Source organism: Limosilactobacillus antri DSM 16041 (assembly GCF_000160835.1).
Classification (GTDB): domain Bacteria; phylum Bacillota; class Bacilli; order Lactobacillales; family Lactobacillaceae; genus Limosilactobacillus; species Limosilactobacillus antri.
The window spans coordinates 582,954-624,785 of record NZ_GG700733.1 but is presented as its reverse complement, the minus strand read 5'-3'; the positions used below and the strand labels follow the sequence as shown (position 1 = coordinate 624,785).

Genomic DNA, 41,832 nt, shown 5'->3' with positions numbered 1-41,832 from the left:
CCTGCAAGGATGGCTACGCCGCGCAGCAAGCCTATGTGGGGTAGTTCAAGCGCTGATTTATCAGCGTCTGAACTGCCAGCCAGCTACTGTGCTGCTTTTTTTGTTATCACAGATAACAAAAAAGCCGGGAACAAAATCCCAGCTTTTTGTTTGAAACGCCAATCGAATATTAACGCTTACTGAATTGAGCAGCCTTACGAGCCTTCTTCAGACCTGGCTTACGACGTTCCTTCATCCGCGGGTCACGAGTTAACAGACCAGCCTTCTTCAAAGCGTCACGGAAGTCAGGGTCAACGGTGAGCAGGGCACGAGCGATCCCGTGACGAACTGCACCGGCTTGACCGGAGAAGCCACCACCGTTGATGTTAGCGATAACGTCGTATTGACCGTTCGTCTTGGTAACATCAAATGGTTGGTTAACGATAGCACGTAAGTTGGCAAATGGAATGTAGTCTTCGATTGCCTTGCCGTTCATAGTAATCTGACCAGAACCTGGTACTAAGCGAACACGTGCGGTAGCGTCCTTACGACGACCAGTACCTCTGTATTGTACAGTTTGAGCCAATTCCATTCCCTCCTTAGATTAAGTTTGTAATGTCCAATGCTTCAGGCTTTTGTGCAGCGTGCTTGTGGTCTTCACCAGCGTAAACGTGCAACTTTAAGCCCATCTTGTGACCAAGGGAGTTGTGTGGAAGCATACCCTTAATAGCAGTTTCCAATAACTTCTCTGGTTCCTTCGCAAGGAAGTCACCGGCAGTCCGTTGCTTCAAACCACCAGGGTAGTTGGAGTGACGGTAGTACATCTTTTGGGATGCCTTCTTACCAGTTAACTTAACTTGAGCAGCGTTGATAACGATAACGTTGTCACCAGTATCAACGTGGGGAGTAAATGTTGGCTTGTTCTTACCACGCAGGATTGATGCGACGACGGTGGCCAGACGACCCATTGGGACATCCTTAGCATCGACAACGTACCACTTGCGATCAACTTCACCAGGTTTAGCGATGTATGTCGTTCTCACGATTAGTTCCTCCAATTTTGTTTTCTTTTACATATAATAGTGTACCGAGTTATTAGATGGAAAAGAAATACCAAGTGTTAGTATACCTTTTTCCCGATTGTTCGTCAATCGTTTTTAGCCTCATCACCGTAATCGACGCTGACCAGGTAGAGGCCGCTGGCAGGCGCCGTCATCCGGGCTTGGGTCCGGTCTTTCGCCGCCAGCACCCGTTTGACGTCGCTAACTGGCCGCTGGCCGCTGCCAACCTCCAGGAGGAAGGCCACCATGATCCGGATCTGGTTATACAAGAAGCCGTTGCCGGTAAATTCAAAGACGACTTCGTTTTGCGCCGGGTCGCGGTTGACGGTAATCTTTTCCACCGTCCGGACGTTGCTCTTCGCCTGGCTGCCCGAGGCCACGAAGCTCGTGAAGTCGTGTTCGCCGATAAAGTCCTTGGCCGCCAGCCGCATTTTTTCAATATCAACCGGCACCTTATAGTGCGCCGTGTAGTTGCGCTTGAAGGGATCTACAAAGTCCCCCTGGTCAACCCGGTAGCGGTAAGTCTTGCGGTGGGCACTATATCGGGCGTGAAAGTTTTCATCGACCCGTTCGGCCTTCTTCACCAGGATGTCTAACGGCAGCAGACTGTTGAGGGCCTTCCGCATCGCTTCGTCACTCAGCTGGTAGGGAATGTCAAAATGGGCGACCTGGTTGAGGGCGTGAACCCCGGCATCGGTTCTGCCGGAGCCAATCACGCTGACCGGCGGGTCAGGATGCTTCGCGATCTTATTCACCGCGTTCTTTAGCACCTGCTCCACCGTCCGCTTGTGGGGCTGGATCTGAAAGCCCGAGAAGTTGGCCCCATCGTAAGCAAAGGTTATTTTGTAACGATACATTTAGCTTTCCTTTCTAGCAGTTAAAGTGTGTAGCGGAGCACTAACACCGCACCGGCCAGCACCAATAATAGCAGCAGGCTGACCGTATCCCGGCGGTGCCAGTGCAGCTGCCGGTAATGCGTCCGCGGCGCTGCGGGGTCGTACCCCCGCGCTTCCATTGCCGTCGCCAGCTCCTCCGCCCGCTTAAAGGAGTCCACAAATAGTGGGATCAGAATGGGGATCATCCGGGTCAGCCGTTTAATCAGTCCGCCCTCGTCAAGGTTCATCCCCCGTGACCGCTGGGCATTGGCAATTTTAACCGCCTCATCCATGATGGTTGGAATGAAGCGCAAGGCAATCGAAATCATCAGAGTAATCTGGTTGACCGGTACCTTAATGGCCGTTAGCGGCTGCATCAGCCAGGCTAGGGCGTCTGCAATCCGCAAGGTCGGGGTCGTCGCGGTCAAGACCGTCGAAGCCGTGACGATTACCATAAAGCGGAAGAAGATAATCAGCGAATTAACCAGGCCGTCCCGGGTCACGGTAAAGAGCCACCAGCGCCAGTACACCGGACCTCCGGTACTAAACAGAACCTGAAAAGCCACCGTCAGCAAAATAATCCACGCCAGCGGCCGAATGCCCCGCCAATATAGCCGAAAGCCGACCTTACTCATCACCATTGCCGCCAGCAGCGCCGCCGCCAGCAACAGGCAGGTCGCCCAGCTATTGGCAAAGAAGACGAGGACCACGTAACTAATACACAGCAGCAGCTTGGCCCGGGGGTCTAAACGGTGCAGGCGGGAGTTGCCGGGAACGTAAGACCCAAAAACAATTGCGTTAGTCACTGGCCGGGCCCCCTTTCAGCCGCGGGGCCAGCACCGTCGCCAACTGGTCAAGGGTTAGCACTGCTGGCAAGTCAACTCCCCGCCCCCGCAGCTGGTGGGCAATCTGGACTGCGGCAGGCCGGGTCAGCTGGTTGGCCGCCAGCAGCTGGTCATCGGCAAAGAGCCGGGCCGGCGTCGTCGCGGTCACCAACCGGCCGTGGTTCATCACCACCACCTGGTCAGCATAGCGCGCCACCTGTTCCATCTGGTGGGTAATCAGGATGATCGTACGGCCCTCCCGGTGAAATTTAGCAATTAGGTCTAGTAACTGAGCCGTCGACCGGGCATCCAGGCCCGCCGTCGGTTCATCGAGGATCAAAACGTCCGGCTGCATTGCCAGCACGCCAGCAATCGCCACCCGGCGCATCTGACCGCCCGAGAGCATAAAGGGCGATCGCGAGGCCAGTTCTTTCGGCAGACCGACTGCGGCCATCGCTTGCTGAACGGCGGCAGCAACCCGATCTGGGTCCCAGCCCAGGTTTTCCGGGCCAAAGGCGATGTCCTTCGCCACGGTTTCCGCGAACAGCTGCTGCTCCGGAAACTGAAATACAAACCCGACGTGCTGGCGCAGCCGCGCGAGATCCTGGCGGCGGGCAGCCGGACCCACGGTAACCGTCCCCACCGTCAGCTGGCCCGCGGTTGGTCTGATAAGGCCATCAATCAGGGAAACCAGCGTTGATTTGCCGCTGCCGGTATGGCCCACCAGGGCGGTAAAGCTTCCCGCCGCAATTGTTAAATTAACTCCCGTCAAAGCGGACCGCTTGCTGTTAGAATACGCAAACGCAACGTCACTTAGCTTAATTTCCGGCATAACCATTCCACCATTTCATTCGTTGTTAAATATTCTGCCGGGACCGTTACCCCCAGGGCGGCCAGCCGGTCACTCAAGTCTTGGGCCACGGGGATTCCCACCCCCAGGCGGTGCAGCAAGGCGGTTTGACAGAGAATCTGACTAGCCGGACCTTCGTCGGCAATCCCCTGCTGATCCACCACCACGACCTTATCCGCCATCGTCATTTCCACCGGATCGTGGGTAATCGTAACGATCGTCAGTGCCTCTTCTTGGCGCAGCTGGACCAGCAAGTCCAGGACGGTCTGGCGGCCAGCCGGGTCGAGCATCGAGGTGGCCTCGTCTAGGATGATCACCTCGGGTTCTAGCGCGAGAATGCCGGCAATCGCCACCCGCTGCTTTTGCCCCCCGGAGAGGAGGCTGGGTTCGGTTTCCGCTAATTTACTCATCCCCACCCGGGCAAGCGCCTTGTCAATCCGCGCTGCCATCTCTGCGCGCGGCAGCTGCTGGTTTTCAAGACCGAAGGCAATATCATCAGCAACCGTCGCCCCGACAAACTGATTATCAGGGTTCTGAAAGACGATCCCAACTTGCCGGTGGAGCGCCGTTAAGTGGTCTTCGGTCACGGGAAGGCCATTTACCGTAATCCGCCCCTCGTCCGCCACCAGCAAACCATCGATTAGGCGGGCAATGGTACTCTTGCCGCTGCCGTTTTTGCCGATCAGTGTCGTCCACTGACCACGGGGAAGCTGGAGGTTAAGCCCCTTGAGCACCGGTTGGCTGGCCCCAGGGTATGTATAAGTAATGTTTTCTAAATTAATCCCGTCCACGCCGGTAGGTTCCTTTCCAAAGTTAATCCTCTTTATTCTAACAAAGACCGGGTAAACTTACAGGAATTTTGCTGGAAAAGTTAGCAAATTAGGAAATGTTTCCCAAAAGTCAGTTGTAAATTTCCGCCAACCGTTAAATTTTTGCAGTGATTTGGCAGCGATTTCTTATCTATTTACCAGCCGTTATCGGTCGAAAGCCAGCCGTTGGCAGTGATTGTAATTTTCTGTCAAACGGATCCCCCCTTCAGCGTACATTAGGTTATTATTTGACATTTGGTCCAAGAACGGATATACCATAGGCAAGGTAAACATTTCTCGTAATGGCAATCTCTAATTAATGACTTTGTTAATTAAGCTAAAATTATAATTATCATTTTAGCTGGCTTTATAACTATAAAGTCCGGGGTCGGGTGTTTATCAAATCATAAACAGAAAGGAGAAGCTTATGGATAGTAATGGCAAACAAGTCGCCCGAAAGCTAACCTTATTTGGTTTCTTTTCACTCACCGCTTCAATGGTATTGACGGTGTATGAATACCCAACTTTCGCTACCGCCAAGCTGCACTTGGTATTCTTCCTAATCCTTGGTGGAATCTTCTGGTTCCTGCCGGTTGCACTCTGTGCTGCCGAAATGGCCACGGTTAACGGCTGGAACAAGAACGGCGGCGGAATCTTCAGCTGGGTCAAGCACACCCTCGGCGAACGGTGGGGATTTGCGGCCATCTTCTTTCAATGGTTTCAAATCACAGTTGGTTTCATCACGATGATCTACTTCATTTTGGGAGCATTATCGTTCGTCTTTGATTGGCCAGCCCTTAACCAGGTGCCCCTCATTAAGTTCTTCGGGGTCCTGATTATCTTCTGGCTCCTGACCTTCTCACAATTCGCCGGGACCAAGTATACCGCGCGAATTGCCAAGTGGGGCTTTTCGATTGGGATTTTGATCCCGTCGGTTATCCTCTTTATCTTGGCCGTTTGGTACATCGTTAAAGGAGGGCCCTTACAGCTTAGCTTTTCTGCCCGGGCCTTTGTCCCTGACTTTGCTAAGCTCAATACCCTGGTTGTCTTCGTTTCGTTTGTCTTAGCCTACATGGGTGTTGAAGCCTCAGCTTCACACATTAACGAACTGAAGAACCCGAAGCGAAATTATCCGCTGGCAATGTTCATCTTAGTTATCCTGGCAATCTGCTTAGATACCTTTGGTGGCTTTACCGTTGCTGCGGTCGTTCCGGCCAAGGAAATTTCACTGAGTGCCGGGGTTGTCCAGGCCTTCAACTACCTGCTGCTCTACATCAACCCGCACCTGGGCTGGCTCGTCAAGCTGATTGCGCTGATGATTGCCGCCGGGGTAATGGCTGAAATTAGTTCTTGGGTTATCGGCCCGTCTCGTGGGATGTTTGCAACCGCTCAACAGGGAATTCTTCCCCGCTGGTTCCGCAAGACCAATAAGTCTGGCGTTCCGATCCCGCTGATTGTTATCCAAGGAATTATTGTTTCAATTTGGGACGCGGTCCTGACCTTTGGTGGTGGCAGCGATAACGTTTCGTTCTTCGCCGCAATGTCGTTGACCGTAGTTATTTACTTAGTCGGTTACCTGCTGTTCTTCATTGGTTATCTGGTATTGATTTTCAAGAAGAGGCAGCTGAAGCGGACCTATGAAATCCCCGGTGGAACATTTGGCAAGGCAGTCGTTTCAATCTGTGGATTATTAGTTTCCCTCTTTGCTTTCGGTATTTCGTTCGTTCCACCGAGCACTTTGCCAAGATCATCTGATACCGCTTATCTGGGCGTCTTAATCGTCAGCTTTATTATTGCGCTGATACTGCCGTTTATCATCTACGCCTTCCACCACAAGTGGGGCGGACACCATCACAATGATGACCCGCAACACCTTAGTGCCCAGGACATCATTCCAGCAGTACCACCAATTGCTCGTGGTGAGCACCACATTATCCCAGAAGCCGCTTCAGATAAAACTAACGCAGCGGCTGAACCTGCACACAAAAATTAGGAGGTTATTTATCTATGGCTGGATTATATGGTAAAAATAGTAAAGAAACTCGGAACTTTCTTGATCCCATTTTTGGCTCTTATTCTTCCGATCACGCACTTCCTAAGTATCAACTGAACGAAAAGCCGGTTGAACCACGGATTGCCTACCGGATCGTCAAGGACCAGCTCCTGGATGAAGGGAATGCTCGGGAAAACCTGGCAACCTTCTGTCAAACCTACATGGAACCAAACGCAACGAAGTTAATGGCGGAAACAATGGATAAAAACGCCATTGATAAGTCGGAATACCCACGGACAGCTGAACTGGAAAACCGGTGTGTTAACATCATTGCGAACCTCTGGCACGCCCAACCAGCCGAAAACTACATGGGGACTTCCACCGTTGGTTCCTCTGAAGCATGTATGCTCGGGGGCCTGGCAATGAAGTTTGCCTGGCGGGAACGGGCCAAGAAGCTTGGCCTGGACATCCATGCCCACAAGCCAAACCTGGTTATTTCCTCCGGCTACCAAGTCTGCTGGGAAAAGTTTGCGACCTACTTCGACATCGAACTGCGGACCGTTCCAATGGATGAACAACACCAGTCCCTCAACATGGAAAAGGTAATGGACTATGTTGACGAATACACGATCGGAATTGTCGGGATTATGGGGATTACCTATACCGGACGTTACGACAACATCGCCAAGCTGAACGACCTGGTCGAAGCTTACAACAAGACCACCCCTTACAAGGTTTACATCCACGTCGATGCTGCCTCTGGTGGTTTCTACGCACCATTTATGGAACCAGACATCAAGTGGGACTTCCAGCTGAAGAACGTCGTTTCGATCAACTCATCAGGTCACAAGTACGGCCTGGTTTACCCAGGGATTGGCTGGGTACTGTGGCGTGACAAGCAGTTCTTGCCAGACAAGCTGATCTTTAAGGTTAGCTACCTTGGTGGCGAACTGCCAACCATGGCGATCAACTTCTCCCGGAGTGCTTCCCAAATCATCGGTCAATACTACAACTTTGTTCGCTTTGGCTTTGATGGTTACAAGGAAATTCAAAAGCGGACCCACGACGTTGCCGTCTTCTTGTCCAACGAGATTGCCAAGCTGGGCCACTTTGAAATCGTCAATGATGGTTCTGAACTGCCAATTGTCTGCTACAAGCACAAGGCTGACGATGGTGTTGCCTGGACCCTCTATGACTTGGCTGACCGTCTCCGGATGAAGGGTTGGCAAGTACCAGCCTACCCACTGCCAAAGAACCTGGACAACGTTGAAGTTCAGCGGATTGTCTGCCGGGCCGACTTTGGCATGAACATGGCTCACGACTTCATCGAAGACATGAAGCGGGCCATTGACGAGCTGAACAATTCGCACATTGTTAGTCACCAACGGGTTGAGCTGAAGAAGTACGGCTTTACCCACTAACAGCTTAGCTGAGCTGTGAAGATAAGTAGTCTGACGCCCCACAAGCGACTGAAGAAGCCGTTTGTGGGGCGTTTTCTTGTTGTCCAGGGAGTGTGCTGAATAGGGTCAATTTTGCTATTCTAAAGATAAAAATGCAACAGCTCAGTAGCTGGCTGACAGTTCAAACGCTGATAAATCAATATTTGGCTAACTTCAACTAGGCTTACTGAGCGGCGACGGAGGCGGGACGACAAACTATCAAGTTAGTCCTGTCCCACTCTCCATTGTCCTCGCTGCCTAGGTAAACTCATTTAAAATAAAAAATCACTTACCATTGCGGCGCACGGGGTTTCCGCATTCAAGCTAGACTAGGGTTACCCCACCATCGTAACGCTCTATGCCATCAATGATAGTGATTCTTTATTACGTATTTAGTTGGTCGGCAATTAGTCGACGAATTCCAAGATAACCATTGGCGCGCCGTCACCACGACGAGGCATGGTCTTCAAAATCCGCGTGTAACCACCCTTCCGGTCTGCGTACTTTGGTGCAAGTTCTTCAAACAGGTGTTGAAGTGCAGATTGGATCCGAATGTCATCGCCATCTTCCTTAACGTCGGCAACAACATTGCGAATGAAGGCAGCTGCCTTCCGGCGAGAAGCAAGGTCACCGTGCTTAGCAAGTGTAACCATCTTGTCAGCGGTTTTGCGAACTTCCTTTGCACGTGCTTCAGTAGTGGTGATCTGACCATTAACGATCAAATCAGTAGTTAAATCACGTAATAAAGCTTTACGTTGTGAACTTGTACGTCCTAATTTACGGTAACTCATGAACTGGTTCCCTCCTTTGCAATTGGTATCAATTAATCATCCTGGCGGAACGAAACGCCAAGGTCATTTAATTTGAGCTTAATTTCTTCTAATGACTTTTGTCCCAAGTTCCGAACCTTCATCATGTCAGAAACGGTCCGATCGGTCAGTTCCTTAACGGTGTTGATTCCCGCACGCTTGAGACAGTTGTATGAACGAACCGACAGGTCCAATTCTTCAATCGTCATTTCCAGCGTCTTTTCCTTGTGGGTCTCTTCCTTTTCAACCATCACTTGGGCATTTTGTGCCGTTTCAGTCAGGTTAACAAACATTGCCAAGTGTTCAGTTAAAATCTTCGCACCCAAACTAACCGCTTCGGTTGGTGTAATTGAACCATCAGTCCAAACATCCAGAGTCAATTTGTCGTAGTCGCTGCGTTGACCAACCCGCGCATTTTCCACGGTGTAGTTTACACGTTCGATTGGAGTATAAATGGAGTCAATCGGCAGTACACCGATGGCCAAATCTTCCATCCGGGCCTTATTATCATTGGCTGAAAGGTAACCGCGACCTTTATCAGCTGTCATCTTAATGTGTAATTCTGCACCATCAGCGACAGTCGCAATATGCAAATCAGGGTTTAAGACAGACACTTCACTGTCCCCTTGAATATCACCGGCGGTTACTTCAGCAGGTCCCTTCACGTCTAATTCCAAGTCCTTCTGGTCTTCGGAATTAATCTTCAGTGAAACCTTCTTCAGATTTAAGATAATCTGAGTGACGTCTTCGGTAACACCCTTAACAGTGCTGAATTCGTGCAAAACACCATCAATTTGCATGGTGGTAATTGCCGCACCTGGTAGTGAAGCAATGAGGACCCGTCGCAGTGAATTACCAAGCGTCGTCCCGTAGCCGCGCTCAAGTGGTTCTACAACAAACTTGCCGTAGTTATCCGTTTCTTCAACTTTATGAATGTTTGGCTTTTCAAATTCGATCATTCTATCCCTGTACCCCTTTCAAACGTGGTGCGCATTTTTGGCAAAGACAAATTGTGGAAAACAGGTTCCCCACCAAATGTCCATTAAACACGACGACGCTTTGGAGGACGAGAACCATTGTGTGGGACTGGAGTTACATCGCGAATTGCGGTAACTTCCAAACCAGTTGCTTGCAGAGCACGGATTGCAGCTTCACGTCCAGAACCTGGACCCTTAACTTCAACTTCAACAGTCTTCATCCCGTGTTCCATCGCTTGCTTAGCAGCAGCTTCTGAAGCCATTTGGGCAGCAAACGGAGTTGACTTCCGGGAGCCCTTGAAGCCCAAGACACCAGCTGATGACCAAGCAACGGCGTTACCTTGAACGTCAGTAATCATGATCAAAGTGTTGTTAAATGTTGAGTGAATGTGCGCAACACCAGTTTCAACATTCTTCTTTGCACGACGCTTACGCGTACCTTTTTTGGTTGCCATATCTAGTACTAACCTCCTTTTTTATAAAATTAAATTACTTCTTCTTGTTAGCGATGGTTACCGCCTTACCCTTACGAGTACGAGCGTTGTTCTTCGTGTGTTGACCACGAACTGGCAACCCACGACGGTGACGCATTCCACGGTATGAACCAATTTCTTGCAGACGCTTGATGTTCATTGAAACTTCCCGGCGTAAGTCACCTTCCACTTGGATGTTTTCAACTTGACCACGGATCTTTTCTTCCTGGTCCGGAGTTAAGTCACGAACCCGAACATCTTCAGAAACACCGGCAGCTTCCAGGATCTTCTTTGCCGTAGAATCACCGATACCGTAAATATAAGTTAAGCCGACTACGATTCGCTTGTCACGAGGTAAATCGACACCTGCAATACGAGCCATTTAGTGCACCTCCATTCCTATTTAATCAAATTACTTGCCTTGACGTTGCTTGTGCTTTGGGTTAGCAGAGCAAATCACCATAACACGTCCATGACGCTTAACGATCTTGCAGTGCTCGCACATCCGCTTGACTGATGGTCTTACTTTCATTCTTAAAAATCCTCCTAAGAGTTCCTAGATCAACAATTATTACTTAAACCGGAACGTGATCCGACCCTTGGTAAGGTCATATGGAGACATCTCAACCTTTACTCGGTCCCCAGGCAGAATCTTGATGTAGTGCATCCGAATCTTTCCTGAGACATGAGCAAGAATCTCCGCCCCATTTTCCAGTTCAACTTTAAACATCGCGTTAGGCAGGGTTTCAGTAACCTTACCCTCAACTTCAATCACATCGGCTTTTGCCACGAAACGGTTCCTCCTTGCTTAATCAAGAAATTACGTAAAAACGGTGGAAAGCGCACTACTCCCCACTGTCAGCTAGATAAACCTTGCCTAGTTTAGCATAAGTCGCTGCCTAGCGCAAGTTATCAAGCATCATTAGAGACTATTGAGCACTTTCTTGACGTCTGCGTAAACCTTATCGATGTCCTGCTGGCCATCGATCGTGTGCAAAATCCCTTGCTTTTGGTAGTAATCCACCAGTGGGGTGTTCAACTTAATGTTGACATCCAAACGGTTCTTCACCGTTTCTGGCTTGTCGTCATCCCGTTGGTAGAAGTCGTGACCGCCACAGACGTCACACGTCCCTTCTACCTTTGGCGCGTTGTAAATCTTATGATACGTTGCACCGCAGTTGCGACAAATAAACCGGCCGCTTAACCGTTCTACCAACACATCCGGTTCGACGTGAATATTGATGACAGCATCTAATTGCCGGTTACTCTCAGCTAACATCTTATCCAAAGCCGCGGCCTGGTTAAGATTGCGAGGAAAGCCATCAAGCATGAAGCCCTTGGCAGTATCATCCTGGGCCAGCCGTTCCTTGACGATGCCGTTAGTGACTTCGTCCGGAACCAGTTCGCCCTTATCGATGTACTTCTTTGCTTCAATTCCCATTGGCGTTTCGTTTTTAATTGCCGCACGGAAGATGTCCCCCGTCGAAATGTGAGGAATATCGAAATCTTCCACAATCTTTTGTGCTTGGGTACCCTTACCGGCACCAGGCAACCCCATTAAAACAAGGTTCATACTCATTTGCCATTTCCTCCTTCTGGTTCACGAATAAATCCAATATATTCACGCTTCATCGTTAACCCGTTTAACTGACGGATCACATCCAGGGCAATCTGAACGATGATTAACAAGCTGGTCCCACCCAAACCAATCGATTGGCTAAGGTTCCAGACGTTGCTGGCAATCAACGGGATTAAGGAAATCAACCCCAAGAAGAGCGAACCAACCGTACTTAAACGCATTAACAAACCTGAAACAAAAGTTTGCGTTCCCTTTCCCGGCCGAACACCAGAAATGTAGGACCCCTGCTTTTGCAAGTTTTCTGCGAGTTTTTCCGGATTAACCTGAACAAAGGCGTAGAAAAAGGTAAAGACAACAATTAACAACGTATACAAAGCGATCCCCGGACCGGATTGCATATTAAAAATCGTTGTCAGGACTTGGTACCAATTGTCACCACCATGGTTTTGCTGGAAAGCCATTAAAATCGTTTGCGGGGTTGAGATAAAGGAACCAGCGAAGATCACTGGAATAACCCCGGACACGTTAATCTTTAATGGCAGGTAGCTGCTTGATGGTGAAGTGGTTGTCCGACGAGTATACTGAATCGGTAACCGACGTTCCGCTTGTTGGACCCAAGTTACGAACGCCACAATGATTAATAATGCTACAACAACTAACGCAATGAAGCCGATTCCTGACCATAAGGCCGCACCGGATTCTCCTGCAATTTGATCGTCCCAGAGCTGCCGCATCGCGCCGGGCATTTGGGCAACAATCCCGGCAAAGATCAGCATTGAAACACCATTACCAATACCACGTTCGGTAATCATATCCCCCATCCAGGTTGCAAACATCGTCCCCGCCGTCAGAATCAAACCAATTGTCAGGTAAGTCTGCGGATTGGGGTGGTTAACCAATTTAATCGTGCTCAGCGCATTAAAACCGGCGGTAATCCCGATGGACTGGATAAATCCAAGAACAATCGTTAACCACCTGGTTGCTTGATTAAGCTTTCGCCGACCAACTTCCCCTTGCTTACTCCATTCAACAAACCGCGGGACAATGTCCATCTGCAGCAGTTGAACAACAATCTGGGCAGTGATGTACGGGGAAACTCCCATTGCAAATAATGAGTAGTTTTCCAAGCCACCACCGCTAAAGGTATTGAGGATCGATGCTAACCCGGTCGAGGAAATTTCCTGCAAAGCTGCAGCGTTAACTCCAGGAACAGTGATAGCCGCCCCAATTCGGTAAACAATCAACACGAATAAGGTAAAGAGAATCTTCTTCCGAATCTCCTTCACCTTTAACGTGTTTATGACGGCTTTGAACAAATTACATCACCTCAGTTTTACCGCCAGCAGCTTCAATTGCTGAAACCGCTGAAGCAGAAAACTTGTTAGCCTTAACAGTTAACTTCTTTTCCAGCTTACCGTTGCCGAGAACCTTCACACCGCTCTTCAAGTTCTTAACGATTCCGTTTTCAACCAGAACTTCTGGAGTAACTTCAGCGCCGTCATCGAACTTGTTCAGGGCAGTTAAGTTAACGATCGCGTATTCCTTGCGGTTAATGTTGGTGAAACCACGCTTAGGAATTTGCCGGTAGAGTGGCATCTGACCCCCTTCAAAACCAAGACGAGTCTTGCCGTGAGCCTTTTGCCCCTTAGTACCACGTCCTGAAGTGAAACCGTGACCTGATGACAGACCACGACCCTTACGAAGACGCTTTGAACGGGAACCTTCAGCAGGCTTCAATTCATTTAACTTCATTTGGTAGGCACCTCCTTATTATTTAGTTTTTATTACTTAACTTCTTCAATTGAAACTAAGTGTGCAACTTTGAAAATTTGACCACGTGTTGCGGCATTGTCTGGCAGAATGTTGGAACTACCAATCTTGCCTAAGCCCAACGCCTGAACGGTCTTCCGTTGGGTTGGTTCACGGTGGGCAACACTGTGGATTAAGGTAACTTTAACTTTAGCCAAATTCATGCCCTCCTTATTCAGCCAGGTGATCTACTGATACACCACGAAGCTTAGCAACTTCATCAGCGCTCTTCAATTGCTTCAAGCCTTCGAAAGTAGCCCGAACCACGCTGATTGGCGTGTTGGAGCCCAGACGCTTGGAAGTAACATCGGCAACCCCGGCCAGGTCCATAACGTTACGAACCGCACCACCGGCAGCAACCCCGGAACCTTCAACGGCTGGCTTCAGCATGATCTTACCACCGCCGTAAGTACCGATTACTTCGTGCGGAATAGTAGTACCAACGATCGGAACAGTAATCAGGTTCTTTTCAGCAGCAGCTTGCGCCTTACGGATGGCTTCTGGAACTTCTTGAGCCTTACCAGTACCAAAACCAACGTGACCCTTACGGTCGCCGACGATAACAAGGGCAGCAAACCGCATCCGACGACCACCCTTAACAACCTTGGTAATCCGGTTGATAGCAACAACTTGATCGTCTAAGTCCAACTTTGCTGGATCAATGTATTCTGACATTGCAGGTTATTCCTCCTTTTCCTTAGAATTTAAGTCCGTTTTCACGAGCAGCTTCGGCCAAGGCCTGAACACGACCATGGTACAGGTAACCACCACGGTCAAACACAACGTTGTCGATGTTTTGTTCAGCAGCACGCTTAGCAATTAATGCACCAACGCCGCTAGCTTGTTCAGTCTTCGTCTTACCGCTAACTTCGCTGTCGTTGGTGGAGGCACTTGCGAGCGTCACACCCTTTACGTCATCAATTAATTGAGCGTAAATGTTTTTGTTTGAACGGTAAACACTTAAGCGTGGGCGCTCCGCAGTACCAGAAATCTTACCGCGAACGCGCATGTGACGGCGTTGACGGATCTTGTTCTTATCTGGTTTAGTAATCACAACAGTCACCTCTTATTAAATAGTTTAGTTTAATTTGTAAGCAGTAAATTAATCGTTTAAGATTACTTACCAGTCTTACCTTCCTTACGGATGATGTGTTCGTTTTCGTAACGAATCCCCTTACCCTTGTATGGTTCAGGTGAACGAACGGCACGAACTTGGGCAGCAAAATCACCAAGGTGTTCCTTGTTGATTGAGCTTAATTCGATAGTAGTGTTGTCAGGAACCTTAATGTCAATATCTTCCGGCTTGTCCATTTCAACTGGGTTGGAGTAACCAACAGTCAAGATCAGCTTGTTGCCCTTGAATTGAGCACGGTAACCAACACCGACTAACTTCAGGACCTTCTTGTAACCATCAACAACCCCTTCAACCATGTTGTTAACGTTAGCCCGGGTAGTACCGTGAACCATCTTCATCTTGTTAGAATCGTCATCGCGGTCAAACTTAATTACGTTGTCAGCGACCGTCATCTTAATCAATGGTGAGATTTCGCGGGACAAAGTTCCCTTGGGACCCTTAACAGTTACGACGTTGCCTTCTTGGGATACTTCTACACCCTGTGGCAGGTCAATTTCCTTGTAACCAATACGACTCATGCGTGCACCTCCTTACTTTATATAATATATTACCAAACGTAAGCGATAACTTCGCCACCGATTTTCTTGGCGCGAGCTACCTTGTCGGTTACAACACCCTCAGATGTTGAAATAATTGCAATACCTAATCCGTTAAGAACCTTTGGCACAGCATCGGCCTTAACGTAAGTCCGCAGACCCGGCTTTGAAATCCGCTTTAAGCCAGAAATAACGCGCTGACCGTCGTTGCCGTATTTCAAGAACACACGGATGATGCCTTGCTTGTTATCGTCAACATATTCAACATCGCGAACGAAACCTTCATTCTTCAAGATTTCGGCGATGTCCTTCTTCATCTTAGATGCAGGAACCTCAACTGATTCGTGCTGCGCCATGTTGGCGTTACGAATCCGCGTTAAGAAATCTGCAATTGGATCGCTCATAGACATCGATGTTTTCCTCCTTTTGTCGGTGATTTGTTTACCAGCTAGCCTTCTTTAAACCAGGAATTTGTCCCTTGTGGGCAAGTTCACGTAAGCAAATCCGGCATAGGTGGAATTTACGGTAAACTGAGTGCGGACGTCCACAACGTGCACAACGCGTGTATTCACGACTTGAGAACTTCGCTGGACGGTTGCACTTAGCAATCATTGATTTTTTAGCCAATTTGTGGAACCTCCTTATTTAGCAAATGGCATGCCGAGTTGGGCAAGTAATTCGTGTGATTCTTCATCACTTTCAGCAGTAGTAACAATGACTACGTCTAAGCCCCGAACCCGGTTAACCTTATCGTAATCAATTTCAGGGAAAACTAATTGTTCATGGATACCAAGAGTGTAGTTACCACGACCATCAAAGGCCTTGTTGCTTACACCGTGGAAGTCACGAACCCGTGGCAATGCTACGTTGATTAACTTGTCCAAGAAATCATACATCCGTTCACCACGTAAGGTTACCTTGGCACCAATTGGCATTCCTTCACGAAGACGGAAGCCGGCGATGGACTTCTTGGCCTTGGTGATCAATGGCTTTTGACCAGCAATCAAGCCCAATTCCTCAACGGCTTCGTCCAAGTTCTTGGAGTTAGTAGTGGCGTCACCAACACCCATGTTCAGAACGATCTTGTCGACTTTTGGCGCTTGCATCGTTGAAGTGTAGTTGAACTTTTCAATCAATGCAGGACGGATTTCGCTTTCGTACTTAGCTTTTAAACGGTTTTCCATTGGTAATTATTCCTCCTTTCCTCGATTAATCGATGGTCTTGCCAGACTTCTTGGCAACCCGAACCTTCTTGCCATCAACGAACTTGTAGCCAACACGGGTTGGTTCGTTGGTAGAAGGATCAATCAGCATTACGTTTGAAGCATTGATCGCAGCTTCAGTTTCAATAACGCCACCGTTAGGGTTTGCGTTGCTTGGCTTTTGGTGTTTCTTAACCATGTTAATGCCTTCAACGATTACACGGTTTTGGGCAGCGAAGATTTGCTTAACGTTACCTTCTTTACCCTTGTCTTTACCGGCGATAACGCGAACTTTGTCACCTGTTTTAATGAGCATGTTGATTGTGCACCTCCTTATTTTTGGTTAATCTTACAGAACTTCTGGAGCCAGAGAAACGATCTTCATGAAGTCATCGCCACGAAGTTCACGAGCGATTGGCCCAAAAATACGGGTACCCTTAGGGCTCTTATCGTTGTTGATCAAAACAGCGGCGTTTTCATCAAACTTGATGTAGGAACCATCCTTACGGTGCAGACCATGCTTAGTCCGTACAACGACAGCCTTAACAACGTCACCTTTCTTGACAACGCCACCTGGTGTTGCCTGCTTTACAGTAGCAACAATAATGTCACCGATGTTACCAGTCTTCACTCGGGAACCACCCAAGATCTTGATGACCAGGATTTCACGAGCACCGGAGTTATCAGCGACCTTCAACCGACTTTCCTGTTGAATCACGGTTAATGTCCTCCTTCCATTTACAAATAAGAATTAGAATACGAATTTAAGAGTTATCTGCTAATTAAAGGGTAGCAGCCTTTTCGACAACTTTTACAAGACGGAAACGCTTCTTCGCTGACAGTGGCCGAGTTTCCATGATTTGTACAGTGTCGCCGGTCTTTGCTTCGTTGTTTTCATCGTGTGCGTAGAACTTCTTTGAGTACTTAACACGCTTGCCGTAAATTGGGGCACTCTTGTAAGTGTCGATTACGACAGTGATGGTCTTGTCCATCTTGTCAGAAACAACGCGGCCTTGGTAAACCTTGCGTGCATTACGTTCTTCACTCATGCGCTAATCCTCCTTTTCGTATTCTTATTTGTTTAATTCTTGTTGACGAAGAACTGTCTTAACCCGTGCAATATCCTTACGTACTTTCTTAAGGCTTGCAGTGTTTTCCAATTGACCAGTAGCTAGTTGGAAACGCAAGTTAAACAATTGTTCCTTCAATTCCTTTTCACGGTCAAGTAGCTTGTCAGTGGTTAATCCATTCAGTTCTTGTACGTAATCTTTACTTTTCATTAGATTGTCCACCTACTTCCTCACGTTGTACGATCTTAGTGCGAACTGGCAACTTGTGACCGGCAAGACGTAAAGCTTCACGAGCGACTTCTTCAGAAACGCCCCCTACTTCAAACATTACCTTGCCGCGCTTAACTGGAGCAACCCATCCTTCAGGAGCACCTTTACCGTTACCCATCCGGACACCAACACCCTTACTGGTGTAGGAAAGTTGAGGGAAGATCTTAATCCAAACCTTCCCACCACGCTTCATGTAACGAGTCATCGCAATACGAGCGGCTTCGATTTGCCGGTTGCTGATCCAGTGGGAATCAAGTGCTTGCAAACCAAATTCACCAAAGTTGACGGTCTTGCCACCCTTAGCTTCGCCACGCATGTGACCACGTTGAACCTTACGGTGCTTTACTCGCTTTGGTACTAGCATGTTTTACTTCCCTCCTTGTTCATCATCATTTTCATTCTTCTTGGCAGGAAGAACTTCACCCCGGTAGATCCAGGTCTTAACACCCAGAACACCGTAAGTAGTGTTTGCTTCATCCCAAGAGTAGTCAATGTCGGCACGGAGAGTGTGCAATGGAACGGTCCCGTCAGAGTATGATTCAACCCGTGACATATCAGCACCGTTCAGCCGACCTGCGACCTGCGTCTTAATCCCCTTGGCACCGGCACGCATAGCCCGTTGCATGGCACCACGCATTGCACGACGGAAAGCAATCCGTGCTTCCAGCTGCCGGGCGATGCTTTCACCAACCAGGTGTGCATCCAAGTCTGGCTTCTTGATTTCCACAATGTTGATGTGGACACGCTTGCCAGTTAACTTGTTTAATTCCTTACGAAGTGCTTCAACTTCTGAACCACCCTTACCAATGACCATCCCTGGCTTGGCAGTGTGAATTGAAACGTTGACGCGGTTAGCGGCACGTTCAATTTCAACGGTTGATACAGAGGCATCAGCAAGTCGCTTTTCAATGTACTTACGGATCCGAAGGTCTTCGTTCAGGTAGTTAGCAAAGTCTTTATCGGCGTACCACTTTGCAGTCCAATCGCGAATGACTCCGACACGAAAACCATTAGGATTGATCTTTTGACCCACTATTTATTCCTCCTATCGTTCTGTAACAACCACTGTGATGTGACTAGTCCGCTTGTTGATTGGTGAAGCAGAACCTTTGGCACGAGGACGGAACCGCTTTAAGGTTGGTCCTTCGTTGGCGTAGGCTTCGCTAACAACCAATGAAGCACGATCTAAATCAAAGTTGTTTTCAGCGTTTGCAACAGCAGAATTTAAGACTTTTTGAACATCTGAAGCGGCACCACGGCTGGTGAACTTCAGAATAGCGAATGCTTCAGCAACGCTCTTGCCGCGAATTGCGTCTAGAACAAGGCGAACCTTGCGGGCAGGAACCCGGACCATCTTGGCAGTTGCCTTAGCGGAAGTGATGTTTTCAGCCATCTCTTAATTCACCCTCCTTTACTTACCTGTCTTCTTGTCATCAGTTGCGTGACCGTGGAAAGTACGAGTTGGTACGAATTCGCCCAACTTGTGACCTACCATGTCTTCTTGTACGTAAACTGGTACGTGCTTCCGACCATCATAAACAGCAAATGTGTAACCAATGAAGCTTGGGAAAATGGTAGAACGACGTGACCAGGTCTTGATGACCGTCTTCTTTTCAGAACCTTCCTGCTCCTTAACCTTCTTCAGTAATGAAGCATCAGCGAACGGTCCCTTCTTCAAACTACGACCCATTTAGTGTACCTCCTCTCGGGTAATAAACGTAATATATTAACGAGTGTGCGGACCGCGCTTCCGACCACGAACAATGAACTTGTTTGAACGAGCCTTGTGTGAACGGGTCTTCTTACCAACGGTCTTCTTACCCCATGGAGACAGAGGAGATGGTAAACCAACTGGTTGCTTACCTTCACCACCACCATGCGGGTGATCATTAGGGTTCATAACGGAACCACGAACGTGTGGACGTTGACCAGCGTAACGGGTCCGACCAGCCTTACCCTTGATTAAGAGGGCGTGTTCGTCGTTACCAACAGTACCGATCGTTGCCCGGCAGGTCGCCAGCACCATCCGTACTTCACCAGACGAAAGCCGTACCAGGACGTACTTTTCATCCTTACCAAGCAATTGAGCAGAAGCACCCGCTGAACGAGCAAGCTGGCCACCCTTGCCTGGCTTTAATTCAATGTTGTGAATAACAGTACCAACTGGAATGTTCTTCAATGGAAGAGCGTTACCAACCTTGATATCTGCATCTGGACCAGATTGAACAGTCATGCCAACCTTCAAGCCCTTAGGAGCGATGATGTACGCCTTGGTACCATCAGCGTAACCTAGGAGGGCGATGTTTGCAGTCCGGTTTGGATCGTATTCGATCGCCTTAACGGTTGCAGGAACATCATCCTTGATCCGCTTAAAGTCAATGATCCGGTATTGACGCTTAACACCACCACCACGGTGACGAACAGTGATGTGACCATAGCTGTTCCGGCCGGCAGTGTGCTTTAATGGAGCCAACAATGACTTTTCAGGCGTCGTCTTCGTGATTTCAGCGAAGTCGTAACCGTTCATGTTCCGGCGACCGTTAGTAGTAGGTTTGTACTTACGAATTCCCACTATGTTTTCCTCCTTTTTTTAATGATTAGTTTTCACTGTTATCGTTGAACAGCTTAATTTCATCTGAATCAGCAGAAAGAGTAACGATTGCCTTACGACGACGCTTAGTGTAGCCGACGTAACGACCTTGACGCTTCTTCTTGCCCTTAACATTCATGATGTTAACCTTAACAACCTTGACACCGAAGATTTCTTCAACAGCGTTCTTGACCTGAGTCTTGGTTGCCCGTAAATCAACATCAAAAGTGTAACGCTTGTCGTCCATTCCGGCCATTGAGGCTTCGGTAACAACTGGACGTAAAATAATATCGCGTGCTTCCATTATGCGAGCACCTCCTCTACTTGAGAAAGAGCTGACTTAGTAATGATTACCTTTTGGGCGTCAGCAACGTTTAAGATGTTAACCCCGGCAGGAGTAACAACGGTTGCGTTTGCCAGGTTGCGTGCTGATAATGCAGCGTTCTTGTCGTCTTCAGTAACAACGACCAAGGCCTTTTCAGCAACGTTCAGGTTGTTCATTACTCCAGCAAATTCCTTGGTCTTTGGTGCATCGAAGTTCAATGCATCAACCACAACTAATGCGTTGTCGAGAACCTTTTGGGAAAGTGCTGACTTGATTGCAAGTTGACGAACCTTGCGTGGCAGGTTGTACTTGTATGAACGCGGAGAAGGTCCGAAGACGATTCCACCGCCACGGAATTGTGGTGCCCGGATTGAACCTTGACGAGCACGACCAGTACCCTTTTGCCGCCATGGCTTCTTACCACCACCGCTAACCGCAGAACGGTTCTTAACGGCGTGAGTACCTTGGCGCAAAGAAGCACGTTGACGCAGGATAGCATCAAATTCAGCGTTTTGGTTTGGTTCGATACCAAACACAGCGGCGTTTAATTCGATCGTGCCGTTTTGGCTACCATCTTGCTTGTACAAATTAACGCTAGTCATTATTAACTTCCTCCTTTCTGATTATTTGTTGTGTTGCTTGCTCAGGCTCTTCTTAGTGTTAGCCTTCACAGAGTTCTTAATCGTAACGTAAGACTTGTTGGCGCCAGGAACGTTACCCTTGATGAGCAAGACGTTGTTATCCAAGTCAACCTTAACAACTTGTAAGTGTTGCATCGTAACAGTCTTGTTACCCATCCGGCCTGGGAGCTTCATGCCCTTGAAGACACGGTTAATGATGGCACCCAGAGAACCTGGACGACGGTGATAACGAGAACCGTGAGCCATTGGTCCACGTGATTGGTTATCCTTGTGAATGTTACCTTGGTAACCATGACCCTTGGTAACACCCGTAACGTCGACGGTTTCACCTTCAGCGAAGACGTCAGCCTTAACTTCGTCTCCCACCTTGATGTCGTCCCCTAATTCAGCGTCACGGATTTCACCGATGAAGCGCTTAGGGGTCGTATTTGCTTTTGCTGCATGACCTTGTTCAGGCTTGTTGCTCAAGATTTCGCGCTTGTCATCGAAGCCCAGTTGAACAGCGTTGTAACCGTCGTTTTCAACGGTCTTAACCTGCATAACAACGTTCGGCGTTACGTCGATAACAGTAACTGGAACTAATTCACCGTTGTCGGTGAAGACTTGAGTCATTCCAACCTTTTTACCTAAGATTCCTTTGGCCATGAGTACACCTCCAATTTAATTGTTTTAATATTATAAGTAGAAATAATTACAATTTGATTTCGATGTCAACACCACTTGGCAGGTCGAGCTTCATCAAAGCATCAACAGTCTTTGGTGTTGGGTCGATGATGTCGATCAAACGCTTGTGCGTCCGCATTTCAAATTGTTCCCGTGACTTCTTAAACTTGTGTGGTGAACGGATAACCGTGTAGAGTGTCCGTTCAGTTGGTAACGGGATTGGACCTGAAATTTGAGCACCTGTCCGCTTAGCGGTATCCACGATCTTGTCTGCTGATTGGTCGAGGATACGGTGTTCATAAGCCTTTAACCGAATCCGAATCTTTTGATTTGCCATTATGTTCCCTCCTTCGTCAGATTTAAAATTTGACTAGCTCCGCGGAAATTACCGCCACATCCTGTGGCAAAGCGGCCGGGTGTGTCGCAACCTTCCGCATCATCGCTTCGCAACTCAAGCCGGTATGGGGGGCAGGGCAAAACTGCCCGCCAATGCTCAAGCACCTATCCATAATACTAAAGAATCCGCGTCATATCAAGTGTTTAAATCAATTAATTTTCTTTGCAATCTTTTTGTAAAGTTTTTTCGAGGCCATAAAAAAGTGGGAGCAATTTCTCCTCCCACAAATTTTAATTTTAAAAATGTTGCCGCCGGGGCATCAAAATATTTAGAATGATCGCAGTAATGGCGGCAATTGCGACCGGCGACCCGAGCAAGTATTGTAGCATGGTCGGTGCAGCATTCAAAACGTGCTTGGGCAAAAGCACCAGGGCAATCGTCAGAATGATTGGCAAGCCAATGACGTAAATATCACTCTCACCCGTTTGCAGCTTTCGGATAACGTTTAACCCGTTCAGCATGATGGTGACGGTGATAATCGCAAAGACGCCCCCGATGACTGGTGCCGGAATTGCAGCCAAGAATGCTGATAGCTTAGTGAAGAAGCCGAGGACGATGAACCAGCAGCCAGCGGAGATAAAGGCCCGCTTACTAGCAACCCCGGTAATCGAAATGATCCCGGCGTTCGTAGAATACCCGGTCACTGGAGTGGTCCCGGTAAAGGCGGCGATCAGGCAGCTGAGCCCCTCGCCAACAATCCCGCGGTTCCACTGTTTCTTAGTAATCGTGTGGTTGGTGACGGCGCCCATGGCAAACCAGGTCCCCGTCGTTTCAGTCGTTAAAATCGCGTAAATCACGATAAAGGTAAAGATCGCCGTGGCGTCGAAGTGGATTCCCCAGTGGAGAATCGTACGTTGGGGCAGGCTAAACCAGGGTGCGGTCGCAACAGAGTGCCAGTCAAAGCGGCCCATGCTGGCACTCAATGCGGTTCCAACCAGCAGGGCAATCACGATCGACCCCGCCTTAAATAATTTTTGGACCCGGGGAAAGCGAATACTGATGCCCACACAGACTAGCAGGGCTAACGCGGTTACCGCCGCCAATTCCATGTTCTGATAAATGCTGCCGCTGGCCTCAAAGATATTGTCATTCAGCGCGGAGGGGATCAGTGACAACCCCACGCAGGTGATAATGGTTCCCCCGACCACCGCCGGGACCAGGTAATTGATAACCTTTTGGAAGACCCCACTAAGACCCAGCAGAATCAGGAGCACTGCCCCAACCACCAGGGCCCCCAGGAGCGTCGCCATCCCGGCACCTTTAAGGCCGCCGCTGGCCATTACGACTCCGGCCGCAGCACTCAGCGGCACGAAGGACGGTCCCTGTGATACCGGCATCTTCATAAAGAGGGCCGTTTGCAAGATCGTCCCGATTCCAGCAGCTAAGAAGGTCGCCTGCAAGAGGCCGGTCGAATCTGCGGCCCCCATTGCCAGCATCCCGGCCAGGATAATTGGCGGAACGTAGACGTCCATCGCTAAAACGTGCTGCAACCCCAGCAAGGTTGCTTCGGTGGCCGAAATTTTTTCATCTGGACCGACTAACAGCTGTGCTTTTTCTTCCATTTCCTAATTACCTCTCATCAATTCTCGATACTTTATAATTTATCACGAACTTTAATAGTTTTCAATGTCAAAATTGTTCGTTAAACTGTTTAACATAAAAAAGCCAGCTGCTGAAAATCAGCAACCAGCTTTCTGGTACTAATAATAATTAGTTGTTACCGTTCTTCTTGATGATGTCTTCTTGAATGGCCTTCGGCACAGCTGAGTAGTGATCGAAAGTCATCGTGAAGGTACCACGACCCTGCGTTGCAGAACGTAAGGCGGTAGCGTAACCAAACATTTCTGACAGCGGAACGAAGGAGTGAACCAGTTGGGCGTTCCCCCGTTCTTCCATCCCGTCAATGGTACCACGACGAGCAGTAACCTGACCCATCACGTCACCCATGTTGTCTTCAGGAACAACGATGTCAACCTTCATGATCGGTTCAAGGATAACTGGATCCGCCTTCTTCGCAGCATTCTTCAGAGCAAGGGATGCAGCAACCTTGAAGGCCGCTTCACTCGAGTCGACTTCGTGGTAACTACCATCGTAGAGCTTAGCGTGCATGTCAACCAGTGGGTAGCCGGCAAGAACACCGTTTTGCATAGCTTCCTTCAAACCTTGTTCAACAGCTGGGATAAATTCACGCGGAACAACCCCACCGACGATTGCGTCTTCAAATTCGAAGCCCTTACCTTCTTCCAGCGGCGTAAATTCGATCCATACATCACCGTATTGACCCTTACCACCAGACTGACGAACGAACTTACCTTGGGCACTTGCTGGCTTAGTAAATGCTTCACGGTAGGAAACTTGTGGCTTACCAACAGTAACTTCGGCGTGGAATTCACGACGGAGACGTTCAACAATGATGTCCAGGTGCAATTCACCCATCCCGGCAATCAGAGTTTCACCAGTTTCAGGGTTAGTTTCAGCCTTGAAGGTTGGATCTTCTTCAGCCAGCTTTTGCAGACCCTTGTCCATCTTGTCTTGGTCAGCCTTGGACTTTGGTTCAACAGATACCTGGATAACTGGTTCTGGGAAGTCCATGGATTCAAGTTGCAGTGGGTGGTCTGGATCAGTCAGGGAGTCACCAGTAGTGGTGTTCTTCAGACCGATAGCAGCGGCGATATCACCAGAGAATACTTCTGGAATTTCGTGTTGTTGGTTAGAGTGCATTTGCAGCAACCGACCAATCCGTTCACGCTTGTCCTTGGTAGCGTTCAGCACGTAAGAACCGGATTGCAATGAACCAGTGTAAACCCGCAGGAAAGTCAGACGACCAACAAATGGGTCGGTAGCAATCTTGAAGGCCAAAGCAGCGAATGGCTTGTCGTCACCGGCAGTCAGTTCAACTTCGTTCCCATCAGCATCGTGGGCAACGAATGGCTTAACGTCCAGTGGTGATGGCAGGTAGTCGATAACGGCGTCCAGCATCATCTGGATACCCTTATCCTTGTAAGCTGAACCAGCTAATACAGGGAAGAGTTGTTGTTCCAAAGTACCCTTACGGATAGCAGCCTTGATTTCATCAACGGAAATCTCGTCACCTTCAAGGTACTTTTCCATGATGTTGTCATCAATGTCGGCCAGTGTTTCGATCATGGCATCGTGACGCTTCTGTGCTTCATCCTTAAGGTCGTCTGGAATATCAACAGTATCCCAGTCAGTCCCCAGCTTATCTTCGTCGTAAACGTAAGCAACCATCTTTACCAGGTCAACGACCCCGGCGAAGGAATCTTCGGCACCGATTGGCAGTTGGATTGGCAGTGGAGTAACGTTCAGGCGGTCCTTGATCGTTTGAACGGAGTAGTCAAAGTTCGCCCCAACCTTGTCCATCTTGTTGGCAAAGACGATCCGCGGAACGTTGAACTGGTCAGCCTGACGCCAAACAGTTTCAGTCTGCGGTTCAACCCCGGCCTGGGCATCCAGAACAGTTACGGCACCATCAAGCACCCGGAGCGCACGTTCAACTTCGACAGTGAAGTCCACGTGGCCTGGGGTATCGATGATGTTGATCCGGTAGTCCTTCCAAACGGCGGTCGTAGCGGCGGAAGTGATCGTGATACCACGTTCCTTTTCTTCGTCCATCCAGTCCATTTGGGAAGCACCATCGTGGGTTTCACCAATCTTGTGAATCTTACCAGTGTAGTAAAGAATCCGCTCAGTAGCAGTCGTCTTACCGGCATCGATGTGGGCCATGATACCAATGTTACGAGTCTTAGCGAGTGGGTATTCACGTTTATTAGCCATTTTAAGAGTGTATCTCCTTCCAAAATATGGTTATAAAGTTAATCGTCATTTTCAGAAAAAGGGATGACGGTCTTTATGCAAAGCTACGTCACCCCTTTATCGAAACCAGTTAAGCAACTGGCTTCAATTGACAGTGATTACCAGCGGTAGTGTGCGAAGGCACGGTTGGCTTCTGCCATCCGGTGCGTATCTTCACGCTTCTTAACTGAAGCACCTGTGTTGTTAGAAGCATCGATGATTTCACGAGCCAGCCGTTCTACCATCGTGTGTTCCCCACGCAAACGTGCGTATTGAACAATCCAGCGAAGGCCTAACGTGGTCCGCCGGTCTGGACGAACTTCGATCGGCACTTGGTAGTTGGAACCACCAACCCGCCGGGCCTTAACTTCCAGCACAGGCATAACGTTGTCCATTGCTTCTTGGAATACTTCAACTGGGTCGTTACCAGTTTCTTCCTTAATCTGATCAAAAGCTGCGTACAAAATCTTCGTAGCAGTTCCGCGCTTACCGTCGATCATCAAGTGGTCAATCAAGCTCGTAACCAGCTTTGAGTTGTACATTGGATCTGGTAAGATTTCACGCTTTTGTACATGTCCTTTACGTGGCATTACTGAACTCCTCCTTTAATTACTTCTTCTTAGGCTTCTTAGTACCGTACTTAGACCGTGATTGCATCCGGCCTTCAACACCAGCAGTATCGAGCGTACCACGGATAACGTGGTAACGAACCCCTGGCAAGTCCTTAACACGACCACCACGAATTAAGACAACTGAGTGTTCTTGGAGGTTGTGACCGATCCCTGGGATGTAAGCAGTAACTTCGATCAGGTTGGACAGACGTACACGAGCGTACTTCCGCAAAGCTGAGTTAGGCTTCTTCGGCGTCATCGTACCGACACGGGTAGCAACCCCACGCTTTTGTGGAGATGGCGTCTTAACTTCTTCTTTCTTGAAAGTGTTGTAAACATAACCAAGAGCTGGTGACTTTGACTTGCCCTTGTGGCTCTTGCGGCCCTTACGTACCAATTGGTTAATGGTTGGCATAATTTTTCCCCTTCCTTAATTTAAGTCCACACATCCAGGCGGTTCTTTTTACAGAATAAAAAAATTGCTGGACGATATTAGATTGTTGTGCCTTCGTTGACGCATTCGTCTGCCCAACGACAGACACTCGTTGCTAAAAAAGCACCTTAAATAGAGTATCACGCCCCTAAAAGAATGTCAACGAACACTAAGCGTTATTTTGCCTTTTTCCGTTTATATCTATTAGGAGGTTTTATCCATGCTGAAACTCTACTTCTTCCTTCTCGGCACGATCCTAGCCTCGTTTGCCGGGCTGGCGGCCGTGCGCCTGGGGAACGGGCAACGGCCCTGGTCACCGGGACGCTCCTACTGTGATCACTGCCGTCGCCAGCTTGCCCCCTGGCAGCTGATTCCAGTCTGCGGCTACCTAATCCAGGGCGGCCGCTGCCACTATTGTCATGCCCGCTTGTCAATCTTTTATCCCCTCAGCGAACTCCTGACGGGCGGCGCCGCATTAGCGCTCTGCCAGTCCCTGTCGCTTGATTCTGCCGGAATTTTGCTGGTCCTGACCACGCTGGTTTTCCTCGCCAGCACCGACCACTTCTACCAGTTTATCTATCCGGTTGCCCTCGCGGGGCTCTTCCCCCTAGGGCTGCTGTTCACACCGCCAGGGCCCAAGGTATCCTGGCCAGCAGCCCTGCTGTTCAGTCTCCTGTTGTCTTTTACGGTCCTTCATTCGCTCGGTTGGGGCGACCTGGAATTCCTCACCGTCCTCCTCTTGACCCTCGGCTGGTACCCAACCGCCTTGGTCCTGCTTGCCGCCTGCCTGCTTGCCCTCGTGGTTAATTTTGCCAGCGGCCGGCCACGCCACGGTCCCGCGCCCTTCATCCCGGAACTCGCCCTCGCCACTGGCGTGCTTCTTGTATTTATGCCGCCAATATAAAAAGGCCCTGCCATCTGAAACACCAAATGGTAGAGCCACATCAATTATTTCTCCGCCGGGGCCGCATCCTCTTTCGTTACTTTGACGATAAAGAGGTTATGCCCGAAGCGCGATAAGTTTTCGACATTTTGCAAAAGTAGGAGCAGCCAGGAAAAGGCTAAGCCAAACTCCAGCAGCTCAAAGGCCGTCAGCGACAGATAGTTGGTCAGCTTGAAAACAATATACTCGATTCCCATCAGGGCGCCGACCGTGTACGACAGCACCAGGAACTGCCGCGTGATCCCCGGCAGCAGCCACTTGATCGCCGCAATTAAAATCAGGATGATGTACACCAGCCACATTGAAATCCGGTCATGGAGGATGTGGTACTGGGGATTATTGGGGAAAAGGCCAATCGAGGCGATGCAGGCGGACAGGCCGTACAGCAGCCAGCGCAAGATTAGCAGCTGCTTGCCATGAAAACGCCGCTGCAGGTTAACAAACAGGTAGTCCACCAGGGTCAGCATCAACAAGCCCGAGAAGATCAAGGTGATGTTAAACTGGAAATTCGCGGAATTCTGCGCCGTTCCCAAGAAACTAAAGTTATGCCGCCACCAATCCCGGCTGGAATTGGTCAGCATAGCAAAGGCCATCCCACCAATAATCATGATCGTCAGCAGGTTGGTAATCACCGCCGGGGTTAACGTCATCGCCAGGTTGATCATCACGTAGTTGACCACCGCCAGTATCATGAACACCATCACCGATGAGGTATAGATGTCAAAACTGGCATCCATGAACATTCGCTCCAACAGCCAGAACGCTGCTGAAAACGAAAAGACCAGAATCAGTCCGGCGGCCACCACAATCGTTGGCAGGTTTCGCCAATACAGCTCCTTCGTCGGGCCGCTTTTATGCAGCTTAGTCCAAATCGCCGTGATGACGAAGGTCACAATCCCGCTAATCGTTCCCAGCAGGGTCGCGGCGTCACCGATCGAATAGCCCTGCCCGTTCAAGGCAATCTGGTGGACGCCCTGGCTCTTGGTATAGACGAAAAAGATAATCATCATCAAGAACGCCGGAACTGTATACAGCCAGATGCTAATTTGCGGCAGTTGTTCGTTAACGCTGGTTGGCCGGATGCTAAGCTGCTTATGTTCAACACTGAGGGCTAGCTTTTCTCCCGGACGAATTGCCGTTTCCCGTAATGCGTCGGTCGGAATCTCGATTTTATATTTAGTAGCCACGGTTTCCCTTCTTTCTACAAAAAAAGCCGGGAACTAGCCCAGCCTTTTTTACTCAATTTAGTTCTGCTTGTCTTCTTCCTTCATCTTGGCTTCGAGATCCTTGATGGAGTAAGCAGCAACACTAACTTCCTTTGGCTTAATGTTCCGGTAAGTCCCCATCCCAGTACCAGCTGGAATGATCTTACCGATAATAACATTTTCCTTTAACCCAACTAATGGGTCGTTCTTGCCCCGGATGGCGGCATCGGTCAGTACCCGGGTCGTTTCCTGGAAGGAGGCGGCAGACAAGAAACTGTTAGTTTCAAGGGCAGCCTTGGTGATCCCGAGGATAACCGGCCGGGCCGTGGCTGGAATACCACCAGCATACAGGGTCGGCTTGTTAGCGTCACGGAACTGGCTGATGTCCATCAATTCACCTGGCAGAAGGTCAGTATCACCTGGGTCCATGACCCGGACTTTCCGCATCATCTGCCGAATCATGATTTCAACGTGCTTATCCAGCAGGTCAATCCCCTGCATCCGGTAAACACCCTGAACCTGGGCCAGCAGGTAGGTCTCGGTAGACAGAACGTCGCGAACCTGGATCAATTCCTTTGGATCGATTGACCCTTCATTCAAGGCCGTTCCACGGTGGATGAAGTCGCCTTCCGCAACCCGCATCCGGGCCGTGATCGGCAGGGTGTAAGTCCGCGTATCGGTTTCACCCTTGACGGTAACGTCCTTGGTCCGTTCCGCCGGGTTTTCTTCGATCGAAACCACTTCACCGGTTACTTCAGTGATGGTAGCACGTCCCTTCGGGTTCCGTGCTTCAACAATTTCCTGCACACGCGGAAGCCCCTGGGTGATATCTTCGTTACCGGCAACCCCACCAGTGTGGAAGTTCCGCAGGGTCAGCTGGGTCCCTGGTTCCCCGATGGATTGGGCAGCGACGGTCCCAACAGCTTCACCGGCTTCTACCCGGTCACCAGTAGCGGCGTTCCGGCCGTAGCAGCGTTCGCAAACACCGTGTTCAGTGTTGCAAGTGAAGGCGGAGCGGATCGTCACCTTCTTTACCCCGGCATCAACGATCTTTTGAGCCATGGCTTCGTCAATCAAGACGTTCTTGCCGACAATCTTTTCACCAGTTTGCGGGTCAAAGACGGACTTCATCGTGTAACGGCCCATAATCCGGTCGTACAGCGGTTCAATCATTTCGTTCCCGTTGGTGATCGCCGTTACTTCCAGGCCACGGTCGGTGCCGCAGTCCTTTTCACGAACAACCACGTCCTGGGCAACGTCAACCAGCCGCCGGGTCAGGTAACCAGAGTTGGCAGTCTTCAGGGCGGTATCGGTCATCCCCTTACGAGCACCGTGGGAGGACAGGAACATTTCCAGCACGGACAGTCCTTCGTAGAAGTTAGACAGGACCGGCAATTCCATGATCTTACCGTTTGGTGAAGCCATCAAGCCACGCATTCCGGCCAGCTGGGTAAAGTTGGAAATGTTCCCCCGGGCACCGGAGTCGGACATCATGTTAATTGGGTTATGGATGTCCATGTGCTCAATCAGCTTGTCTTGAACCTCATCCTTAGCGTCATTCCAAGCACCGATTACCCGTTCGTACCGTTCGTCATCGGTAATCAAACCGCGGCGGAACTGCTTGCTGATCAGGGCAACCTGCTTCCGGGCCTTCTGGATAATTTCCGGCTTTTCTGGCAAGTCGTGAATATCAGACATCGCGGTCGTCAAACCAGAAATCGTGGATTCGTAGTAACCCAAGTCCTTAATCCGGTCCAGGAACTGGGAGGTCTTAGTAACCTTGTACTGCTTGTAGACTTCCGCAATCAAGTCTGACAAGAAGCCCTTCTTGAACGGCGGAACCAGTGGGGCGTTTTCTAAGTACTCATGGATGTCTTGGCCTGGTTCAAGGAAGAACCGGTCGTCAACCCCTTCATGAATATTAGCGTCCGTCGGTTCGTTGATGTAGGCGAAGTCCTTTGGCATAATCCGGTTGAAGAGGAGCTTACCAACGGAGGTTACCATAACCTTCTTACGCTGCTCATCGGTGAATGGCTTGTCCGGGAATGATGACGTTAAGACCCCAACCCGGGTTTGCAGGGAAACATACCCGTTCCGGTAGGCCATTTCGGCTTCGTCGGTGTCGTTGAAGATCATCCCTTCGCCTTCACGGCCCTTATCTTCGGTCGTCATGTAGTAGTTCCCGATAACCATATCCTGGGATGGCGAAACGATTGGTTCACCGTCACGCGGACTCAAAATATGGTGGGCAGCCAGCATTAACAGCCGGGCTTCAGCTTGGGCCTCATCAGAGAGCGGCACGTGGATGGCCATCTGGTCACCATCGAAGTCGGCGTTGTAGGCGGTACATACCAGCGGGTGCAGCCGCATTGACTTCCCGGAAACCAGGATTGGCTCAAAGGCTTGAATCCCTAACCGGTGCAGGGTCGGGGCCCGGTTTAGCAATACCGGGTGCTCCTTGATGACATCTTCTAAGACATCAAAGACATCGTCGTCCCGACGGTCAATCTTGCGCTTCGCAGCCTTCACGTTGGCTGAAAGCCCCCGCTTAACCAGTTCATGCATGATGAATGGCTTGAACAGTTCTAAGGCCATTGGCACTGGCAGTCCCATTTGGTTCATCTTCAAAGATGGACCAACATCAATAACGGAACGGCCGGAGTAGTCAACCCGCTTCCCCAGCAGGTTTTGCCGGAACCGCCCCTGCTTACCCTTGAGCAGGTGGGAAAGGGACTTCAGCGGCCGGTTACCAGGACCAGCCACCGGACGACCCCGCCGACCGTTATCAATCAGCGCGTCGACGGCTTCCTGCAGCATCCGCTTTTCGTTTTGCACGATGATTCCTGGCGCTTGCAGCTTCAGCAGCCGCTTCAACCGGTTGTTCCGGTTAATTACCCGCCGGTACAAGTCGTTCAGGTCGGAGGTAGCGAACCGGCCACCTTCAAGCTGAACCATTGGCCGCAGGTCAGGCGGCATTACTGGGATAACGTCCATGACCATCCATTCCGGCTTGTTGCCAGACTTGAGGAAGGCTTCCAAAATGTCCAGACGACGGATTGCCCGCGTCCGCTTTTGTCCAGTTGCTTCCTTCAATTCTTCCTTTAATTCTGCGGCTTCCTTTTGCAGGTCAACGTCTGCTAAAAGCTTCTTGATGGCTGCCGCACCCATTTCTGCAGTGAAGCGGTCACCGAATTCAGCCTTCTTGTCCCGGTATTCTGCTTCGGACAGGAGCTGCTTCTTTTCCAGCGGCGTGTCGCCCGGATCCAGCACAACGTAGGAAGCAAAGTAGATGACTTCTTCCAGGGAACGGGGACTCATGTCGAGAACCAAGCCCATCCGACTTGGGATCCCCTTGAAGTACCAGATGTGGGATACCGGAGCGGCCAATTCGATGTGGCCCATCCGTTCACGACGAACTTTGGCACTGGTGACTTCGACACCACAACGGTCACAAACCCGTCCCTTGTAGCGAACCCGCTTGTACTTACCACAAGCACACTCGTAGTCCTTAGTTGGGCCAAAGATCCGCTCATCAAACAGACCCTGCTTTTCCGGCTTCAGCGTCCGGTAGTTGATGGTTTCCGGCTTTTTTACTTCACCGTACGACCAGCTACGGATCTTATCTGGAGAAGCCAGACCGATCTGCATGCTTTCAAATTTATTGACATCAATCAAAGGATTGTTCCTCCTTATTTCTTAAGTACATGAGTGAAGAACTATATCTTAAATCCTACTTAGCATTATCTTCGGTGGAAGATGACGAAGCGGCCTTATCCTTACCGTCCGCACTGTGCTGCTCAGCGTACTTGGCGAGCGCGTCAACACTAACTACTTCGGCGTCATCTTCATCCATGTTCTTCAATTGAACTTCCTTGTGGTTGCCATCGAGGACCTTCATGTCCAAGCCCAGTGCTTGTAATTCCTTAACCAGCACCCGGAATGATTCTGGAACCCCCGGCTTCGGAATTGATTCACCATTGATGATGGCATCGTAAGTCCGGACCCGACCAACGGTATCGTCTGACTTGTAAGTCAGGATTTCTTGAAGGGTGTAGGCGGCACCGTACGCTTCAAGTGCCCAAACTTCCATTTCACCGAACCGCTGACCACCGAACTGGGCCTTCCCACCAAGTGGTTGCTGAGTAACCAGTGAGTAAGGACCAGTGGACCGAGCGTGAATCTTATCATCGACCATGTGGGCCAGCTTCAGGTAGTGCATCGAACCAACGGCAATCCGGTTTTCAAATGGTTCACCAGTTCGACCATCGTAGAGGATCGTCTTCCCATCTTCTGGGAAACCAGCTTCGCGGACAGCATCCCAAACGTCCTTATCGGTTGCCCCATCAAAGACTGGCGTTGCCATATGGATCCCGAGGCGCTTGGCAGCCATCCCCAGGTGCAATTCCAGCAGCTGACCAATGTTCATACGACTTGGCACACCCATCGGGCTCAGCATGATGTCGATCGGCGTCCCGTCTGGCATGTACGGCATATCTTCTTCAGGGATTACGATTGAAACCGTCCCCTTGTTACCGTGACGACCAGACATCTTGTCACCGACCTGGATCTTCCGCTTTTGGGCGATGTAGACCCGGACCATGGTGTTCACACCTGGTGATAATTCATCACCGTTTTCCCGGGTGAAGATCTTAACGTCCTGGACGATCCCGCCGCCACCGTGAGGAACACGGAGCGAGGTGTCACGGACTTCACGGGACTTTTCACCAAAGATGGCGTGCAAGAGCCGTTCCTCGGCGGACAGTTCGGTCATCCCCTTTGGCGTAACCTTACCAACCAGGATGTCGCCATCGTGAACCTCGGCACCGACACGGACAATCCCGTCTTCGTCGAGGTCCTTTAATGCGTCATCGCCGACGTTTGGAATTTCGCGGGTCATTTCTTCTGGTCCCAGCTTCGTCTCACGAGCTTCTGACTCGTAAGATTCGATGTGGATGGACGTGTAAACGTCGTCCTTAACCAGCCGTTCGTTGATGGCGATGGCATCTTCGAAGTTGTAACCCTGCCAAGTCATGAAGGCAATCAGCGGGTTTTGCCCTAATGCCAATTCCCCTTCTTCCATCGATGGACCATCAGCAAGAACGTCATCGGCATCTACGTGTTCGCCGACCTTGACGATTGGCCGCTGGTTGTAGTTCTTACCACCGTTGGAACGACGGAACTTCATCAGCTTGTAGGTGTCTAATGAACCGTCTTCTTCGCGAACCCGAACTTCACGTGCGTCAACGTATTCAACGGTACCAGGCTTCTTAGCAATCAGGGCCACCCCAGAGTCGTGAGCTGCTTTGTAGTCAATACCGGTACTTACCAGTGGTGCGTGTGGGTTGATCAACGGAACAGCTTGCCGCTGCATATTGGCACCCATCAGCGCACGGTTAGAGTCATCGTTTTCAAGGAATGGAATACATGCGGAAGCAACGGAAACAACTTGTTTTGGCGAAACGTCCATGTAGTCGACGTTTTCAACACTGGTTTCAATGTAGTCATCCTTGTCACGAGCCATAACCTCATCATCAACAAAGGAGCCATCGTCATTCAACGGTGAGTTGGCCTGGGCAATGATGAAGTTATCTTCTTCGTCGGCCGTCAGGTAATCGATCTTGTCGGTAACCTTGTGGTCCTTCCAGGATACACGACGGTATGGCGTTTCGATAAAGCCATACTTGTTAACACGAGCGTAGGAGGAAAGACTGTTGATCAGACCGATGTTTGGACCTTCAGGCGTTTCGATCGGGCACATCCGGCCATAGTGGGTATAGTGCACGTCACGAACTTCGTAACCAGCCCGGTCACGGGTCAAACCACCAGGACCAAGGGCAGAGAGCCGCCGCTTGTGGGTCAATTCACCCAGCGGGTTGGTCTGGTCCATGAACTGGGACAGCTGGGAAGAACCAAAGAATTCCTTGATCGACGCAACCACCGGCCGAATGTTAATCAGCTGTTGCGGCGTTACCGTGTCGGGGTCCTGGATGGACATCCGTTCACGAACGACCCGTTCCATCCGGGCAAGCCCAATCCGGAATTGGTTTTGCAGCAGTTCACCCACGGAACGAATCCGCCGGTTCCCCAAGTGGTCGATGTCGTCGGTGTTGCCGATGCCTTCTTGCAAGTTGAAGAAGTAGTTCAGGGAAGCAAGAATATCAGCCGGTTCGATGTGCTTGTATTCCAACGGAATGTGGCCATTGCCAATGATCGGCACAACCCGGTCTGGGTCATTCTTGGAGTAAACCAGGATCTTTTGCAGCTTCACTGGTTCCGTGACTACCGCTTCGTCAGACGGCGTGTAGGTAACCATCTTGAAGTCGTCCCGGTCCAGGTATGGTTCCAGCTGCTTAAGGACTTCCTTAGTCACCGTGTCGCCCTTTTGTGCCAGAACTTCACCGGTGTCGGGGTCGGCCAACGTTTCCGCCAGGGTCTGGCCAAGCAGCCGGTACTTGAGCATCAGCTTCTTGTTGGTCTTGTAACGACCCACCGGCGCCATGTCGTAACGCTTTGGATCAAAGAACCGCGCCGTCAGCAGGTTTCGTGCAGAGTCCGCAGTCTTCGGTTCGCCTGGACGCAGCCGTTCGTAAATATCCTTTAAGGCTTCTTCAACCCGGGAGTCTTCGGCGTTCTTGTGAACATCCTTATCCAGGGTCAGCGACAGGGTTTCACTGTCGCCACCGAACATATCAATGATCTCGTCATCGGAACCAAAGCCCAGTGCCCGAACCAATTCGGTCATTGGCAGCTTCCGGGTCCGGTCAATTCGGACGTAGGAGATGTTCTTAGCGTCAGTTTCGTATTCCAGCCAGGCACCACGGTTAGGAATAAAGGTAGCACCATAGCTTGGCCGACCATTCTTATCGGCTTCTTCATTGTAGTAGACGCCTGGTGAACGGACTAATTGGGAAACAATTACCCGCTCGGCACCGTTAATAATGAAGGTCCCCTGGTCAGTCATCAGTGGGAAGTCACCGAAGAACACGTCTTGGGACTTGATCTCACCAGTTTCGTGGTTGGTCAGCCGCAAGGTTACATGGAGTGGTGCTGAGTAGTTCGCATCATGTTCACGTGCTTCATCAACAGTGTACTTCGGTTCTAAAAGTTGATAGTCCACAAATTCCAAAGAGAGCTTTCCTTGGAAATCGTCAATCGGCATAATATCATCAAACATTTCCCGCAAACCTTTGTCCATAAACCAATTGTAAGAATCGGTCTGGATTTCAATCAGGTTTGGCAACTCGAGAACTTCTTTAATTCGGGAGTAGCTACGACGGGTACGGTGCTTACCGTATTTTACTAAATGTCCGGCCAAACTGTTCACCTCTCTAATTTGTTGGGTGGGTTCATTTAAATGTTACATTTTGATTACAATTGAACCAAAAGCGACATTTTGGGCAAAAAAAATCCAAAAACAGTATTGGGACTGTCTTTGGTTTTATTGCAGAACCTGATGGACAATAGATCACCAGGCTCAAATGAACTCACAATTACATACTATATTAGTATAGTAATGTCAATCATGAATGTCAATAATTAAGTTTTAATTTTCTCGCTTAGCCAGGCCGTTAATGATGCAGTTAAGAATCAGCCGGTCCCGGTCGTCATCAGAAATCGAGTGCCCGCCAATCAGCTGGTAGGTCCCAAAGAGCGGTGACAGGCTGGCCAAAAATAGTTCTGCCGCTTCCTTCGGCAACAGGTCCGGACGCAGGTTAACGGATGGCTGCTTAAAGAAGTCGCTGATTGGTTCCAAGTAATCCATGGTAAAAATAATGTTTAGCTTCTGCTGCGAACTCTTTGAAAGGAGGAGCATCGCCTGACGGTATTGATCATAAATACTCAGCGGGTGGTGCTTCTTGAGGACCTTGACGATCTCCAGCAGCTGTTCTTCTGGCGCCAAGTCGTGTTTGCGCATCACCTTATTGATCTCTTGCCGGATTTTCCCAGATAATTTGTTCATCACGTCCAGGTATAGGACTTCCTTATCACTAAAGTGGTGGTATAAGGCTGGCTGGGTAATTCCAATCTGCTTGGCGATGTCCCGGGTTGAAGTTTCACCAAACCCGTTTTGCAAGAATAGTTTCGTCGCCGTCTTAACAATCGCCTGACGAGTTTTTTCTAATTGTTCTGCTCGTTTCATTAACTAACTTCCTCCTCAAATTGGCTAATCTCTATTATAGGACTATTATTTAGCGCAAAACAACTATTGCGCCCGTAACAATAGCGCTAAATTCGTTTTCATTCGCGAATTTAGCGCTATTGTTTTTGGCCTTAATGGTTAACTTTAGCCAGCTCCTTGGCGGCTGGTGTTTTGACCTTGACCGTAATTTCACCGTGGTGGGCACCGACGGTCACGGTATCGCCCGGATTAATTTCGTGGTCAATCAGGGCGGTGCTCAAGCGGTCTTCAACCTTGTCCTGAATTGCCCGCCGCAATGGCCGTGCCCCGTATTCCGGGTCGTAACCGGCCGCCGCAATGAGATCAATCGCTGCTGGCGTAACCTTCAAGCTGATCCCCTGCTCTGCAACCCGCTCACGAAGCTCGTTGGTCATCAGTTTCACAATCTGGTGCAGTTCCTGCTTATTCAATGAGTGGAAGATGATTGTTTCATCAATCCGGTTCAAAAATTCGGGCCGGAAATGCAGCTTCAGCTGCTGCCGAATTGCTCCCGCCATTGCGTTGTAGTCCTGGCTCACGTCACGGGCCCCAAAGCCGACTTCCTTTTCATCCTGCAGCTGGGTCGCCCCCAGGTTAGAAGTCATAATAATAATCGTATTCCGGAAGTCCACCCGGCGGCCCTTGGAATCGGTGAGGTAGCCGTCGTCGAGAACCTGGAGCAGGAGGTTGAAGACGTCGGGGTGGGCCTTCTCCGCTTCATCCAGCAGAACTACGGAGTACGGGTGCTGCCGGACCTTCTCCGTCAGCTGGCCACCTTCATCGTAACCGACGTAACCAGGTGCTGCCCCGATCAGCCGGCTAGTGCTGAACTTCTCCATGTACTCGGACATGTCAATCCGGATCATGTTGTCTTCCGAACCAAACATTGCTTCGGCCAGGGCCTTAGCCAGCTCGGTTTTCCCGACCCCAGTTGGCCCCAGGAACATGAAGGAACCGATCGGCCGGTTCGGGTTCTTTAGACCGCTCCGGGCCCGCCGAATTGCCTTGGCAACCGCGTCGACCGCTTCGTTTTGACCGATGACCCGCCGGTGGAGAACCTTCTCCAGGTTGATCAGCCGGTCGCTTTCGCTCCGCTTCAGCTGGGTCAGCGGAACACCCGTCCACTCGGCAACAATCTTGGCAACGTCCTCGCCGGTCACCCGGAGGCGGTAGTGCTGCTCGGCAGCCCGTTCGCTAACCCGGTCAGCCTGCCGTTCCTGCTTGGCCCGCAAGGACAACTCTTGTTCCCGCAGGTCAGCAGCCTTGTCAAAGTCCTGTTCCTCAATCGCTGCTTCCTTGGCGGACTGCAGCTCGTCAATCTGCTCATCCAGTGACGGCTTCCGGGTCTTCTTTTCTTCGGCATTGATCCGTACCATCGCCGCGGCCTCGTCCATCAGGTCAATGGCCTTGTCTGGCAAGAAGCGGTCAGAGATGTAGCGGTCAGAGAGTTTTACTGCCTGTTCCAACGCCTCATCAGTGATCTTGGCGTGGTGGTGGGCTTCGTACCGTGGCCGCAGGCCCTTCAAGATTGCCAGGCTCTCCTCAGGTGTCGGCTCAGCCACCTGGACCGTCGCAAACCGCCGTTCCAGGGCCGCGTCCGATTCAATGTACTTTTGGTACTCGTCGAGGGTCGTCGCCCCAATCGTCTGTAATTCCCCGCGGGCCAAGGCGGGCTTCAAAATGTTGGAAGCGTCAATCGCGCCCTCGGCTCCACCAGCCCCAATCAGCGTATGCAGCTCGTCAATAAAGAGAATAACGTGCCCGTCTGCTTGAATTTCTTCAATTACTTTCTTGAGGCGGTTTTCAAACTCGCCCCGGTACTTGGTGCCCGCGACTAGCGAACCCATATCAAGGACCATCAGCCGTTTATTAGCCAGCTCGCCGGGAACCGTCCCGGCCACCATCTTTTGAGCCAGGCCCTCGGCGATGGCGGTCTTACCAACCCCCGGTTCACCAATCAGCACCGGGTTATTCTTGGTCCGCCGGCTGAGAATCTGGATGGTCCGCCGAATTTCGGCGTCCCGGCCGACCACCGGATCCAGCTGCTTGTCACGGGCAAGCTTGGTCAGGTCCCGGGCAAGTTTATCAAGGGTCGGTGTTCCGCTCTTGCGGCTGCTCTCCTGCCGATTAGCCTGCCGCCGGAGCTGACTCTCCGCCACCCCAAGCCGCCGCAGGGTCACTTTGCGGACCTGGCGTGGCAAAACGTCCAAGCTAAACAAAATCCGTGAAGACAGAACGCTTTCGTCAGCAATCAGGGCCAGCAGCAGGTGCTCCGTCCCGACTTTCAGGGAGTGCATCTGCTGGGCTTCCTGGCCGGCCAGCGCTAAGACCTGCTTAGCTTTCGGCGAGTATGGCAGGTAGTCGGCGGGGCCAAGTTGGTCAAGCGTCCCGTAGCCAATCAAGCGCTCAATTTCTTCCCGAATATCGTCACTGGTGATTGAAAACTGCTCAAAGATCTTATTGGCGATCCCATCCTTGTCCATTGCCAGCGCGAGCAGGAGGTGTTCGGTCCCGACCGCTTGGTGTTTAAAGTATTTAGCTTGTTCATGGGCAATCATCAAGACATGCTTAGCACTAGGAGTAAACATGTTATCCATTAGCAATCATCCCTTCTAACTTTCATACCGTAATCGATTCAGCAGCGAAATCAGCACGCGGGCCCTTAGCCGAGCTTCAACGTCGGTATTGCCAACGTCAAGTGTCTGCTTGGCAAGGGCAACCAGCATCAAATCTCCTTCCCGTTGTGTGATGACTTTTTCATCGTAGAGCGTCTGTACGATGGCAAAAGCATCACGTTCCCGAATTGAATCGCCAATTGTTTGGATTAACGAGTTTAACACGTCAATGTTATCAAGTAAATTAACACGCTCAATGCGGATATACCCGCCGCCACCGCGCTTGCTCTTAACCAGGTAGCCATTCTGGATGGTAAACCGGGTCTTGATGACGTAGTTAATCTGGGACGGAACCACGTCAAAATGGTTTGCAATCTCAGAACGGCGAATTTCAATCTGGGCAGAGTCACCCAGAATTTCTTTCAAGTAAGCTTCAATCAGATCCGAAATACTCTTATTCTCCATCATTTACCCCCCCTTGTTCTGACTAATACTGACCATTATTTTAGCATAATTTGCTGGTAAGTGCCCAGCAAAAGAATCCCGGTTTAAATTCAGGCTATGGCAAGGCCAGCTCAATATGATAAAAACGTCATATAAGCTTTAATAACCGTGTTCCGTGCCCAGCCAAAATTCGGATTAGCAATTTCTTCATTACATCATTCAGGTGATAAATGTCGGCAAGCCCCTTGCAGACCGGATCAAGCTTATTAGGAGGGGCCTCCCCCATCAAATATTGGTATATCGCGAGAATAGTGAACTGCCGCTTACCTTCCGCAAAATTATTTGAATTGCTCCAGCAAGTCTGATTAGATTGACTTTATAGTTTACTAACCAAAGAGGGGTTATCACATGACTAATCGATTAAAAGATAAAGTAGCAATTATCACCGGGGGCCGCAAGCGGACAGGGAGCAGCAGAAGCGCGGCTCTTTCTTCAGGAAGGCGCCCAGGTGATTGCCACTGACATTCAATTTGACTTGTTGAAAAAACAAGCACGAAAGTTGGCCGAACAGTTTGGCGACCGGATCCACCCCGTTATCCATGATGTTACTAAGGAAAGCGACTGGCAAAAAGTAGTGAGTGTCGCTATTGAGAAATTCGGCAAGTTGGATATTTTAGTCAACAATGCTGGAATCGGGGTTACAGACACGACCAGCAGTTTGATGGATTCCACCGTTGATGATTGGCACCATTTTATGGACATCAACGCGCTCGCACACTTTATCGGTGTCAAAGCCGTCGTCCCCTACATGAAGAAGAATGGGCAGGGTTCAATTGTCAACACCTCGTCCCTGGCAAGCGTGCAGGGAATTGCCGGTGCTTCCCCGTACACAGCACCTAAGGGCGCCAGTCGTTCCTTTACCAAGGGGGCAGCACGGGAACTGGGCAAATTCAACATCCGGGTTAACACTGTTCTCCCCGGCTGGATTGTCACCCCAATGATGCAGCAATTTACGCTAAGCAAAGAAAAGCTCGATAACCTGATTGGCGCAATTCCATTAGGCTACCTTGGGAACCCTGAAGATGTTGGCTACGCGGTCCTTTTCCTGGCGTCGGACGAGGCACGGTTCATTAATGGTGCCGAGCTTGTCATCGACGGTGGACAATCAGCCCGTGGTTAGCCGGCTAAACAAGGCCTGAAAAGCGGCGCTTGCGATTTCGGAAACTGCTATTGGAACAGCAAGCCGCCTAAATAAATAAACACCCGGCACCGACTTTGATCGATTCCGGGTGTTTATTTATTAT

General features: G+C 50.1%; 49 protein-coding genes. 4 read left to right on the top strand and 45 right to left on the bottom strand.

What is annotated here, in order from left to right:
* Positions 1-169: 169 nt before the first annotated feature.
* The 6 genes from rpsI to HMPREF0494_RS06455 all read right to left on the bottom strand — a co-directional run bounded on the left by rpsI (position 170) and on the right by HMPREF0494_RS06455 (position 4,380).
* Positions 170-571 carry a 30S ribosomal protein S9 gene (gene rpsI / locus HMPREF0494_RS06480; protein WP_003714520.1) on the bottom strand — a complete coding sequence of 134 codons (402 nt, stop codon included), beginning with the start codon at positions 569-571 and terminating at the stop codon, positions 170-172.
* Between the two features lie 7 nt (positions 572-578).
* Complete coding sequence (gene rplM / locus HMPREF0494_RS06475) at positions 579-1,022, bottom strand: 50S ribosomal protein L13 (RefSeq protein WP_003714513.1); 444 nt, start codon at positions 1,020-1,022, stop codon at positions 579-581.
* A gap of 104 nt (positions 1,023-1,126) precedes the next feature.
* Positions 1,127-1,897, bottom strand: a complete 771-nt coding sequence (truA, locus tag HMPREF0494_RS06470; RefSeq protein ID WP_007124151.1) for a tRNA pseudouridine(38-40) synthase TruA — start codon at positions 1,895-1,897, stop codon at positions 1,127-1,129.
* Between the two features lie 20 nt (positions 1,898-1,917).
* Positions 1,918-2,721: an energy-coupling factor transporter transmembrane component T family protein gene (locus HMPREF0494_RS06465; protein ID WP_007124150.1), complete on the bottom strand. Its 804-nt coding sequence runs from the start codon at positions 2,719-2,721 to the stop codon at positions 1,918-1,920.
* Positions 2,714-3,577 (bottom strand): energy-coupling factor transporter ATPase, encoded by an 864-nt coding sequence (locus tag HMPREF0494_RS06460; RefSeq protein WP_007124149.1) that lies wholly within the window; start codon positions 3,575-3,577, stop codon positions 2,714-2,716. Before HMPREF0494_RS06460 ends, HMPREF0494_RS06465 begins: the two co-directional genes overlap by 8 nt.
* The gene (locus HMPREF0494_RS06455; RefSeq protein ID WP_007124148.1) at positions 3,553-4,380 is read right to left on the bottom strand and encodes an energy-coupling factor transporter ATPase; all 828 of its coding nucleotides are present in this window, start codon (positions 4,378-4,380) and stop codon (positions 3,553-3,555) included. The genes HMPREF0494_RS06460 and HMPREF0494_RS06455 overlap by 25 nt, the downstream gene beginning before the upstream one ends.
* A gap of 445 nt (positions 4,381-4,825) precedes the next feature.
* Between HMPREF0494_RS06455 and gadC the strand changes: the two genes are divergently transcribed.
* Positions 4,826-6,391, top strand: coding sequence for a glutamate/gamma-aminobutyrate antiporter (gene gadC, locus HMPREF0494_RS06450; RefSeq protein WP_007124147.1), 1,566 nt, complete (start codon positions 4,826-4,828; stop codon positions 6,389-6,391).
* A gap of 14 nt (positions 6,392-6,405) precedes the next feature.
* Positions 6,406-7,812 carry a glutamate decarboxylase gene (gad, locus tag HMPREF0494_RS06445; RefSeq protein ID WP_007124146.1) on the top strand — a complete coding sequence of 469 codons (1,407 nt, stop codon included), beginning with the start codon at positions 6,406-6,408 and terminating at the stop codon, positions 7,810-7,812.
* A gap of 425 nt (positions 7,813-8,237) precedes the next feature.
* Here the strand turns inward: gad and rplQ are convergent, their stop codons facing one another.
* The 33 genes from rplQ to rpsL all read right to left on the bottom strand — a co-directional run bounded on the left by rplQ (position 8,238) and on the right by rpsL (position 27,145).
* Positions 8,238-8,621: a 50S ribosomal protein L17 gene (rplQ, locus tag HMPREF0494_RS06440; RefSeq protein ID WP_007124145.1), complete on the bottom strand. Its 384-nt coding sequence runs from the start codon at positions 8,619-8,621 to the stop codon at positions 8,238-8,240.
* A gap of 32 nt (positions 8,622-8,653) precedes the next feature.
* A complete protein-coding gene (locus HMPREF0494_RS06435) occupies positions 8,654-9,598 on the bottom strand; it encodes a DNA-directed RNA polymerase subunit alpha (RefSeq protein WP_007124144.1) in 945 nt (314 codons plus the stop codon).
* Positions 9,599-9,681: 83 nt separating this feature from the next.
* A complete protein-coding gene (rpsK, locus tag HMPREF0494_RS06430; protein WP_003664532.1) occupies positions 9,682-10,071 on the bottom strand; it encodes a 30S ribosomal protein S11 in 390 nt (129 codons plus the stop codon).
* Between the two features lie 34 nt (positions 10,072-10,105).
* Positions 10,106-10,471, bottom strand: coding sequence for a 30S ribosomal protein S13 (gene rpsM / locus HMPREF0494_RS06425; protein ID WP_007124143.1), 366 nt, complete (start codon positions 10,469-10,471; stop codon positions 10,106-10,108).
* Positions 10,472-10,501: 30 nt separating this feature from the next.
* A complete protein-coding gene (rpmJ, locus tag HMPREF0494_RS10985) occupies positions 10,502-10,621 on the bottom strand; it encodes a 50S ribosomal protein L36 (protein ID WP_003714521.1) in 120 nt (39 codons plus the stop codon).
* Between the two features lie 39 nt (positions 10,622-10,660).
* Entirely contained in the window at positions 10,661-10,879 is a 219-nt protein-coding gene (gene infA, locus HMPREF0494_RS06420; RefSeq protein ID WP_003664537.1) for a translation initiation factor IF-1, read from the bottom strand.
* Between the two features lie 132 nt (positions 10,880-11,011).
* The gene (locus HMPREF0494_RS06415) at positions 11,012-11,668 is read right to left on the bottom strand and encodes an adenylate kinase (protein WP_007124142.1); all 657 of its coding nucleotides are present in this window, start codon (positions 11,666-11,668) and stop codon (positions 11,012-11,014) included.
* Positions 11,665-12,984 carry a preprotein translocase subunit SecY gene (gene secY / locus HMPREF0494_RS06410; protein ID WP_007124141.1) on the bottom strand — a complete coding sequence of 440 codons (1,320 nt, stop codon included), beginning with the start codon at positions 12,982-12,984 and terminating at the stop codon, positions 11,665-11,667. Before secY ends, HMPREF0494_RS06415 begins: the two co-directional genes overlap by 4 nt.
* 1 nt (position 12,985) lies before the next feature.
* Positions 12,986-13,420 (bottom strand): 50S ribosomal protein L15, encoded by a 435-nt coding sequence (gene rplO, locus HMPREF0494_RS06405; RefSeq protein ID WP_007124140.1) that lies wholly within the window; start codon positions 13,418-13,420, stop codon positions 12,986-12,988.
* Between the two features lie 32 nt (positions 13,421-13,452).
* Positions 13,453-13,635 (bottom strand): 50S ribosomal protein L30, encoded by a 183-nt coding sequence (rpmD, locus tag HMPREF0494_RS06400; RefSeq protein ID WP_003714480.1) that lies wholly within the window; start codon positions 13,633-13,635, stop codon positions 13,453-13,455.
* A 13-nt stretch (positions 13,636-13,648) separates the two neighbouring features.
* Entirely contained in the window at positions 13,649-14,152 is a 504-nt protein-coding gene (gene rpsE, locus HMPREF0494_RS06395; protein ID WP_003714463.1) for a 30S ribosomal protein S5, read from the bottom strand.
* Positions 14,153-14,174: 22 nt separating this feature from the next.
* Entirely contained in the window at positions 14,175-14,540 is a 366-nt protein-coding gene (gene rplR / locus HMPREF0494_RS06390; protein ID WP_040458865.1) for a 50S ribosomal protein L18, read from the bottom strand.
* 53 nt (positions 14,541-14,593) lie between these two features.
* Positions 14,594-15,130 carry a 50S ribosomal protein L6 gene (gene rplF, locus HMPREF0494_RS06385; RefSeq protein WP_007124137.1) on the bottom strand — a complete coding sequence of 179 codons (537 nt, stop codon included), beginning with the start codon at positions 15,128-15,130 and terminating at the stop codon, positions 14,594-14,596.
* Positions 15,131-15,159: 29 nt separating this feature from the next.
* Positions 15,160-15,558: a 30S ribosomal protein S8 gene (gene rpsH / locus HMPREF0494_RS06380; RefSeq protein WP_040458864.1), complete on the bottom strand. Its 399-nt coding sequence runs from the start codon at positions 15,556-15,558 to the stop codon at positions 15,160-15,162.
* Positions 15,559-15,589: 31 nt separating this feature from the next.
* Positions 15,590-15,775, bottom strand: a complete 186-nt coding sequence (locus HMPREF0494_RS10980) for a type Z 30S ribosomal protein S14 (protein ID WP_003664547.1) — start codon at positions 15,773-15,775, stop codon at positions 15,590-15,592.
* A gap of 14 nt (positions 15,776-15,789) precedes the next feature.
* A complete protein-coding gene (gene rplE / locus HMPREF0494_RS06375; protein WP_007124135.1) occupies positions 15,790-16,332 on the bottom strand; it encodes a 50S ribosomal protein L5 in 543 nt (180 codons plus the stop codon).
* Positions 16,333-16,357: 25 nt separating this feature from the next.
* Positions 16,358-16,666 (bottom strand): 50S ribosomal protein L24, encoded by a 309-nt coding sequence (gene rplX, locus HMPREF0494_RS06370; protein WP_003714494.1) that lies wholly within the window; start codon positions 16,664-16,666, stop codon positions 16,358-16,360.
* 33 nt (positions 16,667-16,699) lie between these two features.
* Positions 16,700-17,068, bottom strand: coding sequence for a 50S ribosomal protein L14 (gene rplN / locus HMPREF0494_RS06365; protein WP_003714461.1), 369 nt, complete (start codon positions 17,066-17,068; stop codon positions 16,700-16,702).
* 64 nt (positions 17,069-17,132) lie between these two features.
* Entirely contained in the window at positions 17,133-17,399 is a 267-nt protein-coding gene (rpsQ, locus tag HMPREF0494_RS06360) for a 30S ribosomal protein S17 (protein WP_003714501.1), read from the bottom strand.
* 24 nt (positions 17,400-17,423) lie between these two features.
* Positions 17,424-17,630, bottom strand: coding sequence for a 50S ribosomal protein L29 (gene rpmC / locus HMPREF0494_RS06355; protein WP_003714473.1), 207 nt, complete (start codon positions 17,628-17,630; stop codon positions 17,424-17,426).
* The gene (rplP, locus tag HMPREF0494_RS06350) at positions 17,620-18,054 is read right to left on the bottom strand and encodes a 50S ribosomal protein L16 (RefSeq protein WP_007124134.1); all 435 of its coding nucleotides are present in this window, start codon (positions 18,052-18,054) and stop codon (positions 17,620-17,622) included. The genes rpmC and rplP overlap by 11 nt, the downstream gene beginning before the upstream one ends.
* A gap of 3 nt (positions 18,055-18,057) precedes the next feature.
* Positions 18,058-18,723, bottom strand: coding sequence for a 30S ribosomal protein S3 (gene rpsC / locus HMPREF0494_RS06345; RefSeq protein ID WP_007124133.1), 666 nt, complete (start codon positions 18,721-18,723; stop codon positions 18,058-18,060).
* A 12-nt stretch (positions 18,724-18,735) separates the two neighbouring features.
* Positions 18,736-19,083 (bottom strand): 50S ribosomal protein L22, encoded by a 348-nt coding sequence (gene rplV, locus HMPREF0494_RS06340; RefSeq protein WP_003714490.1) that lies wholly within the window; start codon positions 19,081-19,083, stop codon positions 18,736-18,738.
* Positions 19,084-19,101: 18 nt separating this feature from the next.
* Positions 19,102-19,380 (bottom strand): 30S ribosomal protein S19, encoded by a 279-nt coding sequence (gene rpsS, locus HMPREF0494_RS06335; protein ID WP_003714506.1) that lies wholly within the window; start codon positions 19,378-19,380, stop codon positions 19,102-19,104.
* 36 nt (positions 19,381-19,416) lie between these two features.
* Positions 19,417-20,262 carry a 50S ribosomal protein L2 gene (rplB, locus tag HMPREF0494_RS06330; protein ID WP_040458863.1) on the bottom strand — a complete coding sequence of 282 codons (846 nt, stop codon included), beginning with the start codon at positions 20,260-20,262 and terminating at the stop codon, positions 19,417-19,419.
* A gap of 25 nt (positions 20,263-20,287) precedes the next feature.
* A complete protein-coding gene (gene rplW / locus HMPREF0494_RS06325) occupies positions 20,288-20,584 on the bottom strand; it encodes a 50S ribosomal protein L23 (RefSeq protein ID WP_007124131.1) in 297 nt (98 codons plus the stop codon).
* Entirely contained in the window at positions 20,584-21,207 is a 624-nt protein-coding gene (gene rplD / locus HMPREF0494_RS06320) for a 50S ribosomal protein L4 (RefSeq protein ID WP_007124130.1), read from the bottom strand. The genes rplW and rplD overlap by 1 nt, the downstream gene beginning before the upstream one ends.
* Before the next feature lie 21 nt (positions 21,208-21,228).
* Entirely contained in the window at positions 21,229-21,891 is a 663-nt protein-coding gene (gene rplC, locus HMPREF0494_RS06315; RefSeq protein WP_007124129.1) for a 50S ribosomal protein L3, read from the bottom strand.
* A gap of 46 nt (positions 21,892-21,937) precedes the next feature.
* Entirely contained in the window at positions 21,938-22,246 is a 309-nt protein-coding gene (gene rpsJ, locus HMPREF0494_RS06310; RefSeq protein ID WP_007124128.1) for a 30S ribosomal protein S10, read from the bottom strand.
* Between the two features lie 296 nt (positions 22,247-22,542).
* On the bottom strand, positions 22,543-23,868 hold the full coding sequence (locus tag HMPREF0494_RS06305) for a uracil-xanthine permease family protein (protein WP_007124127.1): 1,326 nt from the start codon (positions 23,866-23,868) through the stop codon (positions 22,543-22,545).
* A gap of 148 nt (positions 23,869-24,016) precedes the next feature.
* Positions 24,017-26,101: an elongation factor G gene (gene fusA / locus HMPREF0494_RS06300; protein WP_007124126.1), complete on the bottom strand. Its 2,085-nt coding sequence runs from the start codon at positions 26,099-26,101 to the stop codon at positions 24,017-24,019.
* A 137-nt stretch (positions 26,102-26,238) separates the two neighbouring features.
* The gene (gene rpsG, locus HMPREF0494_RS06295) at positions 26,239-26,709 is read right to left on the bottom strand and encodes a 30S ribosomal protein S7 (RefSeq protein ID WP_003711602.1); all 471 of its coding nucleotides are present in this window, start codon (positions 26,707-26,709) and stop codon (positions 26,239-26,241) included.
* Between the two features lie 19 nt (positions 26,710-26,728).
* A complete protein-coding gene (gene rpsL / locus HMPREF0494_RS06290; protein ID WP_003711584.1) occupies positions 26,729-27,145 on the bottom strand; it encodes a 30S ribosomal protein S12 in 417 nt (138 codons plus the stop codon).
* 238 nt (positions 27,146-27,383) lie between these two features.
* On the opposite strand from rpsL, the gene HMPREF0494_RS06285 reads away from it, so the two are divergent.
* The gene (locus HMPREF0494_RS06285) at positions 27,384-28,067 is read left to right on the top strand and encodes a prepilin peptidase (RefSeq protein WP_007124124.1); all 684 of its coding nucleotides are present in this window, start codon (positions 27,384-27,386) and stop codon (positions 28,065-28,067) included.
* Between the two features lie 44 nt (positions 28,068-28,111).
* On the opposite strand, the gene HMPREF0494_RS06280 is transcribed toward HMPREF0494_RS06285, so the two are convergent.
* From HMPREF0494_RS06280 to HMPREF0494_RS06255, 6 genes are all read right to left on the bottom strand, one after another.
* Entirely contained in the window at positions 28,112-29,293 is a 1,182-nt protein-coding gene (locus HMPREF0494_RS06280; RefSeq protein ID WP_007124123.1) for a hypothetical protein, read from the bottom strand.
* Between the two features lie 57 nt (positions 29,294-29,350).
* The gene (rpoC, locus tag HMPREF0494_RS06275) at positions 29,351-32,986 is read right to left on the bottom strand and encodes a DNA-directed RNA polymerase subunit beta' (RefSeq protein WP_040458862.1); all 3,636 of its coding nucleotides are present in this window, start codon (positions 32,984-32,986) and stop codon (positions 29,351-29,353) included.
* A 55-nt stretch (positions 32,987-33,041) separates the two neighbouring features.
* Complete coding sequence (gene rpoB / locus HMPREF0494_RS06270; RefSeq protein WP_007124121.1) at positions 33,042-36,635, bottom strand: DNA-directed RNA polymerase subunit beta; 3,594 nt, start codon at positions 36,633-36,635, stop codon at positions 33,042-33,044.
* Positions 36,636-36,854: 219 nt separating this feature from the next.
* Complete coding sequence (locus HMPREF0494_RS06265) at positions 36,855-37,451, bottom strand: TetR/AcrR family transcriptional regulator (protein ID WP_007124120.1); 597 nt, start codon at positions 37,449-37,451, stop codon at positions 36,855-36,857.
* Positions 37,452-37,582: 131 nt separating this feature from the next.
* On the bottom strand, positions 37,583-40,066 hold the full coding sequence (locus HMPREF0494_RS06260) for an ATP-dependent Clp protease ATP-binding subunit (protein WP_007124119.1): 2,484 nt from the start codon (positions 40,064-40,066) through the stop codon (positions 37,583-37,585).
* A gap of 15 nt (positions 40,067-40,081) precedes the next feature.
* Positions 40,082-40,549: a CtsR family transcriptional regulator gene (locus HMPREF0494_RS06255; RefSeq protein ID WP_040458861.1), complete on the bottom strand. Its 468-nt coding sequence runs from the start codon at positions 40,547-40,549 to the stop codon at positions 40,082-40,084.
* Positions 40,550-41,036: 487 nt separating this feature from the next.
* On the opposite strand from HMPREF0494_RS06255, the gene HMPREF0494_RS06250 reads away from it, so the two are divergent.
* Positions 41,037-41,708 (top strand): SDR family NAD(P)-dependent oxidoreductase, encoded by a 672-nt coding sequence (locus tag HMPREF0494_RS06250; RefSeq protein ID WP_007124116.1) that lies wholly within the window; start codon positions 41,037-41,039, stop codon positions 41,706-41,708.
* Positions 41,709-41,832 lie beyond the last annotated feature (124 nt).

Bases quoted from the DNA above. Each gene is read 5' to 3' on its own strand.
- rpsI (WP_003714520.1), bottom strand. From the start codon at position 571: ATGGAATTGGCTCAAACTGTACAATACAGAGGTACTGGTCGTCGTAAG.
- truA (WP_007124151.1), bottom strand. From the start codon at position 1,897: ATGTATCGTTACAAAATAACCTTTGCTTACGATGGGGCCAACTTCTCG.
- HMPREF0494_RS06460 (WP_007124149.1), bottom strand. From the start codon at position 3,577: ATGGTTATGCCGGAAATTAAGCTAAGTGACGTTGCGTTTGCGTATTCT.
- gadC (WP_007124147.1), top strand. From the start codon at position 4,826: ATGGATAGTAATGGCAAACAAGTCGCCCGAAAGCTAACCTTATTTGGT.
- gad (WP_007124146.1), top strand. From the start codon at position 6,406: ATGGCTGGATTATATGGTAAAAATAGTAAAGAAACTCGGAACTTTCTT.
- rplQ (WP_007124145.1), bottom strand. From the start codon at position 8,621: ATGAGTTACCGTAAATTAGGACGTACAAGTTCACAACGTAAAGCTTTA.
- HMPREF0494_RS06435 (WP_007124144.1), bottom strand. From the start codon at position 9,598: ATGATCGAATTTGAAAAGCCAAACATTCATAAAGTTGAAGAAACGGAT.
- rpsK (WP_003664532.1), bottom strand. From the start codon at position 10,071: ATGGCAACCAAAAAAGGTACGCGTAAGCGTCGTGCAAAGAAGAATGTT.
- rpsM (WP_007124143.1), bottom strand. From the start codon at position 10,471: ATGGCTCGTATTGCAGGTGTCGATTTACCTCGTGACAAGCGAATCGTA.
- rpmJ (WP_003714521.1), bottom strand. From the start codon at position 10,621: ATGAAAGTAAGACCATCAGTCAAGCGGATGTGCGAGCACTGCAAGATC.
- HMPREF0494_RS06415 (WP_007124142.1), bottom strand. From the start codon at position 11,668: ATGAGTATGAACCTTGTTTTAATGGGGTTGCCTGGTGCCGGTAAGGGT.
- rplO (WP_007124140.1), bottom strand. From the start codon at position 13,420: ATGAAGTTAAATGAATTGAAGCCTGCTGAAGGTTCCCGTTCAAAGCGT.
- rpsE (WP_003714463.1), bottom strand. From the start codon at position 14,152: ATGTCAGAATACATTGATCCAGCAAAGTTGGACTTAGACGATCAAGTT.
- rplF (WP_007124137.1), bottom strand. From the start codon at position 15,130: ATGAGTCGTATTGGTTACAAGGAAATTGACCTGCCACAGGGTGTAGAA.
- rpsH (WP_040458864.1), bottom strand. From the start codon at position 15,558: ATGTCTATGAGCGATCCAATTGCAGATTTCTTAACGCGGATTCGTAAC.
- rplE (WP_007124135.1), bottom strand. From the start codon at position 16,332: ATGGAAAACCGTTTAAAAGCTAAGTACGAAAGCGAAATCCGTCCTGCA.
- rplX (WP_003714494.1), bottom strand. From the start codon at position 16,666: ATGCTCATTAAAACAGGTGACAAAGTTCGCGTTATCGCCGGTAAAGAC.
- rpsQ (WP_003714501.1), bottom strand. From the start codon at position 17,399: ATGAGTGAAGAACGTAATGCACGCAAGGTTTACCAAGGCCGCGTTGTT.
- rpmC (WP_003714473.1), bottom strand. From the start codon at position 17,630: ATGAAAAGTAAAGATTACGTACAAGAACTGAATGGATTAACCACTGAC.
- rplP (WP_007124134.1), bottom strand. From the start codon at position 18,054: ATGCTAGTACCAAAGCGAGTAAAGCACCGTAAGGTTCAACGTGGTCAC.
- rplV (WP_003714490.1), bottom strand. From the start codon at position 19,083: ATGGCTGAAAACATCACTTCCGCTAAGGCAACTGCCAAGATGGTCCGG.
- rpsS (WP_003714506.1), bottom strand. From the start codon at position 19,380: ATGGGTCGTAGTTTGAAGAAGGGACCGTTCGCTGATGCTTCATTACTG.
- rplW (WP_007124131.1), bottom strand. From the start codon at position 20,584: ATGGAAGCACGCGATATTATTTTACGTCCAGTTGTTACCGAAGCCTCA.
- rplD (WP_007124130.1), bottom strand. From the start codon at position 21,207: ATGACTAGCGTTAATTTGTACAAGCAAGATGGTAGCCAAAACGGCACG.
- rplC (WP_007124129.1), bottom strand. From the start codon at position 21,891: ATGGCCAAAGGAATCTTAGGTAAAAAGGTTGGAATGACTCAAGTCTTC.
- rpsJ (WP_007124128.1), bottom strand. From the start codon at position 22,246: ATGGCAAATCAAAAGATTCGGATTCGGTTAAAGGCTTATGAACACCGT.
- HMPREF0494_RS06305 (WP_007124127.1), bottom strand. From the start codon at position 23,868: ATGGAAGAAAAAGCACAGCTGTTAGTCGGTCCAGATGAAAAAATTTCG.
- fusA (WP_007124126.1), bottom strand. From the start codon at position 26,101: ATGGCTAATAAACGTGAATACCCACTCGCTAAGACTCGTAACATTGGT.
- rpsG (WP_003711602.1), bottom strand. From the start codon at position 26,709: ATGCCACGTAAAGGACATGTACAAAAGCGTGAAATCTTACCAGATCCA.
- rpsL (WP_003711584.1), bottom strand. From the start codon at position 27,145: ATGCCAACCATTAACCAATTGGTACGTAAGGGCCGCAAGAGCCACAAG.
- HMPREF0494_RS06285 (WP_007124124.1), top strand. From the start codon at position 27,384: ATGCTGAAACTCTACTTCTTCCTTCTCGGCACGATCCTAGCCTCGTTT.
- HMPREF0494_RS06265 (WP_007124120.1), bottom strand. From the start codon at position 37,451: ATGAAACGAGCAGAACAATTAGAAAAAACTCGTCAGGCGATTGTTAAG.
- HMPREF0494_RS06260 (WP_007124119.1), bottom strand. From the start codon at position 40,066: ATGGATAACATGTTTACTCCTAGTGCTAAGCATGTCTTGATGATTGCC.
- HMPREF0494_RS06255 (WP_040458861.1), bottom strand. From the start codon at position 40,549: ATGGAGAATAAGAGTATTTCGGATCTGATTGAAGCTTACTTGAAAGAA.